At 34.2% G+C, this 57,671-nt stretch carries 47 protein-coding genes and 1 tRNA gene (2 of these 48 only partly in view); 32 read left to right on the top strand and 16 right to left on the bottom strand.

Annotated features, from left to right (window positions below; all coding sequences use genetic code 11):
- On the bottom strand, positions 1–219 hold the 5' portion of the coding sequence (locus JQC67_RS12020) for a group III truncated hemoglobin (protein WP_203253049.1). 174 nt of this gene lie to the left of the window's left edge; 219 of the gene's 393 nt are visible here — the first part of the coding sequence; it begins with the start codon at positions 217–219; its stop codon lies beyond the left edge, outside the window.
- 98 nt (positions 220–317) lie between these two features.
- On the opposite strand from JQC67_RS12020, the gene JQC67_RS12015 reads away from it, so the two are divergent.
- Positions 318–905: a Crp/Fnr family transcriptional regulator gene (locus tag JQC67_RS12015; protein ID WP_203253048.1), complete on the top strand. Its 588-nt coding sequence runs from the start codon at positions 318–320 to the stop codon at positions 903–905.
- A 26-nt stretch (positions 906–931) separates the two neighbouring features.
- Here JQC67_RS12015 and JQC67_RS12010 read toward each other — a convergent pair whose 3' ends face one another.
- Positions 932–2,239: an alpha/beta hydrolase family protein gene (locus tag JQC67_RS12010; RefSeq protein WP_203253047.1), complete on the bottom strand. Its 1,308-nt coding sequence runs from the start codon at positions 2,237–2,239 to the stop codon at positions 932–934.
- 107 nt (positions 2,240–2,346) lie between these two features.
- On the opposite strand from JQC67_RS12010, the gene JQC67_RS12005 reads away from it, so the two are divergent.
- From JQC67_RS12005 to JQC67_RS11945, 13 genes are all read left to right on the top strand, one after another.
- The gene (locus JQC67_RS12005; protein ID WP_203253046.1) at positions 2,347–3,066 is read left to right on the top strand and encodes a Rossmann-like and DUF2520 domain-containing protein; all 720 of its coding nucleotides are present in this window, start codon (positions 2,347–2,349) and stop codon (positions 3,064–3,066) included.
- Entirely contained in the window at positions 3,050–3,577 is a 528-nt protein-coding gene (locus tag JQC67_RS12000; protein ID WP_203253045.1) for a KdsC family phosphatase, read from the top strand. The genes JQC67_RS12005 and JQC67_RS12000 overlap by 17 nt, the downstream gene beginning before the upstream one ends.
- A gap of 4 nt (positions 3,578–3,581) precedes the next feature.
- A complete protein-coding gene (locus JQC67_RS11995; RefSeq protein ID WP_203253044.1) occupies positions 3,582–4,169 on the top strand; it encodes a Maf family nucleotide pyrophosphatase in 588 nt (195 codons plus the stop codon).
- Positions 4,170–4,193: 24 nt separating this feature from the next.
- Positions 4,194–5,147 (top strand): septum formation inhibitor Maf, encoded by a 954-nt coding sequence (locus tag JQC67_RS11990; protein ID WP_203253043.1) that lies wholly within the window; start codon positions 4,194–4,196, stop codon positions 5,145–5,147.
- Positions 5,144–5,689 (top strand): mechanosensitive ion channel domain-containing protein, encoded by a 546-nt coding sequence (locus tag JQC67_RS11985; RefSeq protein WP_317198372.1) that lies wholly within the window; start codon positions 5,144–5,146, stop codon positions 5,687–5,689. The genes JQC67_RS11990 and JQC67_RS11985 overlap by 4 nt, the downstream gene beginning before the upstream one ends.
- Before the next feature lie 35 nt (positions 5,690–5,724).
- Positions 5,725–6,771 carry a magnesium and cobalt transport protein CorA gene (locus tag JQC67_RS11980; RefSeq protein ID WP_203253042.1) on the top strand — a complete coding sequence of 349 codons (1,047 nt, stop codon included), beginning with the start codon at positions 5,725–5,727 and terminating at the stop codon, positions 6,769–6,771.
- Positions 6,772–6,871: 100 nt separating this feature from the next.
- Positions 6,872–9,406: a PIG-L family deacetylase gene (locus JQC67_RS11975; protein ID WP_203253041.1), complete on the top strand. Its 2,535-nt coding sequence runs from the start codon at positions 6,872–6,874 to the stop codon at positions 9,404–9,406.
- Between the two features lie 104 nt (positions 9,407–9,510).
- A complete protein-coding gene (locus JQC67_RS11970) occupies positions 9,511–11,247 on the top strand; it encodes a sodium:solute symporter (protein WP_203253040.1) in 1,737 nt (578 codons plus the stop codon).
- Positions 11,248–11,364: 117 nt separating this feature from the next.
- Entirely contained in the window at positions 11,365–12,405 is a 1,041-nt protein-coding gene (locus tag JQC67_RS11965) for a LacI family DNA-binding transcriptional regulator (RefSeq protein ID WP_238934626.1), read from the top strand.
- A gap of 182 nt (positions 12,406–12,587) precedes the next feature.
- Positions 12,588–15,626, top strand: a complete 3,039-nt coding sequence (locus JQC67_RS11960; RefSeq protein WP_203253039.1) for a SusC/RagA family TonB-linked outer membrane protein — start codon at positions 12,588–12,590, stop codon at positions 15,624–15,626.
- Positions 15,627–15,652: 26 nt separating this feature from the next.
- Positions 15,653–17,215, top strand: coding sequence for a SusD/RagB family nutrient-binding outer membrane lipoprotein (locus JQC67_RS11955; protein WP_203253038.1), 1,563 nt, complete (start codon positions 15,653–15,655; stop codon positions 17,213–17,215).
- A gap of 102 nt (positions 17,216–17,317) precedes the next feature.
- Positions 17,318–20,629: a VCBS repeat-containing protein gene (locus JQC67_RS11950; RefSeq protein WP_203253037.1), complete on the top strand. Its 3,312-nt coding sequence runs from the start codon at positions 17,318–17,320 to the stop codon at positions 20,627–20,629.
- A gap of 14 nt (positions 20,630–20,643) precedes the next feature.
- The gene (locus JQC67_RS11945; protein WP_203253036.1) at positions 20,644–23,775 is read left to right on the top strand and encodes a DUF5107 domain-containing protein; all 3,132 of its coding nucleotides are present in this window, start codon (positions 20,644–20,646) and stop codon (positions 23,773–23,775) included.
- A 63-nt stretch (positions 23,776–23,838) separates the two neighbouring features.
- On the opposite strand, the gene JQC67_RS11940 is transcribed toward JQC67_RS11945, so the two are convergent.
- Entirely contained in the window at positions 23,839–24,684 is an 846-nt protein-coding gene (locus JQC67_RS11940; protein WP_203253035.1) for a DUF2911 domain-containing protein, read from the bottom strand.
- 183 nt (positions 24,685–24,867) lie between these two features.
- Here JQC67_RS11940 and JQC67_RS11935 point away from each other — a divergent pair, with 183 nt between their 5' ends.
- The 4 genes from JQC67_RS11935 (at position 24,868) to JQC67_RS11920 (ending at position 28,553) form a co-directional block, all read left to right on the top strand.
- Entirely contained in the window at positions 24,868–25,365 is a 498-nt protein-coding gene (locus JQC67_RS11935) for an SRPBCC family protein (protein WP_203253034.1), read from the top strand.
- Positions 25,366–26,058: an SDR family NAD(P)-dependent oxidoreductase gene (locus tag JQC67_RS11930; RefSeq protein WP_203253033.1), complete on the top strand. Its 693-nt coding sequence runs from the start codon at positions 25,366–25,368 to the stop codon at positions 26,056–26,058. It abuts the gene before it with no gap.
- Position 26,059: 1 nt separating this feature from the next.
- Positions 26,060–27,370, top strand: a complete 1,311-nt coding sequence (locus JQC67_RS11925) for a cryptochrome/photolyase family protein (RefSeq protein WP_203253032.1) — start codon at positions 26,060–26,062, stop codon at positions 27,368–27,370.
- Between the two features lie 184 nt (positions 27,371–27,554).
- Positions 27,555–28,553, top strand: a complete 999-nt coding sequence (locus JQC67_RS11920; protein WP_203253257.1) for a pirin family protein — start codon at positions 27,555–27,557, stop codon at positions 28,551–28,553.
- On the opposite strand, the gene murA is transcribed toward JQC67_RS11920, so the two are convergent.
- From murA to JQC67_RS11905, 3 genes are all read right to left on the bottom strand, one after another.
- The gene (gene murA, locus JQC67_RS11915) at positions 28,554–29,864 is read right to left on the bottom strand and encodes a UDP-N-acetylglucosamine 1-carboxyvinyltransferase (protein ID WP_203253031.1); all 1,311 of its coding nucleotides are present in this window, start codon (positions 29,862–29,864) and stop codon (positions 28,554–28,556) included. It abuts the gene before it with no gap.
- Positions 29,865–29,879: 15 nt separating this feature from the next.
- Positions 29,880–30,551 carry a DUF4290 domain-containing protein gene (locus JQC67_RS11910; protein WP_203253030.1) on the bottom strand — a complete coding sequence of 224 codons (672 nt, stop codon included), beginning with the start codon at positions 30,549–30,551 and terminating at the stop codon, positions 29,880–29,882.
- Between the two features lie 175 nt (positions 30,552–30,726).
- Positions 30,727–31,014: a DUF493 family protein gene (locus JQC67_RS11905; protein WP_203253029.1), complete on the bottom strand. Its 288-nt coding sequence runs from the start codon at positions 31,012–31,014 to the stop codon at positions 30,727–30,729.
- 227 nt (positions 31,015–31,241) lie between these two features.
- Here JQC67_RS11905 and JQC67_RS11900 point away from each other — a divergent pair, with 227 nt between their 5' ends.
- The 5 genes from JQC67_RS11900 (at position 31,242) to JQC67_RS11880 (ending at position 35,764) form a co-directional block, all read left to right on the top strand.
- Positions 31,242–31,802, top strand: a complete 561-nt coding sequence (locus JQC67_RS11900; protein WP_203253028.1) for an AAA family ATPase — start codon at positions 31,242–31,244, stop codon at positions 31,800–31,802.
- Positions 31,803–31,805: 3 nt separating this feature from the next.
- The gene (locus JQC67_RS11895; RefSeq protein ID WP_203253027.1) at positions 31,806–33,704 is read left to right on the top strand and encodes a RecQ family ATP-dependent DNA helicase; all 1,899 of its coding nucleotides are present in this window, start codon (positions 31,806–31,808) and stop codon (positions 33,702–33,704) included.
- On the top strand, positions 33,701–34,648 hold the full coding sequence (gene fmt / locus JQC67_RS11890; protein WP_203253026.1) for a methionyl-tRNA formyltransferase: 948 nt from the start codon (positions 33,701–33,703) through the stop codon (positions 34,646–34,648). Before JQC67_RS11895 ends, fmt begins: the two co-directional genes overlap by 4 nt.
- Before the next feature lie 171 nt (positions 34,649–34,819).
- Entirely contained in the window at positions 34,820–35,092 is a 273-nt protein-coding gene (locus JQC67_RS11885; RefSeq protein WP_203253025.1) for an HU family DNA-binding protein, read from the top strand.
- Between the two features lie 111 nt (positions 35,093–35,203).
- Positions 35,204–35,764: a YqgE/AlgH family protein gene (locus tag JQC67_RS11880; RefSeq protein ID WP_203253024.1), complete on the top strand. Its 561-nt coding sequence runs from the start codon at positions 35,204–35,206 to the stop codon at positions 35,762–35,764.
- A gap of 12 nt (positions 35,765–35,776) precedes the next feature.
- Here JQC67_RS11880 and JQC67_RS11875 read toward each other — a convergent pair whose 3' ends face one another.
- Together JQC67_RS11875 and JQC67_RS11870 are read right to left on the bottom strand one after the other, a co-directional pair.
- Positions 35,777–36,625 (bottom strand): aminotransferase class IV, encoded by an 849-nt coding sequence (locus tag JQC67_RS11875; protein WP_203253023.1) that lies wholly within the window; start codon positions 36,623–36,625, stop codon positions 35,777–35,779.
- A gap of 54 nt (positions 36,626–36,679) precedes the next feature.
- Positions 36,680–37,063, bottom strand: a complete 384-nt coding sequence (locus tag JQC67_RS11870; RefSeq protein WP_203253022.1) for an START-like domain-containing protein — start codon at positions 37,061–37,063, stop codon at positions 36,680–36,682.
- A gap of 136 nt (positions 37,064–37,199) precedes the next feature.
- Between JQC67_RS11870 and JQC67_RS11865 the strand changes: the two genes are divergently transcribed.
- From JQC67_RS11865 to JQC67_RS11855, 3 genes are all read left to right on the top strand, one after another.
- Positions 37,200–37,273: transfer RNA gene (locus JQC67_RS11865), tRNA-Met, on the top strand.
- A 39-nt stretch (positions 37,274–37,312) separates the two neighbouring features.
- A complete protein-coding gene (locus JQC67_RS11860; RefSeq protein WP_203253021.1) occupies positions 37,313–37,561 on the top strand; it encodes a GIY-YIG nuclease family protein in 249 nt (82 codons plus the stop codon).
- 97 nt (positions 37,562–37,658) lie between these two features.
- Positions 37,659–37,907 carry a GIY-YIG nuclease family protein gene (locus JQC67_RS11855; RefSeq protein WP_203253020.1) on the top strand — a complete coding sequence of 83 codons (249 nt, stop codon included), beginning with the start codon at positions 37,659–37,661 and terminating at the stop codon, positions 37,905–37,907.
- 165 nt (positions 37,908–38,072) lie between these two features.
- Here the strand turns inward: JQC67_RS11855 and JQC67_RS11850 are convergent, their stop codons facing one another.
- The gene (locus JQC67_RS11850) at positions 38,073–38,423 is read right to left on the bottom strand and encodes a hypothetical protein (protein WP_203253019.1); all 351 of its coding nucleotides are present in this window, start codon (positions 38,421–38,423) and stop codon (positions 38,073–38,075) included.
- Between the two features lie 384 nt (positions 38,424–38,807).
- On the opposite strand from JQC67_RS11850, the gene JQC67_RS11845 reads away from it, so the two are divergent.
- The 6 genes from JQC67_RS11845 to JQC67_RS11820 all read left to right on the top strand — a co-directional run bounded on the left by JQC67_RS11845 (position 38,808) and on the right by JQC67_RS11820 (position 42,734).
- Positions 38,808–39,749: a toll/interleukin-1 receptor domain-containing protein gene (locus tag JQC67_RS11845; protein WP_203253018.1), complete on the top strand. Its 942-nt coding sequence runs from the start codon at positions 38,808–38,810 to the stop codon at positions 39,747–39,749.
- A gap of 153 nt (positions 39,750–39,902) precedes the next feature.
- A complete protein-coding gene (locus tag JQC67_RS11840) occupies positions 39,903–40,163 on the top strand; it encodes a hypothetical protein (RefSeq protein WP_203253017.1) in 261 nt (86 codons plus the stop codon).
- Positions 40,164–40,306: 143 nt separating this feature from the next.
- Positions 40,307–40,588 (top strand): hypothetical protein, encoded by a 282-nt coding sequence (locus JQC67_RS11835; protein WP_238934624.1) that lies wholly within the window; start codon positions 40,307–40,309, stop codon positions 40,586–40,588.
- Between the two features lie 165 nt (positions 40,589–40,753).
- Entirely contained in the window at positions 40,754–41,467 is a 714-nt protein-coding gene (locus JQC67_RS11830) for a DUF6090 family protein (RefSeq protein WP_203253015.1), read from the top strand.
- A 253-nt stretch (positions 41,468–41,720) separates the two neighbouring features.
- Positions 41,721–42,164 carry a DUF1572 family protein gene (locus JQC67_RS11825; protein WP_188599612.1) on the top strand — a complete coding sequence of 148 codons (444 nt, stop codon included), beginning with the start codon at positions 41,721–41,723 and terminating at the stop codon, positions 42,162–42,164.
- 216 nt (positions 42,165–42,380) lie between these two features.
- Positions 42,381–42,734 carry a GNAT family N-acetyltransferase gene (locus JQC67_RS11820; RefSeq protein ID WP_203253256.1) on the top strand — a complete coding sequence of 118 codons (354 nt, stop codon included), beginning with the start codon at positions 42,381–42,383 and terminating at the stop codon, positions 42,732–42,734.
- 690 nt (positions 42,735–43,424) lie between these two features.
- Here JQC67_RS11820 and JQC67_RS11815 read toward each other — a convergent pair.
- The 7 genes from JQC67_RS11815 to JQC67_RS11785 all read right to left on the bottom strand — a co-directional run.
- On the bottom strand, positions 43,425–44,882 hold the full coding sequence (locus JQC67_RS11815; RefSeq protein WP_238934620.1) for a DUF1501 domain-containing protein: 1,458 nt from the start codon (positions 44,880–44,882) through the stop codon (positions 43,425–43,427).
- A gap of 3 nt (positions 44,883–44,885) precedes the next feature.
- The gene (locus tag JQC67_RS11810; RefSeq protein ID WP_203253014.1) at positions 44,886–47,651 is read right to left on the bottom strand and encodes a DUF1553 domain-containing protein; all 2,766 of its coding nucleotides are present in this window, start codon (positions 47,649–47,651) and stop codon (positions 44,886–44,888) included.
- A gap of 24 nt (positions 47,652–47,675) precedes the next feature.
- The gene (locus JQC67_RS11805) at positions 47,676–49,154 is read right to left on the bottom strand and encodes a DUF1501 domain-containing protein (RefSeq protein WP_238934618.1); all 1,479 of its coding nucleotides are present in this window, start codon (positions 49,152–49,154) and stop codon (positions 47,676–47,678) included.
- A gap of 8 nt (positions 49,155–49,162) precedes the next feature.
- Complete coding sequence (locus tag JQC67_RS11800) at positions 49,163–52,000, bottom strand: DUF1549 domain-containing protein (RefSeq protein ID WP_203253012.1); 2,838 nt, start codon at positions 51,998–52,000, stop codon at positions 49,163–49,165.
- Positions 52,001–52,136: 136 nt separating this feature from the next.
- Entirely contained in the window at positions 52,137–53,651 is a 1,515-nt protein-coding gene (locus JQC67_RS11795; protein ID WP_203253011.1) for a RagB/SusD family nutrient uptake outer membrane protein, read from the bottom strand.
- 18 nt (positions 53,652–53,669) lie between these two features.
- Entirely contained in the window at positions 53,670–57,074 is a 3,405-nt protein-coding gene (locus JQC67_RS11790; RefSeq protein WP_203253010.1) for a TonB-dependent receptor, read from the bottom strand.
- Between the two features lie 135 nt (positions 57,075–57,209).
- Positions 57,210–57,671 carry the final stretch of a FecR family protein gene (locus tag JQC67_RS11785; protein ID WP_203253009.1) on the bottom strand. It continues 714 nt past the right edge of the window, so only the last 462 of its 1,176 coding nucleotides appear in the window; the start codon falls outside the window, past its right edge; its stop codon occupies positions 57,210–57,212.

Genomic DNA, 57,671 nt, shown 5'->3' with positions numbered 1-57,671 from the left:
GACTTTTATATGTGCTGAAATTGGGTCACCTTTATATGTGCCACGCTCAATAAATAGCTGATTACTCCAAAATGTTGTTAGATGTTCTAAGTGATGATCCCAATCATTTATGATTCCATTGAAAATAGGACCTATTAATTCGTCAGCACGAACTTTATTGTAAAAAGTATCTACCAATTGAAAAACTTCAGATTTATTCGTTATTTCACTTTTGCTCATGTAGGCTAATTTAAACTTAACTTGCTATTTTAGACACTAATTGACAAATTTCTGTAGATTATATTAATTAAATTATGATTTGGATCATATACACGTGAATGATATCTAAACAAATATTACTGAATTACGGAGCTGAAGAAAAGTTTTATAAAAAGAATGAAATTGTATTTCTAGAAGGGTCTAGAGCTGATTATTTCTATCAGGTAAAAACAGGAAAAGTAAAAATGTATAATTTAGGTGAAGATGGAAAAGAGTTCATTCAAGGTATGTTTGGTAAAGGCGAAAGTTTTGGTGAACCACCTATTTTTTGTGATTTTCCATTTCCCGCAAACGCTGCGGCCACAGTAGAAAGCACTTTATTTCGACTAAGAAAGGATTCTTTTTTTGAGATTTTAAAAGAACACCATGATATACATTTGAAATTAACTCAGGTGTTAAGTAATAGATTGCATTATAAATCAATGATTATGAAAGAGGTATCTGTTCATTCATCAGAACACAGAATACTTACATTATTAAACTACCTAAAAAAACAAGATCAAACTACTGAAGATTTTGAAATTAACTTAACTAGAAAGCAGATTTCAGAACTAACCGGTTTACGTGTAGAAACTGTAATTAGGGCTATTAAAAAATTAGAAGTTGAGGACAAACTAAAAATAGTAAATCGAAAAATTCTAGTTTAAAACTATAGTACTAATAGAAACTGTTTTTACTTTAGCCACTGATCAAACCAATCAAAGGCATCTGTTTGCATTTGACTATCAAATTTATGAAGGCCTTCGTAAAAATTGGCTTTGTATTTTTCAGAGACTCCCATTTTTTTATAGACATCACCTAAAATCTCATCTGCTTTTTTCATTTCAGGTAAGGTATAAAGCTGATCTTGATTGTTATTCAATACCAATGTTGGTAATGGGGCTCGTATGCCTATAATTTCTGGAAATTCAAGAAACTGTGAAAGCAATGGTGCATATAGCATCCAAGTATGTGTGAAAGCTTTATTCATTAAAAAATCTTTCCATGTAGACATAAAGCCAACACTGACTGCACATTTTATTCTATGGTCTAACCCTGCTAAATAATTGGTACGAAGTCCGCCACCTGATAATCCGGCGCAGCCCATATTATTTTCATCAACATCTGATCTATTCGCAAGAATATTTAATGCCATTTGGTCTTCTGCAAGTACGACTCCAGGCCAAGTTGTACCAGCACAAAAAAGTGATTTAGATAAAACATGCTCATGCTTATCCGCCCAATTGTTGTAAATTTTAATATTCTTTTCTTCTTCCGGGTTTTCATCTGTAAGCCCCATATTTTCGGCATCTCCCCAAGTTATTCCATCAACATCATCTAAAAGCACACGTCTGCTTCCGAAAGCAAACACATCATGAACCAATACTACATATCCTCTTTTTGCTATTGCATTTGCCCAGGCAATATCTTCATAATATTGCTTTTTATGATCATCCATTAACGGATGTTCTTCATCAGCAACACGAGTTATTTTTCGTTTCCCAAAATATTTATTACCACCGTGATCATGTAAACCTAAAATTGCCGGTAATTTCTCTTTTACGCCAGCAGGCTTCATCAAAATAGCTTCAGTTCTACTATTTCCGTTGGAAAGTTGCCAAGAAATCTCTTCAATTTCTAACCCATCATAAACATATTTTTTACGAACTGTAACCTCAGAAACCAAATTTAATTTTGGCGCAGCAACTAACTCATTGGCTTTTTGAAGCGCAGAAGTTCTCCATGAATCTGCATTTTTCCATTTATTATTTCTAAAGGATAATTCCGGAATGTTTTTCACTAATCCGGCTGCCCAATCACCATAACCACCAATAATACTTTTTGTTTTTATACTATTCATCTTACTAGTACTTTCTAGTTTGTTATTAAAAGAAGTCATACCTCCTACTCTAGTCAAAAAAGGAAATGTTGCACATGCAAAAGCTGATTTTTTAATAAATGCTCTTCGTGATTTTATTTCATTGTCATTCTCCTTTTTCATACTGCTGCGTTTAAATTGTTTTTTATAAAAATAGAAAAAGAAATTTAAAGACATTAGTTATGAAAATAGTAAGTTGTCAAGCATAAAAATATACCTAATTTTGTAGTATGATTAAAGTAGCACTTATCGGCGGTGGTAATGTATCGTATCATCTAGCAAATGCTTTTCAAAGTGTTGAAAATGTTGAGTTGACTATATATAGCGGTCGCGATGATTTATTAACAAAAATAGATCAACCAGACATTTGTATAATTGCAGTTAGTGATTCAGCTATAATTGAAGTTGCAAAAAAATTGATTGGTATTGATACTTTAATCGCACACACCTCTGGTTGCACTTCAATTCATGAGTTACCAAACAAACGAAAAGCTGTATTCTATCCATTACAGACCTTTTCAAAGGACAAGAAAATTGATTTCAGCTTAGTACCCATTTGCCTTGAGGCTGTGCATGATGACGAATATATTTTACTTGAAAAGTTAGCAAATTCAATATCTAATTCTGTTCAAAAAGTTTCATCTGAACAACGGCGAATTTTACATCTAGCAGCGATGTTCACTAATAATTTTAGTAATCATATGTTTCATATCGCTAAAGAAATTTGTGAAGAAAATAATTTGTCTTTTGACCTAATGAAACCTTTAATTCTTGAAACGGTTGATAAAATAAAAACAGTTTCCCCTTTTGATGCACAAACTGGCCCTGCAAGACGACATGATTTAAACACGATAAAGGAGCATAAAAAATTAATTGAAAATCCGAATCACTTAAAGATTTACGAACAACTAACTGAATCAATTCTAAATACCTATGGACAAAAGTTATAAAGCTTCTTTAAATAATATTACCACATTTGTTTTTGATGTGGATGGTGTGTTAACCGATGGCTCTGTTTTTATCACAAATGAAGGTGAATTATTGCGCTCTATGAATGTTAAAGATGGTTACGCTTTAAAGACTGCTGTTAAGAAAGGATATAATGTTTGCATTATTACTGGCGGAAATAATAATGGTGTTAAAATTCGTTTGCAAGGTCTTGGAATAACTAATTTTTATATGAATGCACATTTAAAGGCAGAACATTTAGATGAGTATCTCAACAACCACAATATCGAGCCTGAAAATGTACTTTTTATGGGTGATGATATGCCTGATATACCTGCCATGCAAATGGTTGCTCTACCTTGCTGCCCTCAAAACGCGGTGCCCCAAGTAAAAGATGTTTCAGCTTATGTTTCGCATAAAAATGGCGGTGATGGCTGTGCGAGAGACATAATAGAGCAGGTACTAAAAGTACGTGGTGATTGGGAAGGAAATTTTAGTGCAAAAAACGACTAAGTTAATGCTAAAAGAAAAGCTCAAAAATTACGAAATTATCTTGGCATCAGGCTCCCCAAGACGACAAGAATATTTCAGACAGCTCGATATTGATTTTAAAATAAAATTAAAGGAGATAGAAGAAATTTATCCGCCGAACCTAAAAGCAAGTGAAATAACTGATTATTTGGCTGAATTGAAAGGAAAGGCGTTTTTATCTGAAATTAAACCAATACAAATTGTAGTTACTTCAGATACTATTGTTTGGTATAATAATCAAGCATTAGGAAAACCAAAAGACAAGCAAGAAGCATTTAACATGTTGAATGCTATGTCAGGTGAATGGCATGACGTAATAACCTCTGTATGTTTTAATTTATCAACTACACAACTGACAAAGTCGTGTACAACTAAGGTGAAATTCAAAGAATTAGCAACTGCTGAAATAGATTACTATATTGAAAATTATAAACCCTATGACAAAGCGGGAGCATATGGTATTCAAGAATGGATTGGCTTGATTGCAATTGAGGAAGTTCAAGGCTCGTATGCTAACGTAGTCGGCCTACCCACTCATTTAGTTTATAAAATGTTTAATGAGTTAATTGAATGATCGATTTTTAAGTAACTTTATATTATGTTTAAAAAGTGGATTACATTAGAATTATCGTTGGTTTTTTTAGCAGCAATCGTCTCTACTTTTGAGTCTTGTAATGCGAATAAAAAAGAGGATACCAAAGATTTAGCACATAGCGAAGTTGTTTCAAAAACAACTTTGCCTAAAAAAGAACTTTCTGATGCCTTTAAAGATTATTGGTATGCTGGTGAAGCAGAGATTACTTCCTATAAATTAGAACAAGCACGTTACGGTGAAATGCGCGAAGGTACAGCTGTACTTATTTATGTTACCGAACCCTTTTTAGCAGAAAAGCAAACAAAGGCTGATGGTAATAATCCAGATAATATTCCTGTTCTAAAATTGAATGCTACTAAAAATTATTTGACAGGTATTTACCCTTATTCAATAATGAGTAGTAGCTTTTATCCTGTGTATGATAATAGTCATGCAATAAAGCTTTCGTTTTCATCTCAAGAATGGTGTGGTCAAGTTTATTCGCAATTAAATAACAGAGATAAGTTTGAAATAATGTCACATTCATATTTCGAAAATGAGGCGGATCAATCGATAAATCTTGAAAAAAATATTCTTGAAAATGAACTGTGGAATAAGCTGAGAATCAACCCTAAAGAACTACCGGTTGGTGAATTTAAAGTTATTCCTTCTTTTGAACATATCAGACTGTCTCACAGCGAATTAAAAGCTTATAATGCAAATTTAGCTTTAACTGATAATGGATTGGTTTCAACTTATGAAATTAATTACCCAGAACTGAAAAGAGAAGTGAAGATAAATTTTGATTCTAGGTTTCCATATGCAATTATCGGGTGGTCAGAAACTTTTGAAAGTGGCTTTGGAAATAGTAAAAAAGTAATGACTTCAACTGCCACCAAAATCAAAACAATTAAAAGCCCATATTGGCAAAAGAATCGAAACGAATTTCTTCCACTTAGAGACAGCCTTGGATTATGATGAAAGTATTTTTTGAAGAGAATCAATCTGAACTTTTAGGAACCCTTATTTGTATTATTGTTATTTTTCTACTTCGCTTTATTGTCACCCAGGCAATAAACAGAATTGGTCAAATACGAGATAAGAATTTGATCCGCACGAAAATGGTGAATAAATACATTTCATTTTCACTTGTTGCAATTGGTGCTATTATATTGATTTTTATATGGGGTGTTGATTTTAAAGAACTAGGCCTTGTTATGTCGTCAATTTTTGCGGTAATTGGTGTGGCACTTTTTGCTAGTTGGTCTATTCTCAGTAATGTAACAGCCGGAATTATTTTGTTTTTTTGGTACCCTTTTAAAATCGGAGATCGTATTAAAGTACACGACTCAGAATTCTCTGAAGAAGCATTAATTCTTGATATAGCTGCTTTCCACTTACATTTAAGAAAAGATAATGGAGAATTACTAACGTATCCAAACAACTTACTGCTACAAAAAGGTGTGGTGCTTATTGAAAAGAATGCTGGTTTTGATGAGGATATTGATTATGATATTTAGCGTTTCTATTTATTACTGCTATTAATAGCTTTCAAATGAGAAGAAAAAATCGGCGCAAAGCCAATCCATATGGCGATTATAAAGAAGTAAAATTAGAAGAATTTCTTTCTGATTTTAGTTTGATTCGGTATGATGCCAACCATTCAGAATTAAAAAACTTAACTGGTCTTGAAAGTATTAACATTAAAGAAAGTCCGGATACAATAAGTTGGCTAAATATTTACGGATTTCAGTATGCACACCAAATTAAAAAGATTGTTGCCCAAAATGGTATTGATGAATTTTTAAGCTACTTAATTCTTGACAATAACCATAGAAATAAAGTAATTGAACTTAATCAATGTTTTTTTCTAACGCTAAAATCTCCATATTACTCAGAAGATAAAGAAGAAGTCAAGTTTGAACAATTAGTTTTTATAGTGGGTGATAATTATGTCTGGTCAGTACAAGAGGTTTATGGTGATCATTTTGAACATATTCGATCACGTTTGCGAGATAACTTAGGGGTAGTACGAAAGAAGGGTGCTGATTATCTATTTTTCTTACTTATTGAGGCAATTATTGATAATTATTATTCTGCCTTTGAAAAACTAAACGAAGATAATATTGGGTTAGATAATCCTGATGATGTACGGCCCACACCAGAATTTGCAAGATTGGTTGAAAATCAAAAACGACAACTGTATCAAATAAAGCGAGCTTCTACTAGTTTAAACGAAGCATTAAGTCATTTGCAACTTTTTGAGTTTGAAAAATTCAATAAAAAATATTTTGACGAATCCCGCGAACAGGTTAAAATGCTTACTGATGAAATTGATCATAAACTTCAACATTTAGAAAGCTCAATAAATTTGATGTTTAGCATACAAAACCATAGACTTAATGAGGTTATGCGCACCTTAACAATTTTCTCTGTAATTTTTATTCCATTAACTTTTTTGGCGGGCATATACGGTATGAACTTTGAAAATATGCCAGAATTAAAATCGAAAAATGGCTACTTCATAGTTCTTGGTGTAATGTTACTAATAGTACTTGGTACCGTTTATTTTATTAAAAGGAAAAAATGGTCTGGTAAATAGTGTCATAAGCCTAACCATAAAAACCTGTTAAAGAAGTTTTAATTATTATTTAAAGCCTGTTAAACTTGCTATCTTTGGGTAACTACAAAATGATTTACCTATGCGCGTATTTCTGGTATTCTTTCTAGGAATACTTCTGACCAACCAAAATACGAAGGCACAATCGCCTTCAAAACCATCGTCCTCAGAAATATATCACAGTATTCAAAAGCTTAATTTTTTGGGTTCTGCTTTATACATTGCTGCTCACCCTGATGATGAAAATACACGGTTAATCTCATATTTATCTAACAATGAAAAAGCAAGAACGGGTTATCTTTCGTTAACCAGAGGTGATGGAGGTCAAAATTTAATTGGATCTGAATTACGAGAACTATTAGGCGTTTTACGTACGCAAGAACTTTTGGCTGCAAGAAGAACTGATGGCGGAGAGCAATTTTTCTCTAGGGCTAATGATTTCGGTTATTCTAAGCATCCAGATGAAACGCTCAAAATCTGGAATAAGAAAGATGTTTTAGGTGATGTGGTTTGGGCAATTCGTAAGTTTCAGCCTGATGTTATCATAAATAGATTTGATCACCGATCACCTGGCAGCACACATGGGCACCATACTTCCTCCGCTATGTTGAGTGTTGAAGCTTTTGATTTAACTAATAACTCCGAGCAATATAAAGAACAATTAAAGCATGTTGAAACTTGGCAGCCAAAACGCCTTTTCTTCAACACATCTTGGTGGTTTTATGGTAGTGAAGAAAAATTTGAAAAAGCTGACAAGTCTAAAATGCTTAGTATGGATGTAGGTGTGTTTTATCCTTCATTAGGACTTTCAAATAATGAAATTGCATCAATGGCTAGTAGCCAACATTTATGTCAAGGTTTTGGTAGATTAAATACGCGTGGTTCTGAAAATGAATATGTAGAATTACTCAAAGGCGATATGCCACTTGATAAAACCAATATTTTTGACGGTATTGATACGAGCTGGTTAAGAGTTGAAGGAGGAAAAGCGATAGGAGAAATTTTAACCAAAGTTGAAAATAATTTCGATTTTAAGAATCCCTCAGTACACCTTCCTCAATTAGTTGAGGCATATAACTTATTGCAAGACATTAAAAATGAGCATTGGAAAGATTTAAAATCAGAAGAACTTAAAAATATTATTCTAGAAATTACGGGCTTATTTCTAGAAGTTTCTGCAAATAATCCTATTGCGAATCCGGGAAGCAATGCCGGTTTAGCTGTAGAAGTTTTAAATAGAAGTAATGCAGCTATTACCTTAAAATCATTAAATATTCCTTACCTAAATATGACGGATAATAAAAATATCCTTCTAAAAGAAAATGAAAAACATAATTATGAATTAGAAATTCAGATTCCTTCAGATGCTGCTTATACTAGTCCGTATTGGTTAAATGAAAAAGGTAGCTTGGGCATGTATAAAGTGGATGATCAGAGCCTTATTGGTAAACCTGAAACCCCTCGCACGGTTCAAATGGAATTTGTTCTTGATTTTAATGGTCAAGAAATTTCGTTTATCAAGCCCGTTATTCATAGATATGCGAAACGAGATAAAGGTGAAATATATCAGCCTTTTGAGATACTGCCCGTCGCCACTGCCGCTTTTAATGATAAGGTATTGATTTTTGCTGATGGCAAACCAAAAACAATTCCAGTTACCATTAAAGCACATGCAAATAACTTAAAAGGAGAAGTACAGTTTTGTTTTTCTGAAGGATGGAAAGTAGACCAAGAAACAAAACCTTTCACTATTGAGAAAAAAGGTGATGTACAAACCATTAATTTCATATTAACGCCTCCTGAAAACGAAGACGAAAGTTTTATATCTCCGATTATTAGAATTGACGATAATGTAATTAGTAAAGAATTAGTTACCATTGCGTATGATCATATACCTACGCAATCTGTTTTACTTCCTTCGGAGGCAAAAGTAGTTCGCTTAAATATTGAAAAGGTTGGTGAACATATAGGATACATAGTTGGTGCCGGAGATGAAGTTCCGCAAAGCCTTGAACAGATTGGCTATACCGTTCATACAGTTGATGTAAATTCAATAGGCACCGGAACATTGAAAAAATACGATGCGGTAGTAGTTGGCATTAGGGCCTATAATGTGTTACCAGATTTAAAATTTAAACAGAAATATTTGCTGGATTTTGTAAAAGAAGGTGGTAACTTAATTATTCAATACAATACTGCAGGCAGATGGGATAAAGCCTACGAAAATATTGCGCCATACAAGTTAAAATTATCTAGAGATCGTGTTACTGATGAAAACTCAGCAGTAGAAATCATAGCCAAAAATAATGCGCTTGTTAATTTTCCTAATAAGATTAATCAAAGTGATTTCGATGGATGGGTTCAAGAACGTGGATTATATTTTCCCGATGAATGGGGAAAAGAATTTACACCGATTCTTTCAATGAAAGATCAAGGAGAGAGTGCTAAAAAGGGAAGTTTATTAGTAGCACCTTATGGCAAAGGAAATTACATTTATACAGGATTAAGCTTTTTTAGAGAATTACCCGCAGGTGTTTCTGGCGCCTACAAACTCTTTGCAAATATGCTTTCCATCGGAAAAGAAAAAGTAGAAAAAGAACCAAAAGTTAAAGGATAACCATGGACGATAAATTTGTTTGGAAAAAGGAGTACACTTTGGTTTTGATTTTGAATATCTTTTATATTCTTATTTTTTATTATATAATGACATCAACAATATAAATGGGCATTCTTGATTGGACAATACTTTGTGCTACCCTACTCTTTATAGTAGGCTATGGCGTGTGGAAAACAAAGGGCAGCAAAAATGTTGATGACTATGTTCGTGGTGGTCGCCAAGCAAAATGGTGGACTATCGGTCTTTCTGTTATGGCAACACAAGCAAGTGCCATAACTTTTTTATCTACCCCAGGTCAAGCGTTTCATGACGGTATGGGTTTTGTTCAATTTTATTTTGGACTTCCGATAGCAATGATAATTATTTGCTTGGTCTTTGTTCCACTTTATCATCGACTTAAAGTATATACCGCATATGAGTTTTTAGAAACTCGTTTTGATCTCAAAACTCGTTCTTTAGCTGCAATTTTATTTTTAGTTCAACGAGGCTTAGCTGCTGGTATTACAATCTTTGCTCCTTCCATAATTCTTTCCGCAGTTTTGGGCTGGGATCTTCGTACCCTAAATATTATCATAGGTATATTAGTAATAATTTATACTGTTTCTGGCGGTACAAGAGCGGTAAGTGTTACTCAAAAGCAACAGATGTTTATTATTATGTTGGGTATGTTTGTCACTTTCTTTTTTATTCTTGGGTCTTTACCTGCCGATATTAATTTAAGTAAGGCCTTAAAAATTGCTGGTGCAAGTGACAAACTAAATATATTAGATTTTAGCTTTAACACTGAAAGTCGTTATACTTTTTGGAGTGGTATTACCGGAGGTTTATTTCTTGCTTTGGCATATTTTGGTACTGATCAAAGTCAGGTTCAACGTTATCTTTCAGGTAAGTCAATTCGTGAAAGTCAATTGGGTTTAGTGTTTAATGGTATGCTTAAAATTCCAATGCAGTTTTTTATTCTACTAGTTGGTGTCATGGTATTTGTATTTTATCAATATAATCCTGCTCCCTTAAATTTCAATCCAGCTGCTACGCAAGCAGTTATGAATTCTGATGTAGCTCCGCGATATATTGAACTCAATAAGCGACATGAAGAACTGGGAGTTGATAAAAAAATGGCTCAAGATAAATTTTCAGCTGCAATCTCTAGAAAAGAATATGATGCTATTATGCAAGCTAAGCTTGAAATAATAAATATCAACTCAAAAGATAGCACTAATAGAGCTGTTGCGAAATCATTAATCAAAGAAGCTGATAGTGTGGCTGAAACAAATGATAAAGACTATGTTTTTATTCATTTTATTCTAAACAATTTACCAAAGGGATTAATAGGATTACTATTAGCAGTGATTTTATCAGCTGCAATGTCTTCAACCGCATCAGAGCTTAATGCTTTGGGCACTATTACGGCCTTAGATTTATATAAACGTAATAAAAAAGAAGATAAGTCTGATGAACATTATGTTTTAGCCTCAAAAGGTTTTACACTTCTATGGGGTGTAATAGCAATTTTTATTGCTTGTGTTGCTAGCTTATTTGACAACCTAATTCAATTGGTCAATATCATTGGCTCAATATTTTATGGAAATGTATTGGGTATATTTTTACTGGCTTTCTTTTTCAAATTTGTGAAAGGTAACGCCGTATTCTTTGCGGCTTTGGTTACTCAAATTTTAATTATCGTTCTGTATTATAATCTTATACATATATATCCATCAGGTCAAGAGAAGTTAGGCTATTTATGGCTTAATTTTATTGGTTCAGCTTTAGTTATAAGTCTAGCTCTATTATTTGAATGCTTTGATCGCTTATTAAAAAAGCCACCTATTACTTCTACTTAAATTTATATCTTATTACAGTTGCATTGCTAGTTATTTGGTCCGCTCAAATTTTCGTTTTTTAATTTTAGCTATATTTAGTGCGATAAGACTATAATTAATTGTGTCATTGTTTTAGAAATGATTGAGAAAAAATACACTATTAAAGATATTGCTGAATTGGCTGGCGTATCTAAAGGAACGGTAGACAGAGTACTTCATAATAGAGGAAGAGTTTCAAAAGACGCCAAGGAAAGAGTAAATAAAGTAGTCACCGATATTGATTACCAACCCAATTTAATAGCAAGAAGTCTTAAAAATAACAAGGTCTATCGAATTTCTGCTTTAATACCAGATGCTACACTAGATAGTTATTGGCTTCCCACAGTAAAAGGTGTAGATGAAGCCGTTCAAGAATTTAAACCTTTCGGACTTGTTTTGGACAAATACTATTTCAATCCAAAGAAGGTTAAATCATTTCAAGAACAGGTAGAATTAGTAGTACAATCTAAACCAGATGCCATTCTTTTGGCTCCTGTATTTCATAAGGAATCATTAAAGATTTTTCAATATTGTAAACAGAATAAAATTCAGGTTGCATCTTTTAATAATCATATAGATAATTTAAGCTTAGAACATTTTATAGGTCAAGACCTAAACCAAAGTGGTCGTGTTGCAGCCAGTCTAATAGATAAAGTTACAGATAAAGATTCTAGAATAGCTGTTATTCATATTGATGAAGAAACTCATATGCGTCATAAAGAAATTGGATTTCGAGATTATTTTAAAGAAAAATATAAAGACTCTAAGAAAATAGTATCCTATAGTATTAATAATAAAAAGAGTATTAATCTAAATGATGAGATTTCATTATTTATGGCAAGTCATGAGGCGATATCTGCTGTATTTGTTACAAATTCAAAGGCTTATCTCATTGTTGACATATTAAAAAAAGAAAATAAGAAAATTGTAATTGTGGGATATGACCTATTAAAAGACAATATTCGATTTTTAAAACGTGGTCAAATCGAATTTTTAATTCATCAAAAACCATATCAACAAGCCTATTTAGGAGTTAGTTATCTTGCTGAAAACCTGTTATTTGGAAAAAATATACCTGAAAAAAAACTACTCCCAATTGATATAATTACTGCTGAAAATGTAAAATACTACAGTAGCTAAATAGTTCAACACTTAAATTTTTAGAAAAATGTGTTCGAACACATTTAACCTCAAAAAGCTTTGTTCTATCAAAAATTTTATTAATTTAACCGCTTTGTTAAGGTAAGGTTAAAATTATATAACAGAAATTTTAATTTTTAGCAAAAACGAACTAATTTTTAATTAACTCAAAACACCCTATTATGATTAAAAGATTATTATTGTTTTTGGTGTTGGTATTCGGGTCATACCCGTTACTGGCGCAAAGTAATACAGTGTCAGGTACGGTTACCGATGCTGCTGATGGATCACCGTTGCCAGGCGTAAATGTACTTGTACAAGGTACTACAAGTGGCACGCAAACGGATTTCGATGGAAATTATTCTATTGAAGCTGAAGAAGGCAATACACTTGTCTTTTCTTATTTAGGTATGAGCACCCAGAATGTAACTGTGGGTTCTTCTAGTGAAATGAATGTAGCATTAATTGAAGATGCTAGTCAACTTGATGAAGTTGTTGTTACTGCATTGGGTGTCGAGAGACAGAAAAAATCGCTTACTTATGCCACACAAGGTATCGATGCTGAAGGTATCGATGAAGCAAGACCACAGCAAAACTTAGTAAATAGTTTACAAGGTAAAGTTGCAGGTCTCTCTATTCAAACATCAGGTAATGGTGTTAGTGGTGGGTCTAAAGTAGTTCTTCGTGGTAACAGATCTATTGCGGGAAGTAGTCAAGTATTGTATATAGTTGATGGCGTGCCATTAGGTGGTGATATTTCAGATATTAGTCCTGATGATGTTGCCTCAATAAATGTATTAAAAGGTGCTAATGCAGCTGCATTGTATGGTGCACGCGCAAACAACGGTGCAATAATCATTACTACTAAGTCTGGTAATGAAGGAGGAATGAGTATTATTGTAAGTTCTACAATTACCGCTCAAAAAGGAAATATTCAATACGATTATCAAAATGAATATGGCCAAGGTAGTGCTGGCATATATAATCCAAACTCAACAGGTTCATGGGGCCCTGCATTAGATGGGTCAACAGTCGCTGGATGGCAACCTTTAGGTGCAACATCCTACAGTTTTAGTCCACAAGCAGATAACGTTAAAGATTTCATGCAAACTGGATTTAATTTAGCAAACAATCTTTCGATTCGATCTGGAAATGAAAAAATTAAAACTTTTTTTGGCTACACACATGAACTTCGAAATGGTATAGTTGCTGATAATGATTTAAAAAGACACAATCTTACTTTTAAAATTGACAACAATCTTATTAAAGACAAATTAGTTCTAAGTGCTAAGGCTAATTATATACGTACAGATTTATTTAACTCTTTAGATACAGGTGAATCATTCTCTAATCCATGGAGACATGCATATCGATTACCGAGAAACATTAGAACAGAAGATGCAGAAAATTATAAATACATTGATGCAATTGGTAATGTAAGGCAAAATTACTGGAAAGTAGGTGATAATGGCGGTGCTAACCCATATTGGACTATAAACGAGAACTTAAAAGAAATTATATCCAATAGAATTATAGGTTATACCTCGTTAAAGTACAACTTTACGGATAATTTAAATTTAATGATTAGAACTTCATTAGATCAAAGATCAGAAGCTAGAGAAGATAAGTTGTCTAATGATTCTTACATAATCGCTGATAATGGTAATTACAGTACGAGAAATCAAACAAATTATGAATGGAATACAGATTTTCTTTTAGGCTATACAAAAGAAATTAATGAAAATTTCGGATTCAATCTTAATTTTGGTGGTAATAATAGACAAACTAAATATCAATGGGTTCGTACTGATAATGGTGGTTTAAATGCTGCAAATATCTTTGCAGTAACTAATGCATTGAATTTAACAGCAACTCAAGAATTTACTACTAAAGAAGTAAATTCTCTTTATGGATTTGGTCAGGCAGCATTTAAAGATGCTTTATTTTTGGATCTTACATATAGAAGTGACTGGAGTTCTACATTACCTGCTGAAAATAGAAGATTTGATTATTATTCTGCTGGTATTAGTGCTGTAATTTCAGATTTAGTTGCCTTACCTGAAGCAATTTCTTATTTAAAACTAAGAACTTCTTATGCAGAAGTAGGTAACGATACTGATCCATATAATATTTCAAGAAACGCAAACCTTGTTGCTGGCGGATTTGTACAATTACAAACAACACAACCAAATGAGAATCTTAAACCAGAACGTACTAAATCATTCGAGTTTGGTGTAGATGCTAGATTTTTAGACAATAGACTTGGAATTGATTTCACTTATTATAAGTCTAATAGTATTGATCAATTATTTAGACAAACTGCACTTGTTGAAAGTGGAATTTCTACAAAATTTATTAATGGTGGTGATGTACAGAATAAAGGTATTGAGTTTATTTTAACTGGTACACCAGTACGTACTTCAGATTTTAATTGGGATGTTACAGTTAACTACTCCAAAAATACAAGTGAAGTATTAAGTCTATCTGATGGTTTAGATGAGTTATCTTATGGAGGTGATTTCTTTAGACAATTCAAATTAGTAGTTGGTGATCCTTGGGGTAACGTTTATTCAAGAGGATTTGCAAGAAATGATGCCGGTCAAGTTTTAGTAGCTTCTGATGGTACTCCTGAAGTTACTTCTGGTCAAGACGTATTAGTAGCTAACTATAATCCTGATTGGCTAGGTGGCATAACTAATTCTTTCCGATATAAAAACTTGAGCTTCAGTTTCTTAATTGACATGCGTCAAGGTGGTCAAGTTGGTTCAGTAACAAATGCTATTTTGGCATCTGACGGTGCTTTGCAAAGTACTGTAGCCGGTCGTGACGGTAGTTTGGTATTTGGAACAAATGTTTTCCCTGAGTTAGATGTGGTACAAGCTGATGGAAGTGCCAATAATATTTCTGTTAATTCAGAACAGTTTTGGGCAAAAATTGGTGGTAGAAACTCACCTGTAGGTGAAGCTTTTGTTGAGGACGCCTCTAATATTAGAATGCGTGAAATGAGCTTAGGTTATAGTTTACCTCAATCCTTATTGGGTAATGGCCCTTTTAAAAGTGCAAAAGTATCATTGGTTGGAAGAAACTTGTTTTTTATCAAAAACAATGCTTCTTTTGATCCAGAAGTCTTAATTAACACGAATACAAATGCTGATGGTTTTGAATCATTTTCTCCACCTTCTACGAGTAGTTTAGGGGTCAATGTAAAATTCGCATTTTAAAAAATTGTAACTTTAAAAGAAAAAACATGAAAAATATAATAACAAAAATTAGTCTGGGTGTAGCCTTAGCTTTCCTAAGTGTTGGCTGTACCGAAGACTTCGAAGAAATAAATACAGATCCGCATGTGTTAGATATTGGTAAAATATCTGAGAGTCCTGTTTTACAAGGCCAGGCTTTTGCACAAGCGCAATATACTGGTGTAAATGGCTTACATTGGCGTTTTCAAATATCTCAGAATTTATTTTCTGATATTTGGGCGCAATACTATGCTACCACCGCCTCAGGATTTGATTCTGATAGATATGTACAAGTAGGCCGTTGGGCCGATTTAGCTTGGACTTCTTTTTATGCAGAATCAGCTCCACAATTGAAATTAGTAGAAGATCTTTCTGCCGAAACTGGTAATGCAGTCGGTAATGCAATGGCTAAGATATGGAGAGTTCATTCGTATCAAAGAATTACTGATTATTGGGGACCAGTACCTTACTCTGAATTCGGGAATACTGAACTTGATGTAATACCATATGATTCTCAAGAATCTATTTACAGAAGTTTCTTTGTTACCCTAGATGAAGCTGTATCTCAATTAGCAGGTGGTGGAAATTCTTACGGTGGTAGTGATAGAGTTTATTCTGGAGACGGAGCTAAATGGCTAAAGTTTGCAAATAGCTTGCGCTTACGTTTAGCACTAAGAGTTAAATATGCTGATCCAGCTTTAGCAAAATCTGAAGCTGAAAAAGCGGTTGCTGCTGGTGTATTTACTGCTAACTCTGATAATGCATATGTATCAGTAGATGATACAAACCGTAACCCTATAGAAACTATTACTGATTGGGGTGAATATAGAATGAGTGCAACTATGGAGAGTATCTTAGAAGGATATGAAGATCCGCGTTTACCTGAATATTTTCAACCAGCCGTAGATGGTGATTCAGATGGTGATGGAAGCCCTTATGAAGGTCTTTTAAATGGGCAAACAAAAGTTAGCTTAGAAACCAGTAAAAATGCAGGTCATTCAGATGTTGGTACTAAATTTGTAGATGTTGCTAGAGGTGGAATAAACCCTCCCATAGAAGTAATGAATGCCGCTGAAGTATATTTCTTAAGAGCTGAAGGTGCTTTAGCAGGATGGGCAATGGGCGGTTCTGCTCAAGAATTGTATGAAATGGGTATTCGCACCTCTTTAATGGATCAATCTGCTGCTGATGATTCTGCCATAAATGCTTATATCGCTAGTACTAATACTCCAAGTCCATTTGAAGTGGGTGCAGCACCAGTTGCAACGATTCCTGTTGCTTTTGGCGGTAGTGATGAAGAGAAACTTGAGCAAATAATCACTCAAAAATGGTTGGCTATCTATCCTAACGGATGGGAAGCTTGGGCTGAATTGAGAAGAACTGGTTATCCAAAACAGTATGCTAGAATTCAATCTGAAAACCCAGATGTTGCTGTTAACGAAATTGTAAGAAGAATGGTTTATGTTACAAGTTCATTTGCTCCAAGTAGCGAAGGGGTTGATGCTGCTATTGCTAGCCCCGAATTGGGTTCTGACAAGAACAATATTAAATTATGGTGGGATAAAAAATAATCCCATTATTTAAATTTATAGAAAAACACCAATATCTTTTTATTGGTGTTTTTTGTTTATTATATGCACCAAAATAGTATTGTATTATAAAATATCTTAACAATGAAATCATTAATATATCAAAGTAGATTTTTTTATTTACTTATTGCATTAATTATCTGCTCTTGTACTACAGATGATAAAAGCAAACAGTTTTCATTATTGTCTCGTAATACAACAGGAATTAACTTCAAAAATTTATTAAAAGAAACCGAAAAGTTCAATGTTTTGGAGTATGGATATTTATACAATGGCGGCGGTGTATCAATAGGTGACTTAAATAATGATGGCCTTCCAGATATTTATTTTACTGGCAATATGGTTGGCAGTCAACTTTATATCAACCAAGGTGATTTCGAATTCAAAGAAGTTGCGAAAAAAGCCGGTGTTTTTGCAGATGGTTTATGGAATACGGGAACAACAATGGCAGATGTAAATGCTGATGGTTACTTGGATATTTATGTTTGTAGATCGGCCGCAAAAGATCCAGAAAGAAGAAAAAATTTATTATTTATTAATAATAAGGATCTTACTTTTACCGAAAGTGCTGCGGAATATGGCATTGCAGATTCTGGTTATTCTACACAAGGCGCTTTTTTTGATTATGATAAAGATGGTGATTTAGACCTATATGTATTAAATCATTCAACTCAAGAATATGCTGGTTTTGGTCAAATTACAGCATCTTTGAAAAATAAGAAAAACAATGATTATTCAGATAAACTATATAAAAACGAAAATGGCAATTTCACAGATGTAAGTGATGCTTCTGGATTAATTTCTAATGTCTTAGGTTTCGGATTAGGCATTGCAATATCTGACATTAATAACGATACCTGGCCAGATGTATATGTCTCTAACGATTATAACGAACAAGACTATTTATATATTAATAATCAAGATGGAACATTTTCCGAAAGTTTAGAAAAGTTTATTGGACATACTTCTCTCTTTTCAATGGGTTCCGATATTGCAGATATAAACAATGATGGGTACACAGATATAATGACCTTAGACATGTTACCTGAAGGTAATGACAGACAGAAAATGGTTTCTGGTCCAGACAATTACGACAAGTATAGTCTATTAGCTAAATCTGGCTTCTACAACCAAACCATGAGAAACATGCTACAGGTTAACAACCAAGGAGAATCTTTTTCTGAAGTTGGACAGTTTTCAGGGATTTCAAATACAGACTGGAGCTGGAGTGCACTTTTTCCAGATTTAAATAACGACGGTTATAAAGACCTTTTTATAACAAACGGGTATAAACGTGATTATACGAATATGGATTTTATGAACTTTGCGGTTCAAGAAAAAATTAAAGAAAATAAAACAGGACAAAGAATTGCTATAATGGAACTCTTAGAAAAAGTTCCTCCTACTATTGAAGAAAATTATACATATAAAAACAATGGTGATTTAACGTTCACTAAAATGAATTCGGATTGGGGGCTCAATCAAAAATCACTGTCAAACGGTGCTGCATATGCCGATTTAGATAATGATGGTGACCTAGACCTTGTGGTAAACAATATTGATGAAGAACCATTTGTTTATAGAAATAATAGTGAACTAGATTTAAATTCTAATTTTCTTAAAGTAAAACTTAAAGGTGATAATGAAAACACCTTTGGTATTGGTGCCAAAATCTCATTAACTATCGGTGACAAAATTATAAGTCAAGAAATGATGCCAACTAGAGGCTATCAATCTTCTGTGGATTTTAATTTAGTTTTTGGTTTGGGTGAAGCTAAAGAAATTGATAAAATTGAAATTATATGGCCTGATTCGAAAGTTCAGGTTTTAGAAAGAATTAAGGCCAATAAAGAAATAAAACTTAATCAAGCTGATGCTACTAATGTTCCCTCAAAAAATAGCAGCCCCTACACTACCCTATTTACCGATGTTTCCGCTGATAGTCCTTTAATCGCTGAACATAATGAAAACAACTATGTCGATTTTAAAAGACAACAATTATTACCACATAAGCTTTCTACACAGGGACCCAAAATTGCAAAAGGTGATGTAAATAATGACGGATTAGAAGATATATTCATATGTGGAGCAAAAGGTAGTCTCGGTAAACTAATGCTTCAATCAAAAAACGGAGAATTTCTTGACTCTAAGTTTTCATTTGAAGATGATTTAAAATACGAAGATACAGCAGCACTGTTTTTTGATGCTGACAATGATAACGACCTTGATTTATATGTTGTAAGTGCTGGTAATGAATATGAACCTGGTTCTCCAGAATTACAAGACCGAATCTATTTTAATAATGGGTATGGAAAATTCACAAAAAAAGAAAAAGCATTACCAACAATGCTTACAAATGGATCTTGTGTTGTAACAAGTGATATCGATAATGATGGTGATTTAGATTTATTTGTTGGTGGCAGAGTTATTACCGGTCAATACCCTACCGCTCCTAGAAGTTATGTTCTAATTAATGATGGATCAGGAAAATTTACTGACGCTACTGCAGAAGTAAATATTGCACTGGTAAACCCAGGTATGGTGACGGATGCAGTTTGGGCAGATATTGATAATGACGAACAGAAAGATCTAATTATAGTTGGTGAGTTTATGCCAATTCGCATATTTAAAAACAATAAAGGCGAATTAAAAGAACTTGAAAATACAAACATTTTGAATTCTGAAGGCTGGTGGAATACTATTGAAGCTGCTGATTTTGATAATGATGGTGATATAGATTTTGTACTAGGTAACTTTGGCTTAAACTCCCAATTAAAAGCTTCACCAGAAGAACCCGTTAGCGTATATGCAAAAGATTTTGATGGCAATGGATCCATTGATCCAATTTTATGTTCATATAAAATGGGGAAAGAATATCCAGAATGGTCAAAAGATGATTTAGTAGGTCAGCTTAGTGGACTAAAAGCTAAGTACATTAATTATTCTGATTATGCAGAAGCTCAAATAACTGATATTTTTTCAACTGAAGAATTGAAAGATGCTCAGGTGCTTAAAGCTGTTAACTTTTCAAGTTCGTATGTAGAAAACTTAGGTGATTACAAGTTTGATTTGAAACCGTTACCCAATGTTGCCCAGTTCGCTCCTATTTATAGTATCCTTCCAAACGATTTTAATAATGATGGAAACCTGGATATTTTATTAGCAGGAAATTTCTTTGGCAATCGAGTAAAATATGGTAGATATGATGCCAGCAAGGGAGACATTTTACTGGGTGATGGACAAGGAAATTTTTCAGCAATTACAAACGAGAAAAGTGGATTGAATTTAAATGGTGAAGTGAGAGATATTATTTCGGTTAAAAATTACAGCGGTATTGAGATGGTATTATTTGCTAGAAATAATGCGGCTGTAAAAGTTTATAAAAAAGAAAATTAAATAAGTATTAGTATATGAAGTTGAATTGTAATGTTTTTAAGTTAGTTGTATTTGGTATTTTATTAATAACAACAAATGCCTTAGCCCAAGAGGTAACTATAAAAGAAGAAATACTTTCTTTACCAACCTATGGTTTTCATAAGCCTAACCCCGTACCAATTTTAACTGAAAACCCGAAAATTTTTCCCTATTTCAAATTTGAAGAGTACGAACATGACTCTAAAATGAAAGATTGGAAGGTAATCACACTAGAAAATGATTACATTAAAGTCTACATTTTACCAGAAATTGGCGGAAAAATATGGGGTGCCATTGAAAAGAGTACTGGTGAAGAGTTTCTATACAAAAATGAGGTTGTAAAATTCAGAAATATCGCCATGCGTGGCCCTTGGACCTCGGGCGGTATAGAGTTTAATTTTGGCATAATTGGTCATCATCCTGCAACTGCAACTACTGTTGATTATCTGACCAGAACAAATGCAGATGGTAGTGTTAGCTGTATTGTTGGTAATACTGACCTTCCTTCAAAAACAAGATGGACCGTTGAAATTCGTTTAGAAAAAGACAAAGCATTTTTTGAAACTAATGCTTCTTGGTATAATGCTTCTCCACTCACCGAAAATTATTATAATTGGATGACTGGTGCTGCGGTAGGTACTAATGACCTTGAATTTTTTATCCCCGGAAATAAATACGTTGGGCATAGTGGTGATGCCCACCCATGGCCTATTGATGAAGAAGGAAGAAATCTCGCAATGTATAAAGACAATGACTTTGGCCCTGATAAATCATATCATATTGTAGGAGAAAGCAATGATTATTTTGGCGGATATTACCATGATAAAAATTTTGGTTTTGGTACCTGGGCGCCTTATGAAGAGATGCCAGGTCAAAAATTATGGATTTGGAGTTTATCAAGAAGTGGTGGAATATGGGAAGACCTTTTGACAGATAATGATGGCCAATACATAGAATTTCAAGCAGGTAGACTTTTTGACCAATATACCCCAGGAAAAGTGAACCCAATAAGTCAGGTTGGTTTTGACCCCTATGTTATGGATACTTGGTCTGAGATTTGGTTTCCATATAAAGAAATTGGCGGAATGGAAGACGCATCAAAACAAGGTGTTTTAAATGTAGAATTCAAAGATGGGACTGCTACTATTGGTTTAAATGTATTGCAAAAAACAACGCAAGAACTACAGTTAAAGCTGAACAACGAAATTGTTTTTTCTGAAAGACTAAATCTTAATACTATGGACGTTTATACAAAAAAACTTCCTGTAAAATCAACCGATAAGTTTGAGGTGGCTGTCTTAGGTACTGAATTATATTATACAAATACACTGGGTGCAAATTCTATTAAAAGACCTTTTTATCCTGATGCAGATTTAAAAGTATCAGAAACTGAGCAACTATTTCAAGATGGTGTTGAAGCATTAGAATATCGTGAATATGTTCTAGCGGAATCAAAATTATCAGAGTTAATAAAAATTGATCCTTCTCATCGTGCTGGTTTGAATGCTTTAGCTGAACTTGAATACCGAAAAACAAATTATAAAGCTGCACTTAATTTAGCCAATTCAGTTCTTAAAATGGACACCTATAATTCTGGTGCAAATTATATCGCCGGTATTACTTACAAGGCAACTGATGATTCTTTAAATGCTATTGAATCATTAGGTTGGGCTGCTAGAGATATAAAATATAGATCTGTAGCCTATGCAACAATGGCTGAAATTTATTTGAAACAAAAGAATTATGATAGAGCAAAGATGTATGCTGCAAAAGCCTTAACCTTTAATTTATATAATGTAAATGCTCGTGAGGTACTTTTAGTATTAGCTCGAATTAATAACGATTCTGAAACTTTTAAAAGTTATACCGATGCTTTTAATCAAGTAGATCCATTAAATCGATTTGTTAAATTAGAGAAAGCTAGATTTGATAATTTTAATGAGCCGATGGATTCATTGAAGACCAAAAAAGTGCTAAATGAATTTGAAAAAGAAACCATTCTTAGTTCTGCAATTAGATATCATGAACTTGGTTTTGACACCGAGGCATTACTTGCATTATTATCAAACAAAACCAATGTAAAAAACTCAATTTGGGCCGCTTACCTTCAGAAAGATTCAAATAAAAATGAAAGTGCTCGCTTAATGAACGAAGCAATTTCTGCGCGTCCTAATTTGGTTTTTCCATATAGAAGAGAGACTATTCCGGTTTTAGAATGGGCTGTTTCAAATTATGATTCATGGAAACTAAAATATTATTTGTCTCAAAACTATCTGGCAGTTGGCCTCAGAGATAAAGGTGAAACGCTTCTAAAGGAATTGGGTGACATTCCTGATTCTGATATAGTATACAGATTTAGAGCAACCCTTTTAAAAGATTCTAGTTTTGAAAGTCGTGCAAAAGATTATGAAAAGGCATTAAAATTAGCCGCGTCTGATTGGAAAGTATGGGAAGAGAATATAATTTTTCAAGGAGATAATAAGAAATATGATGAAGCTTATGCTTTATCTAAAAAGGCGTTCAAAAAGTTTAAAGGAAATTATAATATAGAATTGGCACATGCGAAGGCATTATTAAATACAGGGCGTTTTTCTGAAGTAATTAAAGTTTTGAAAAACATTCAGGTGTTACCTTTTGAGCATGCTAGTGAAAGTAGAAAAATATATGAGCGTGCGCATTTGAGTGTTGCCCAAAAATTAATTGCGGGTAAAAAATATAAATCAGCTATTTCTATTTTAAATGAATCAAAAAAATGGCCTGAAAATATTGGTGTTGGTAAACCACATACACCTGATGAGCGAATACAAGATTATTTACTTGCAATTTGTTTTGAGGCGCTAGAAGAGAATTCTAAAAAGAGTGAACTTTTACAAAACATCGTTGATTATACAAATGACAATATTGCAAATTCAGATGTCGATCATCTATTTGGTCTTTTAGCTCTAAAGAAATTAAATAAAGTCGATGCATTATCTGAAACTGTTTCTAAGCTAAAAAATGAAAGTGCAAAAAACCAATTAGCACTTTCATTGTTCAATAATGAGCTAGATGCTGCTCAAGAGTTGAAGCAAGAAAATCATCTAACAGACGATATTTGGCAAGTACTTATATCAGCCATAAAATATTAAAAATAAAAAAGCCCTATTCGCAAGTCGCAAATAGGGCTTTTTCTATTTTAAGCTAAGTCAGTCTTATTTAGCTCCCCATTCTTTCAAAGAATCAGTATTCATTTTTACATAATCATCATTACCAGCTACTTTAGCAGCTTCTAAAGATTTCTTAGCTGCAGCAATAGCACCTTTTTTATCTCCAGATTTAGCATAAATTAAAGACTGCTGACGTAGTTGCCAAAAAGCTGGCTTTTCAGTCATAGACATAGATTTATCAATCCATTCTTTAGCTTTATTGATATCTTTTCCAGAGTTCATGTAGTATACAGCAGCCGAATAATAATCTGTTGCATTCGGACCCGCCATTACTTTATCAATGCTTTTCATGACTGCTTCATCTGTAGCAACCCCAATCTTTACTGGCACATACGTAGACTCCCAAAGAAATCCTAATGTTGCTCCATTATCTGATAAATCATCTATAATAATTGTAAAGGTTTCCATAGACATTGGCATTTGAACAACCTCAGAGGTTACTTTTGCTGCAACCTTAGACTCGTCCAATACTTTTGGAGTACCACCTGCATTCGGCTCATCATATAAATAAACTTCCCATGATGTTGCACTTGGTTTTGTGAAAACTGCATACGAACCAGCTTTTACAGCTGTTCCTCCAAAAGTTACATCTTTATTAAATGTAATTTTTGTTCTAGCATTGGCACCTGTTCTCCATATTTTATCAAATGGAACTAAATCGCCAAAAATAGTTCTACCACGCATAGATGGGCGTGAATACTCAACGGTAACATCCGTTAAACCAACATTTTGAATTAAAGTTGATGAAGGGCTCGGAGCTGGAGCTTCAATTTGTGCATTCATGGTAAAAGAAACCATAGCGACACATAATAATAGTGTGATCTTTTTCATTTTTAATAGTGTTTTAAGTTTTTGCGAAATTACATAGAATGCCATCTGACGATTGTTAATTAAAACTTAAATAAGTGCGTACTTATCTATTCCTGCTCAATTATAAATCAAATGAGTCAATATTTTGTCCAACTTTTAATAAATATAATTAGACAATATTGTATTTTTGTAAAAAGTAGTCGTATGAAATTATATCAACTATATTCAAAACAAGCCTTTCCAATTACACAAAAAACTGCTTGGGATTTTCTTTCTAATCCTGATAATTTGAAAGTTATAACTCCTGATCATATGGGGTTTACAATTCTTTCTGGATTAGATAGGCCAATGTATTCAGGACAAATAATTCAGTATGAAGTTTCACCTTTTCGTGGATATTCGACACGTTGGGTAACTGAAATAACTCATGTAAAAGAGGGTGAGTATTTTGTTGACGAGCAACGTTTTGGCCCATATGCTTTATGGCATCATAAACATTTTATTAAAGTTGTTGATGGTGGAGTTGAAATGGAAGACATAATTGACTACAAATTACCATTGGGTATACTTGGGCAATTGGCTCATCCTATTTTAGTTAAAAAACAATTGAAACAAATATTTTCTTATCGTGAAGAAAAGCTACTAAGTTTATTTGGTTCACTAGATACGCATCAAAAAATACTCGAATTTAAATCCATATAAATGAAAAAAAATATAGTCCTTATAGGTGGTTCCCACGGAATCGGTCGTTCGGTTGTTAATCAGCTACATAAAAATTATAATTTATTTGTAGCTTCTAGATCTAAAGAAGATTTGGGAGATTTAGATATAACGCATATTACTTTTGACGCAATTTCTGAAGAACTAGATGTAAATGTTTTACCAGACAAGATTGATGGCTTCGTATATCTACCCGGTAGTATTAACTTGAAGCCATTTAAAATGTTAGCAATAGAAACTTTTGAAGCTGATATGCTGATTAACTTTTTCTCTATGGTTAGAATAGTTAAATCAATAATTCCGAAGATGGCTGACGCATCAAGTATGGTGTTCTTTAGTTCTGTTGCAGCACAAAAAGGAATGCCATATCACACTAGTATTGCTGCTGCTAAGGGAGCTATTGAAGGTTTTGGAAAATCTTTGGCAGCTGAGTATGCACCTAAAATAAGAATAAACATGATTGCTCCTTCACTTACTGATACAAAGTTAGCCGAGCGTCTATTGAATAATGATAGAAAAAAAGAAGCCAACGCATTGCTAAATCCATTAAAAAGAATAGGCAAAGCTGATGACATAGCGAATATGGTTGTTTTTCTTTTAAGTGAAAAAAGTAGTTGGATGACTGGTCAAATCATTGGTGTAGATGGAGGTGCTAGCACTCTAAATAATAATTAATATGACTGAAAAAGTTTCCATATTCTGGTTCAGAAGGGACTTACGTCTTAATGATAATGCAGGTTTTTATAGAGCACTGCAAGGCGAATATCCTGTTTTGCCAATATTTATATTTGACAAAGAGATATTAAAAAAATTACATAAAAACGATGCGCGAGTTTCATTTATTCATGAAACCTTGCAAAAAATGCAATCGGAACTTCAAGAAAAACATGAAAGTACAATTGCCTTATTTCATGACACACCAGAAGAAGTTTTTAAGAAATTAGTGAATGACTATACTATTCAAGAGGTTTATGCCAATGTTGATTATGAACCTTATGCTACTGAACGGGATAAGGTTATCAAGAACTTTTTACTTCAAAACAATATCGATTTTAAAACATTCAAAGACCAAGTAATTTTTGAAAAAGACGAGGTTGTTAAAGCAGATGGCGACCCTTATGTTGTGTACACCCCATATAAAAATAAGTGGAAAGAAAAGTTCAAAGCAGAAAAAGCATTAAAAATATATGCTACTAAACCTCTTTTTAGCAACTTAGTTAATCACAAGAAGTCGGCTAACCTTACACTTGAACGTATCGGCTTTAAAAAATCTACTATTAAAGTTGAAAATTATACCGTAACCCCTACCCTAATTGAAGATTACGAAAAGACACGTAATTTTCCGGCTATAGAAAACGGCACTTCTAGGTTAGGTCCGCATTTGCGTTTTGGTACGGTATCAATTCGACAAATGGTTAAAAAAGCTATTGCTCAAAAGAATGAAGTTTTTTTTAATGAACTGATCTGGAGGGAATTTTTCATGCAAATTCTATGGCACTTTCCACATACTACAAAAAAGGCATTTCGACCAAAATATGATCGCATTGAATGGCGTAACAATGAAGCGGAATTTAAAAAATGGTGTGATGGCGAAACTGGTTATGCATTGGTAGATGCCGGCATGCGTGAATTAAATATATCTGGTTATATGCACAACAGAGTTCGTATGCTGGTTGCTAGCTTTTTATGCAAACATCTTTTAATCGATTGGCGATGGGGAGAGGCCTATTTTGCTGAAAAATTATTAGATTATGATCAAAGTGCCAATGTTGGTAATTGGCAATGGGCAGCTGGTAGTGGTGTTGACGCAGCTCCTTATTTTCGAATTTTCAACCCTATTACCCAAGTTGATAAATTTGACAAACAAAAAGAGTATATAAATAAATGGGTTACTGACTTGCAAGATCTAACATATCCTGCGAAAATGGTAGACCATAAAGCCGCTCGTGAACGTTGTCTTCAAGTGTACAAAGAGGCCTTAAAATAAAAGAAAATTGTTATCTTTAATTAGATTTACAAACACTTATCTGCTTAGGTAGTTTCCAAAATTTTATACTTGTTTTACAACTATTTAAATATAAAATTAGATGGATGAAGATGAAGGAAATTTATGTTTTGCAAACAACAAAGAGGTAAGATCAGAATACCGCGAATCACAAAATCAAAACTTTATGAGTAATGCCATTCTTAAAATATATCCATTGGCTTTTCCGTGGCAGACTGAAGATCCATTTTTATTTTCAGTGTATCATTTAGATTCTTATCCGAAGGGTAATGATGAAATGGGACCAGCAACTTCTTTAGAGAATCGAAATTTAGGTAACGATTTTACCATTAAAGATGGATGGCGAATGTATCATGGCACTACTATTCCTGGATTCCCGTATCACCCACATCGTGGATTTGAAACAATTACCATTGTGAATAAGGGTTTTTGTGATCATTCTGATTCGTTAGGAGCCGCCGGAAGATTCGGAAAAGGTGATGTGCAATGGATGACTGCTGGGCGTGGCGTGCAGCATTCTGAAATGTTTCCACTACTAAATAAAGATAAAGAGAATCACTTAGAGTTATTTCAAATATGGTTGAATTTACCAGCTTCAGGTAAGTTTGTTGATCCACATTTTAAAATGTTGTGGCATGAAGATATTCCAATAGTAGAAGAAAACAAGGCTACTATAAAAGTTATTGCTGGTGATTATAAAAACACGATTGCACCCGAGCCAGCACCGGATTCTTGGGCTATAGAAAAAGCGAATGAAGTAGCAATTTGGAATATTCATATTGAGGCAAATAGTACTTATGTATTGCCTAAAGCGCTAACTGAAGTATCTCGAAATTTATATTTCTATGAAGGCTCTGAGGTACATATTTCTAATGAGAAGGTTGCACAAAATCATGGTGTATCTTTAAACCCAAGTTCAGATGTAGAAATTAAAACTGGTGATACCAGCGCTCATTTTATTGTACTACAAGGTAAACCTATCAATGAACCTGTGGTTAAACACGGTCCGTTTGTAATGAATACCGAAGAAGAGATTCACGCTACTATGAAAGAATACGGTCTAACGCAATTTGGAGGTTGGCCTTGGCCTTATCCTGACCATGTTCATGATCGTGACAAAGGCCGTTTTGCTTTATATCCAGACGGAACTTTAATTGAAAAATAGTTACGCTATTCTTTCAATCTTCGCTCCTATTGCTCTTAGTCTTGTATCAATATCTTCATAACCACGATCAATTTGTTCGATGTTGTGAATGGTAGAAGTTCCTTTTGCTGATAAGGCGGCAATTAATAATGAAACACCAGCTCTAATATCTGGTGAAGTCATTGTTGTTGCTTTTAAAGTAGATTTAAAATTATGGCCAATAACTACTGCTCTATGAGGATCACAAAGAATAATCTTAGCCCCCATGTCAATTAATTTATCGACAAAGAACAATCTACTTTCAAACATTTTCTGATGTATAAGTACCTCGCCTTTTGCTTGAGTAGCCATTACTAAAATGATACTTAACAAATCAGGTGTTAGTCCTGGCCAAGGTGCGTCAGAAATAGTTAGTATAGAACCGTCAATGTAGTTTTGAATTTCGTATCCATCTTTCTGTTGCGGAATGTAAATATCATCACCTCTGCGCTCTATTTCAATGCCTAGCTTTCTAAAAACAGTTGGTATTTGACCCAAATCATCCCAGCTAACATTTTTAATAGTGAGTTCACTTCTTGTCATTGCTGCAAGACCAACCCAACTACCAATCTCAATCATATCTGGTAACATTCTATGCTCGGTACCGCCTAATGAATCAACACCTTGAATGGTCAAAAGGTTTGAACCGATGCCAGAAATTTTAGCACCCATTCTATTGAGCATTTTGCAAAGCTGCTGTAAATAAGGCTCACATGCTGCATTGTAAATGGTAGTTTCACCTTCTGCTAAAACAGCAGCCATTACAATATTAGCCGTACCTGTCACCGACGCTTCATCTAAAAGCATATAGGTGCCTTTTAGCTTTTCAGCTTCTACACCATAAAAATATTCTTCTTTATTATATCTGAATTTTGCGCCAAGGTTGATAAAACCTTCAAAGTGGGTATCTAAACGTCTTCGTCCAATTTTATCACCACCTGGTTTCGGAATATACCCTTGTCCAAATCTTGCTAATAACGGACCAACCATCATAATTGAACCACGTAATCCACTACCATCTCTTTTGAAATCTGCAGATTGCAAATAATCTAAATTAACAGCATCTGCTTGAAATGAATATGAACCTTTACTTAACTTTTCAACCTTAACTCCAAGATCTTTAAGTAATTGTATTAGTTTATTTACATCTACAATATCAGGTATGTTGTTGATGATTACTTTTTCTGCTGTAAGAAGTACAGCACAAAGAATTTGCAAGGCTTCATTTTTGGCTCCTTGCGGCGTTATTTCACCGGAGAGCTGATGGCCTCCTTCAATTTTAAACGTTCCCATCTAAGATTTGAGGTATTAATACCGTTTTTTACCGCGGTTATTGTTGTTATTTCGTTGATTTTTCTTGTTTGAGTGACTATTGCTACTGCGACTATTACTCTTACTCAAACGGTTTTTAAGAAATTGTTGACTTTCAGTAAGGTTCTCTTCCTTTGAAGCCAAGTCAATAGCACCATCACTTAATTCAATAAGGTGCTTAAATATAATTTTATCTTCAACGGTATCTTTGTTCCAATTGAGATAACATTTTTTCATGTGGTTGGCAATGGCATATTCTAAGCCATCACGCATATCTCCTTTTTCCCAAGATACTGCAACATCAATCATACGTTTGATGTTATTACCGTAAAATCGATATTTAGGAAAATTTTGAGGGTAACTTAAGGGTTCTGGTTTCTCTTGTAACATTTCCTTTGTTGTAATCGGAAATGGTGAGTCAACATCTAATTTAAAATCAGACATGATAAACAATTGATCCCAAAGCTTGTGTTGAAAGTCAGGCACATCTCGTAAATGCGGTTGTAAATTCCCCATAACGCTTATAATAGCTTGTGCTACCTTATTACGTTCATCTCTATCTTCAATAGAAATAGCATGTTCTACCATTTTTTGAAAATGACGACCATACTCGGGTATGATTAAATGTGATCTTTCTGTATTATATTCTATATTATCTACTAAATTCAAATTGTATTGTTTAAGCTTTTCAGCGTATTAGTATAACGTTGGCAAAATAACAAAATTATGCGGGTGAAACTATTTTATAGTGATTTATGAATTTCTTCTAAACCTTGATACGTCAATTAGAAACGGCCTTTGATTAATTTTCAATCAAATATTTACAAGATAAATTCTCCGTTTGTTATAAAGATATCACTCCTTCTACTTTACCTACTTCTTTATATTTTTCTATTACTTGATCTGGACTACTAAGATTTACGGTCACTGAAACACTAGTATACTTGCCCTTTTTAGACTTTTTAGATTCAATTACCGCCCCCATATTATCAAAAACATTTTGAATCTGTTCGATTTTTTCGGGATCCGATGGTACAATAAATTTATACAGATAAATTGATGGCCATGTTGCAGTTTCTGAAAGTTGGGTCTTTAATCTCGAATAGAATTCTTCAGATTTACCAGTATCCATGCAAAATTTTTTACAAATATAATATTTTGACAGCTATTATTGAGCTATACAGGTAACCCATTTTTACAGGATTACTTCATTTTATGATTGTACTGAGTAAGCATTTCGATAAAAAAGTGTTTTTGATTTATGGCTATGGATTAATTATACGATAGATTTTTACTCAAAATACTGTTTTACTAAGGGGTTACGTTTTCTATTTCATTTCTTTGTAAAAAAGTATTTCATTGAATTCTAAAAAAATTGTGATTACCGGAGGGCCCGCAACGGGTAAAACATCTGTTATTCAAGGTATAGAATCCTTAGGATATATATGTTTTCATGAATACATTAGAGAACTAACTAATGAAGCAAAAGATTTAGGTGATTTGGCTTCTTTAGAAACCAACCCAATTAATTCAGTTGCTGATCCGCTAGACTTTAATAGAAAATTATTAGACGGGCGAACAGATCAATATAAAAAGTCAAAAAAAATAAATGAAAATTTAATATTCTTTGATCGTGGAGTTCCAGATGTATTGGCCTATATGAATTTTTATCAGCAAGAATTAAAATCTGAATTTATTGATGCCGCTGCTGCCTATCAATATGATTTGGTTTTTTTACTGCCCATGTGGAAAGAAATTTTTGCTACTGATGAAGAACGTTTTGAAAGTTTTGAGGTTGGTTTAAAAATTCAAGATTATCTTAGAAAAAGTTATACCGATTATGGGCACAACGTTATTGAAGTTCCATTTGATAGTATTGAAAATAGAATTGACTTTATTCTTAAAAAAGCTAATAACTAAAAGGTGCAAAAAAACCCTCATGACATTTTAAAACAATATTGGGGTTACGATAACTTCAAAGGATCGCAAGAAAAAGTTGTTTCTGCTGTTTTAGAAAAACGTGATGTTTTAGCATTACTACCAACTGGGGGTGGTAAATCACTCTGTTTTCAATTACCTACACTTTTGAATGATGGTATGTGCATTGTTATTTCCCCATTAATTGCACTCATTCATGACCAAGTTGAAAGCTTAAAAAATAAAGGTATTAAAGCCCTAGCGCTAACAGGTGGAATTTCACAAGATGAAGTCATCAATTTATTAGACAATTGCCTTTACGGAAATTACAAATTCTTATACCTATCACCTGAGCGTTTAAAACAAGAACTAGTTCTTAAAAGAATCGAAGCTATGAATATTAATCTCATAGCTATAGATGAAGCGCATTGCATTTCGCAATGGGGGCATGATTTTAGACCTGCATATCTTGAATGTGGTATGTTGCGATCTGTATTACCTGATACACCTATAATAGCACTAACGGCTACTGCTACTGAACAAGTGTCTAAAGATATAATTGATACACTCAACCTTGATACCCCTTTAACAGTAAAAGATTCTTTTGCCAGAGATAATATTGCATTTCAAATTGTTAGAACTGAAGATAAAAGATATCAACTAAAACAATTATGTGCAGCGACAAAAAAAAGTATCATCATTTATGTTAGAACGAGAAGGTCTACTGTAGACATTACTCGTTATCTTAATGGAAATGGCTTTAAATCCGATTTTTTTCATGGCGGATTAAACAAGAATGAAAAAAAGAAAAAGCTAAATAATTGGTTACAAAACACTTCGCAAGTTATGGTAGCAACCAATGCATTTGGTATGGGTATTGACAAACCTGATGTTGCATTGGTCGTTCATTTTCAAATTCCAGATTGTTTAGAAAACTATTTTCAGGAAGCAGGAAGAGCTGGAAGAGATGGTCAAGCCTCAAAAGCTGTTTTGTTAACCAATAAAACTGATGAAGCCTATGTAAGTTCTCAATTCTTAAGTGTTTTACCTGATACGCAATTCATAAAAAAGGTTTACAACAAACTAAACAACTATTTTCAAATATCGTATGGTGAATGGGTTGAAACCGCCTTTCAATTTAGCCTATACAACTTCTGTAATACCTATAAGTTTAATACGCTAAAAACATTTAATGTACTTCGAATTTTAGATCAGTATTCTGTATTAGCATTATCCGAATCTTTTTCAAAGCAATCAGAAGTAAAATTTATAGGTTCAAAAAATATGCTTTTTGACTATTTAGATCGAAGTTCTAAAACCACCGTCACCATAATTCAAACGCTGCTAAGAACTTACGGTGGCCTTTTTGATTTTGAAACTAAAATAAACACACAATTAATTTCTAAAAAAACAAGCCAGCCAGAGGCCCTAATACTTAAAGTATTGGTGCAATTAGAGAAAGATGCTCTAATTGAATACAAGGCTCAAGACAATGATCTTGAAATAAACTTTTTAGTACCTCGTGAAGATGATAGTACTATAAATATGTTTAGCCGAAAGGTAGAAGAATTGCATAAAATTAAAACTGAGAAACTGTATAGTATGTTACGGTATGTTCAGAATACTTCAGTATGTAGAAACAGAATGTTACTTTCTTATTTTAATGAGGATAAAAAAAAGGACTGCGGAAAATGCGATATTTGTACTGCAAATGTGAGTGCGGATATTAACCTTGAAATAAACCAAATAATAATCGGTCTATTAAAAACTGGAAATAAATCATCACGAACATTAATAGAAATAACGGGTCTTCAACAAAATATAATTCTTAATAGTATACAATACTTATTAGAAGAAGAGCAAATCACAATTAATTCAATAAACGAATACCAATTAAATAAATGAGAAAACTGAGAATTGTTTTTATGGGAACTCCAGATTTTGCGGTAACCACCTTAGACACTATTAATAAAAGTGATCATGAGGTAGTTGGCGTAATTACAGCTCCGGATCGCCCTGCTGGTAGGGGTAGAAAATTGCAACAGTCAGCCGTAAAACAATATGCCTTAGCAAATGATTTGACAGTTCTTCAACCTAAAAACCTGAAAAGCGAATCGTTTTTAGAAGAATTGAAGACGCTAAATGCTAATCTTCAAATTGTGGTGGCATTTCGAATGTTACCAAAAGTAGTTTGGCAAATGCCAGAATATGGTACGTTTAATCTTCATGCATCGTTATTACCAAATTATAGAGGTGCTGCTCCTATTAATTGGGCAATCATAAATGGAGAATCTAAAACAGGAGTGACAACTTTCTTTATTGATGATAAAATTGATACAGGTGAAATCATCCTACAAAAAGAAATTAGCATAGGTAAAAATGAATCAGCGGGTGAACTACATGATAAACTCATGAATTTAGGTGCAAACCTTACTTTAGAAACCGTTAATTTAATTGCTGAAGATAAAGTTACGACTACAAAACAAGTTGTTGATGATGAAATAAAATCTGCTTATAAAATATTTAAAGAGACCTGTCAAATTGATTGGCATAAGAGTATTGATGAAATTCACAATCATATAAGAGGTATGAGTCCGTACCCAACAGCGCACACAAATCTTACAACCAATGGTGAGACTATTTTTCTTAAGATTTACAAAGCTTCTATGCTAAGGGAATCTCATTCTAATGAAATTGGTAAGGTAATTGCCACAAAAAAGGAGCTTAAAATAGCTGTTGATTTGGGTTACATCTTACTTGAAGAAATACAGTTACCAGGCAAAAAAAGGATGCCTGTAGCGGCATTATTGAACGGTTTAAAGTTGTCAGAAAATGCCAAAGTTGGCTAAACCCCTGTCTTTATTGGCCTTATGAGTGTAAAAAAAAGCCTACTTTATCAACAAACGCCCTGAGTTATTAACAAAAAAGCCAATTTCCCCCCGTTTTACTTGCGTCCGAAGCAAATCGCTATAAATTTGTAAGTAGTAAATAATTTTAACAACAATTAATTTAATTACGTTATGAACAAAACAGAATTAATCGATGCAATGGCAGCTGATGCTGGCATCACGAAAGCAGCAGCAAAAAAATCATTGGAATCTTTCTTAGGAAATGTTGAAAAATCTCTTAAAGGTGGTAACCGTGTATCTCTAGTAGGTTTCGGATCTTGGGCAGTTTCTAGAAGAAATGCAAGAGAAGGTAGAAACCCTTCTACTGGGCAGACTATCAAAATCGCTGCTAAAAACGTTGTAAAGTTTAAGGCAGGTTCTGATTTGGCTAATTCAGTAAACTAGTCTTTTACAGTTATAGTATTGAAGCGTTCGCCTTTTTGGCGGACGCTTTTTTTTTGTACTACTTTGGTATTAATAAGAATTATCTTATTTTAGATTGAAATCAAAACCGAAATGGTCGATATAAAGCCTAAAAAAGGACAACTATTAATTGCCGAACCAGCCTTAACAGGTGATGTTTCTTTTAACCGTTCTGTTGTTCTTTTAGCAGAGCACAATGAAGATGGATCAGTTGGGTTTATCTTAAACAAACCATTAGAATATCAAATCACAGATTTGGTTAATGAAATTGAAATTCCGTTTCAAGTGTATAATGGTGGGCCAGTTGAACAAGACAACCTTTATTTTATTCATAAAGTACCGCACCTTATTACCAATAGTATTGAAATTTCAGATGGTATTTATTGGGGCGGTGATTTTGATACTACCATTAACTTAATTAATACTAAAGTAATTACCGAGAAAGATATACGTTTCTTTTTGGGTTATTCTGGTTGGTCTTCTTTTCAATTGAATGAAGAGCTTTCTTCAAAGTCTTGGATTGTTGTCAAAAACGAATATGAAAGCGAGATAATTCAAAAATCTACAGATGCTTTCTGGAAAGAAAAAATGAAACAATTAGGGGGTAACTATCTTATTTGGTCCAATGCTCCGGAAAATCCAAATTTAAACTAGCCAATTTTATTGCTATCCTAGTTTTACCATTTCATTCAATTTACCCAACAGCTTTGTAGTACCTGAAAAAGTGTATTCTTTTTTTCGGTATTTGGTAATAGGTATTAATCCGTCTTTAATTGTAGCAATAAAAAGTTCATCTGCCTTTTGAAGTTCAAATGGCGAAATAGAGGCTTCTTCAAAAACAAAATCTTCTGTATCAGCACTAATCTTAATTATTTTATCTCTAATTACGGTATTTAATGAACCATCATTTAACGGAGCCGTTTTAATGGTGTTTGCTTTTACCAAAAACAAATTGCCCACTAATGAGCCAACTACCATTTTATTATGATTTAGCACTAAGCAATCATGGTAATCATTTTCATCAGCAAAAATACTTCCTACAACATTTAGAATTTTATTGGTGGTATTGATTGTAGAGAGCATATCACCACTAACATAAAAATCTTTGAATAATTCAACCTCATATAAATCATCTTGAAAACTATATTCTAAAATATTAGAAGCTTTTGTTTCAATAAAATAGGCGACTTCTCTGGTCTCGGGTAAAATTTTATTAGTGGTTACATTTCTAAAAACAAATACATTTACAAGCGTTGTATTATTTTCCAATTCATTCTCTCGAATGGTTTTTAGAATTTCATCTTCAAGAAACTCCATAGTAAAACTCATAGGTATCTCCATACGTAAAACGCGCATAGCAGCCATGAGTTTTAGATAATGGTCTTCCCAGAATATAACTTTACCATTAACCACCCTTAAAGTCTCTGTTAGGGCGTCTCCATAACGCAGTGCTCTATTCTGAGTACCGAATAATTCTGATGTAGTTGCTACGATGTTTCCGTTAAAATTTACCATAAAAAAAGTCCCGAATTTTTATCGGGACCAAATATACTTCAATAATGTAACTTCTTATTTTGAACCTAATACTTGTTTTAGGCTAGACACTTGATTTTCCCAAAGCATTTTTGCCTCATCAACTTCATCTTCTTCTGCAAAATCAGTAATGAATAATGATACATCTTTGGTAATCTCGTCAACAATGATTTTCATTTCAAAAAACGAATCATCTTCATTCTCTACCCAAGTAAACTTTACAAAATCATCGCTTTTTCGTTTCAATAATTTTGCATCCTCTTCAGAGCCATCCCAAATAAAGCTAAATATCTCACCACGTGAATTAACATTATCAGCAAACCACTCTGAAAGCCCTGAAGGCGTTGACAAATAGGTGTATAACAATTGGGGAGATGATTGTATTACAAATTCAATTTCAAACTTTATTTTATCGTCCATGTAAACAGTTGTGTTTCTATGGGCAATATATATAAAACCGAATGATTAAAAAATATTTAATGAAGAATATTTTAATTGGTGTTTTTTGATGAAGATGAAATTAAACTATATATTTGCACCCGTTTTTAAAAACAATGGCGAGGTAGCTCAGCTGGTTAGAGCGTCGGATTCATAACCCGGAGGCCGTGGGTTCAAGTCCCACTCTCGCTACTAAAAGCTCCCTTTACGGGAGCTTTTTTATTTTTGTCTATGGATGAATTTGTCGTTTATATATTGTATTCTAAAAAGTATGACAAATTCTACAAAGGGTTTACTACCAATTTAATTGATAGATTTAAATCGCACAACTCACTTGCCACTAAGGGGTACACCATTAAATACAGACCTTGGATGGTTGTTCATGTTGAGTTTTTCAATAATAAAAGTGATGCTTTAAAAAGAGAAAAATTCTTAAAAACTGGTGCTGGAAGGGCATGGATTCGTAAAAACTATTTATAAGCGTGGAGGATTCATATCCGCCATAGGCGGACGTGGGTTCAAGTCCCACTCTCGCTACTAAAAGCTCCCTTTACGGGGAGCTTTTTTATTTTTGTCTATGGATGAATTTGTCGTTTATATATTGTATTCTAAAAAGTATGACAAATTTTACAAAGGGTTTACTACCAATTTAATTGATAGATTTAAATCGCACAACTCACTTGCTACTAAAGGGTACACCATTAAATACAGACCTTGGATGGTTGTACATGTTGAGTTTTTCAATAATAAAAGTGATGCTTTAAAAAGAGAAAAATTCTTTAAAACTGGTGCTGGAAGGGCATGGATTCGTAAAAACTATTTATAAGCGTGGAGGATTCATATCCGCCATAGGCGGACGTGGGTTCAAGTCCCACTCTCGCTACATTTGTTAAAGCAATAAAACAAACGGTTTGTGTACACACAAGCCGTTTTTTTATGGTCAAAACTTAAATATTATATACTTCTAAACCTTCAAAACACTGATTTTACTCTAATTATTATCAGCATCTGGTGGTAGTACATTTTCATCTTTTATGTTCTTTTCAGGAATTGACGTCATAAATTCATGAACACATGTGTCCGCCTTGGCTCCGTAACTAGAAAGAATAGTTCCTTTTCCGCCATCTGTTGTTTCTATCACATAAAGCAATGACATATCTGAAGGGTTGCTCATACCTTCATATCGGTGTTCCTTAAGTATAGTTACTTCTTCAGGTGTGTATGCTTTTTTTGTTGTGAATTCTTCTAAACGATTGTCCACTACCCTATATTGACTGGTATACCCAATTGCTTCATAACGATGAATGTAATCGGTCTCATGCTTTGCAAACTCATTTTCCATAGATCTTTATTTATAAAAATTGGCAAGTAGTTCTTGTCTCTTACTTGAACAATTTATTCGAATTAATTAATGCTCTTTTAGTACCGTTAAAATTAGAGATGATTGTAAAAAGTGATGAACTTTATAACATTTAATTTTGACTCAAATCACATGTGATTAGTACGCTAATCAATTGAGAAAATAGTATTAACTAGAATCTATATCACAATAAAAAGTAGAATAACTGACTTATTTACAATTACATACTTGGTGGGATCACAATAAAAAAATATGTGCAAGTACCCTTAATTACTTTCAGAAACATTAAAAATCCCTTAGATTAGTAATACTAAAAAAGGTATAAACGTACCTAGGTACGTTTAGCCAATTGTTGTAGCACATTTGATGAAGAAACTGCAAAAAATAGAATTAATAGATAAAATCGGAAGAGAACTTCAAGAAAGAATGAAGTTCAACGAAATTGATGGCTATTTTGAAAGTTACGGAATACCAACTGACCACCAACCAAGTTACAACAGTAAATACGTTTATGTTAAGGAAGTTTTACCGAAAGTAAAAGATGAAATTGTATTAGAAATTGCATCTGAATTAGGAATTGAACACGAAGCTGTTTCTTCAATTCCTGTTAAAGTAAAAGAAAGTGAAGCGACATTTTGGAAACCTGGACATTTTAAACTTTTTGTTAGTCATTTAGCAAGTTTTAAAAAAACAATTGGAATTCTAAAAGCAGAACTGGAAAAATATGGAATTTCATCATTTGTAGCACACGAAGATATTGAACCAACAAAACAATGGCAGGACGAAATAGAAAAAGGACTATTTTCAATGGACGCTTTTTGTGCTGTATTAATGGAAGGATTTAAAGAAAGTAATTGGACTGACCAAGAAGTTGGAGTTGCTGTTGGTAGAAATGTATTAATTATACCTATTCGCCGAGGACTTGACCCTTATGGATTTATTGGAAAATATCAAGGATTTCAAGCAATCGGAAAAAATGTAGGTCAAGTAGCAGAAGGAATATTTGAAATTATTTCTAGAAACGAGAAGACAAAAACTAAATACTTGAATACTCTTGTAGAATTAATTTTACTTTCAAACACGGCTAATCAAGGAATTGAAAGACTAAAAGCGCTGAGGAAAATTAAAGATTTACCGAAAGAAAAAGTTGAATACTTACAGGACAAAATAACTGATAATGAAAACCTGAAAGAAACTAGATTTCTAAATCCTTTTAATGAAATAGCGTGGAAATATAAATTGGATGGATTAAGTCTAAAATCATTTGAAAAAGCTAAAGAAGAGGATTATGACGATTTACCATTTTAAAAAACGTGCTACAACAATGTATAACCGCAATTACGGCGGATTCGACTACGTCAGAATCCACTCGGAATTGCTAACGTCAGTGCTAAACCGAAAATTAACGCATATTAACCCGTAACTGACGGTTATACGAGACCGTTGTACAACATACCCGAAATGAACAAACTGCTGACAATTTCACTTCTGATTTTCTTATTTCTGTCTTGTAAAAACGATAAGAAATCTGAATTGGAATTTTATGCAGAAAACCAAACTTCATTCTTCGATTTGAGAAATGGAGACTGGACAAAAAACTCGTGGATTAAAAAACCTGAAAATCTAAAAATGGTTCACGAATCATTTAAAAAATTTGGTTACGACAAACTCGAAAACCTGATTTTTAAAAGCGACAACGAATTTTTAATTCAAGGAATTTAAATTTCCAGAATTTAATTGACAGTCTGGAATTGACTTATAATAAACCAGGAATACAAACCAAATATTACGCTGAATTTTGGAATCGCAGAAAAACGGAGAAAAACGACTCAATCGTTTATGAAATAATCCGAGAATTCAACTCAATGAAATTAGATGAAAGACAGCTGAACTATGAAAACCAGTTTGTAAATGACACATTGGTTGACCTTTTAAAAATTGAATTTCAAAACGAAAATCTGAATTCTAAAAAAGCGGAATCTGATTTTTATAAATTAAAAAAATACGGACTTAATCAATCAGCTTATAACCTACTCTACGAACGAGCAGAATATTCGGAATTGGAATTAGACCGAGAGAAATTAGAAAAGGAATTGAAAAAAACAACGGAATTTGAACAACCTTGGTTTATCGATAATGAAAAATAAAGTACGTTGTACAACAATGTATAACCACAATTACGGCGGATTCGACTACGTCCGAATCCACTCGGAATTGCTAACGCCAGTGCTTAATCGAAAAACAGTAACTTAAAACCCGTAACTGACGGTTATACGAGACCGTTGTGCTTCATTATCAGAAACCGCTAACCAATGATAAAATTCTTTAGAAAAATTAGAAAAAATTTACTCTCTGAAAATAAATTTAGTAAGTATCTGATTTATGCAATTGGTGAGATTGTACTTGTGGTTATCGGAATTTTAATTGCATTAGCCATAAATAACAAGAATGAGAACAGAAAAGAAACAATTGCAATTAACAATGTACTTCTTGAAATTAAAGATGATTTGCTACAGGATAAGGCAGAATTAGAATTTTCACTCGAAGCTCATACTAAAGACTTAGAGGCTCAGCTTAGAGTAATCAAGGCATTGGATTTGAACGATAGTTATAATGAAAATTTGCGCACTGACTTTGGACGAATTTACTTAGCTCGTACCTTTTATTCGATTTCAAAAGGATATGAATTATTAAAAGAAATGAACCTTTCATCCTCATTAGACAAAAATCTTCGTATTGGCTTAACTAAATATTACGAACAGGATATACCTAGTGTCTATCGTGAATTCGAAGATGACAAAATGGAATTTGAGACTTATTGGTTACCTTATCTTAGAGAGAATTTCGAAGAATGGGAATTTGGAGAATATGCTGTTCCTTATGATTACAATCAGCTTTTAGAAGATAGCAATTTAATTTCTGCTACAAAATTCAATTGTGTTAATTTAAAGGGAACAATTAGGGAATTAAATAGAGCATTAAATTCTGCCTCTAGCTTAATAGAGGAATTGTCCTTAGAAGAATAGATTGTCAAAAATAACGAAAGCACAACAACATGTATAATTCATTGCTAGTACTAGCCTACTTACGAAAATTCACGCGGATTTTCTACCAGCCTGCCGGCTGGCAGGTTCGGTTTGTATTTGCTAAATTAGGTGCTTAAAACACGCCACTAATCATACACAATACCGTTAGTGGTAATTACACAACATCAGAATCTGATTTACACTTCGAGATAAATAAGTCTTAAATACTAATGAAAATTAATAGATTTTACAAATGAATAAAAACGAGTTAATAACCTTTTTTGAAAGTGACCTGAACAACTTAATCACTGAAATAGAACTTTATAAGAATGAAGAGAATATTTGGCGAATAGAAAAAAGCATCTCTAATTCAGCAGGAAATTTAACTTTGCATTTAATTGGGAACTTACACACTTTTATTGGAAAAGAAATTGGAAAAACAAACTATGTTAGGAATAGAGAACTTGAATTTACTCAAAAAAAAGTTCCAAGAATTGAATTGATTAACAGTATAAATACCACCTTAGAAATGGTTAAAAAATCACTGTTATCTATTACAAACGAAGAATTGAAAAACGATTATCCAATTTTGAAGTTTTCCAAAGTAGAAACAAATGAATACTTACTAGTTCATTTAATAAAACATTTGACTTATCATCTTGGACAAATAAATTATCATAGGCGGCTAATAGATTAATAAAGGCTACCACTAACAACGTATATAAAAAATAGCGGTTTTGGTGCTTAAACGAAAGATAAATAATAAAATAAAGGTCGGTTATAAACCGAAGAGTTAGTGTTTAAAAACCCGCTACTTTTCATATACAAAACCGTTGTGCACAAGCTAAAAAAACGACTAATCGAAATGAAAAATATAGAATTTAAAATCGGAATAGTTCCAAAAACATCTTAAATAATTGAGGTTTATGATAGTTCGGGAATCAAAAGACCGACAAAAGATAGCGACCGAATTACTAAAATGTATAAAAATTCTAATTTGATTATAACCGCGTGGTTGAATAATGAACTGATTGGAATATCACGCTCAATAACTGATTTTTGTTATGCTTGCTATTTGTCGGATTTAGCTGTGAAAAGCGAATACCAAAAAGAAGGAATCGGAAGGCAACTAATAAAACTGACAGAAAAAGAAATAGGTAAACAAACTGCATTAATTTTGCTTTCCGCACCATTAGCAATGGAATACTATCCTAAAATTGGATTTGATAAAGTTGAAAATGGATTTATAATACGTCGAACTGAATAATTTAATTTAGATATAAAAAAGCCTGATGCACAACACTGTATAAAAATAATTGCGGTTTAGTGCTTAACCAAAGGTCGTTGCGAGTTTGTAACGTCTGATTTTCCTTCGGAAAATCCTCGCATACAAACCCGCAACTATTCTTATACAAACACGTTGTGTGTAATAAAAGAAACAAAACTAATAACAAGCGATAATTTAATACATGAAATTATGAGCTATTGGCATACTGCTAAACCACTAAATGATTATCTAAACAATGCGATAAAATCATAGAGAATTGCGTATGATGAATTTTTAGCAGACCGAATTATACAAGCCTTAAACGAAAAGAAAACTTCATTTGAAGAAAAAAAATGATGGGAGGTTTGTGTTTTATAGTTGATGGCAAAATGTGTATTGGACTGGTTATTGATAAAAACGAAGGAACTACTAGAATAATAGCAAGAATTGGAGAAGTTGAATATCAAAAAACTTTACAATAGAATAGCTGTATTGAATTTAACATTACAGGACGTGCAATGAAAGTTTTTGTGTTTGTTTCTAGCGATGAAATAGTTTTGCAAGAAGATTTAGAATATTGGGTTCAATTATGCTTGCGCTATAACCCATTGACAAAGTCAAGTAAGAAAAATTAGCAGTTGCTAACAATACATCCTTTGAAAAGTTTTATTCCAGTTCTTGTTATCTTCTCTAAGCCAAAATATCTTTAATAACATGACCGTGAACATCTGTCAGTCGAAAATCTCGTCCTTGAAAACGATAGGTCAACTTTTCGTGATCTAGCCCCAATTGATTTAAAATGGTTGCCTGAATATCATGTACATGTACTTTACCGCTAATTGCAGAATAACCTATTTCATCAGTTTCACCATGGGTATGCCCTCTTTTGATTCCTCCGCCGGTCATCCACATCGTAAAAGCCTCATTATGATGATCACGCCCAAGAAAATTCTTCCCAGTACGGGCCTCCATCATTGGCGTACGTCCAAATTCTCCACCCCAAACAATCAATGTGTCTTCTAGCATTCCTCTTTGTTTAAGGTCTTTTAGAAGTGCTGCTATTGGCTGGTCAATTTGCTTACATTTTCGTCTTAAGCCATCACCAACGCCACCACCAGGTCCGGCCCCATGCATATCCCATCCATTATCATATAACTGCACAAAGCGAACACCATTTTCTACCAAACGACGTGCTAAAAGACAATTGTTTGCAAATGAATTTTCTCCTGGAGTAACTCCATACATCTCTTGAATGTAATCTGGTTCATCATCAATGTTCATCACTTTCGGAACCGAAGTCTGCATCTTATACGCCATTTCATATTGCGAAATTCGGGTTAAAATCTCTGGATCTTGGGCTTCTTGATATTCCAGCTCATTAATTTTATTAATAGTTTCTACAGATTTTCTTCGCATCTTACTATCAACACCCTTCGGATTTTTTAGATTTTGTACCGGAGTACCTGTAGATTTACATTGCACACCTTGATGTACAGTTGGTAAGAATCCACTACCCCATAGCCGCTTCCCTCCTGTTGGTCCTCCTGCAGAAAGTAAAACCACAAAACCTGGTAAATTTTCATTTGGTGAACCAAGTCCATATGTAACCCAACCACCCATACTGGGGCGACCCGTTCGTGGCGAACCCGTCTGCATTAAAAACTGCGCAGGTGCATGATTAAATTCATCGGTATGTACTGATTTTAGAAACGTAACCTCATCGGCTACTTCTGCAAATTTTGGCAAGTAATCTGAAACCCAAGTGCGTGATTCTCCATATTGTTTAAAAGTACTTTGCGGACCTAACATTTGAGGTACACCTCGTATAAAAGCGAAGCGTTTCCCTTCAAGTAAAGAAGGTGGACATGACTGCCCATTCATCTTTTGAAGCTCAGGTTTGTAATCAAAAAGTTCTAGTTGTGAAGGCGCCCCAGCCATGTGTAAATATATTACATGTTTTGCTCGAGGTACAAAATGTGGCACTCCTACACCGCCACTAGGAGCCGATAGATTATTGGCGAAAAGATTTGCTCCGCCCATTAATGACCCTAAAGTTACGGCACCCATGCCTGTTGCACATTTTTTTAAAAAATGTCTACGAGTGTTATATTCACTTTGTCTATAATGTGCTTCGTTTAAAATATCCATGGACTAGCCTTTTACTATAAATTCATCTAAATTCAACATGGCATTGGCAACAATCGCTAACGCTGCTAAATTATTCTTTTCATTTCCAAATTTTCCTTCTGCTGCTTCCGGAAGCTTAACGCTTTTTGTTTCATCTTTGAAATGCAATTGCGCATCTAGATAGAGTTCTTTTAAAAGCTTTAATTTTTTATCGCTTATTGACCGACCCATTACTTTTGAATATCCGAATGTCAACTGTTTTTCAATGTCATCATCTGACTCATACATTTGTGTCGCTAGTGCATTCGATGCTTCAAAAAATGTTTCATCGTTCAATAAGTTTAACGCTTGTAAAGGGGTATTCGTACGAATTCTTCGAGAAGCGCAAACAGATCGATCCGGACTATCAAAAGTTAGCATTTCATTCGGTGGGGTTACACGCTTCCACAAGGTATAAAGTGATCGCCGATACTCCGCTGAATCACCTTTAATGGCCCAATCAGGCACTCCTGTCCAACCACCATCTACACTACTATTCACAACACTAGGCCCGCCGACAACAGGATTTAACAAATCACTTACAGTTAAAACTTGATCACGAATTTGTTCTGCAGATAAGCGTGTTCGAAATCCACGAGAAAGCCACTGATTTCTTGCGTCTTTTTCAATTTTGTCAACATCGGCATCTGATGATTGTCGATACGTTGCAGAAAGTACCAATTCACGAAGAAATGGTTTTACTTGCCATTCATGCTTAGTCTCAAAACGAACCGCCATCCAATCTAACAATTCAGGATGTGTTGGTTTTTCGCCTTGTGTACCGAATTCTTCCATTGATTCTACCAATCCAAATCCGAAAAGTTGTTCCCAAAAACGATTAACCGCTACACGTGCAGCTAATGGATTTTCTGTGCTCATCATCCATTGTGCAAATGCCAAACGATCTTTGGGTTCTTTTGCTTCTTCTTGACCGTAAATGTTTGGAATACCACGTTCTACTTCGTTCCCCAAACTTAACCAACTACCACGTTCAAACAAATGTGTTTTACGAGATTCTGCCTGTGGTAACTCTTCAATTATAGGTGTTGAAGTAGTGGGCATTTCGGCAAGTTTCTCTAGCTTTTTCTGAAAATCAGCACTGTATAGTTGCATGCGAGGTTCTCGTTCATAAAACCTCATTTTATCTAAAAAGAAGAGATGACCATCAAATCGTTCTCCTTTAAAAAACCGTAAGTAAACATCTCGTTTTCCTTCAACCGCATCAATTGATGCCTTAAACTCACGGGTATTATTCCGGTTTTCATACCCTTTTTTTGTTGCTCCTGTTCTGGTAATCTTAACACCTCCTATTTTTTTTCCATTTAGTGAGTCTAGATGGATTGAGATATCACCAGCATAACCAATTGTTGCAGATGCGAAAAAGCCAATTTCATTAATATTTTTAAGATCAATTTTATCGTACTTAACCCATGAACTATCTTGTATTTGCCAAAGTAAATTCAGGCTCTCATCCAATTCAATAAAAGGACTCGATTCATAAAATGATTCTGCCTCACGCATTCGATGTCCTAATCTGGTTAAAACCGCTTCTTTCTCGCTATGTAAATACGGAAGTTTCGGAGCGGCATCTTCCGGTAAAAGCTCGGTATCAATAAAATTTAAAAGTGATGCTACTTCTTTTTTGTTTTCTTCGGAATAGGTAAAAAGTTTGGGCTCTTCAAAATAGGAATCATTATCGCGAGCATTATTAAAAAAGGCCATAGACTCATAAAACTCTTCATGTCGAAAAGGATCATACGGATGACTATGACATTGAACACATGACATTGTAGTACCTTGCCAAACTTCATAGGTTGTTGCTACGCGCTCAACTACCGCAGCTATTCTAAATTCTTCATTGTCAGTACCGCCTTCATCATTTGCTAATGTATTTCTATGAAAAGCCGTTGCTATTAATTGTTCTTCACTGGGGTTTGGCAAAAGATCCCCTGCCAATTGTTCTATTGAAAACTGATCAAATGGCTTGTCTTCATTAAAAGCATTAATTACATAGTCTCTGAATTTCCATATTTCTCGATTCGAATCTTTTTCATAACCTTTAGAATCAGCATACCGAGCCATATCCATCCACATCGCTGCCCAACGTTCACCAAAATGTGGTGAAGCCATTATTTTATCAACCTCTTTTTCATAAGCATCTGCAGAGTTGTTTGCCATAAATGCTTCAACTTCTTTTATAGTCGGAGGAATACCAATTAGATCTAAATACAATCTTCTCAACAAAGTTGCTTTGTCAGCCTCAGGCGAAGGAGACAATTCCTTTTCCTGCATTTTAGCATAAACAAATTGGTCGATTTTATTATTGGCCCAAGACAAGCTGTCAATCTCAGGTGGTTCAATATCTGTTTTAGGTGGAATATAGGCCCAATGCTTTTCCCATTTAGCGCCTTGATCAATCCATTGTACGAGAATTTCTACTTCTTTTTCGCTAAGCGGAGGGGCATCAACAGGCATTCGCAACTCTGGATCATCATGAACAATGCGCTTGTACAATTGGCTTTTAGAATGATTACCACGAACAATTGCTGGTGCACCTGATTGTGTTTCATTAAATGCATCTTCTTCAAAAAGCAAACTAAATTGACCACTAGCCTTGACACCACCATGGCATCTAAGGCATTTATCATTTAAAATGGGCCTGACATCACGGTTGAAACTTATTTGATTGTTCTTTGAATCTTGGCAAGACCATAATAATGGGATTAGTAGTAGGTAAAGGTATTTAGTCATTAAGCATTTTAATTTCATGTAGCACTATGAGGCCAAAACCTCTTTATCTTGATCTTTTGTTTTTGTCATGGGTTTACCAAACAAATCCATAATGGGTTTTCCATGTCCATCTGGTGTGGTGTAAAAGGGTCTCCCTTCGATAGTATACTGCGTTTCAGGATGCATACCAAGGGCATGATAAATGGTTTGGTGCACCTGATCAATTACCACCGGATTTTCTATGGACGAGCAAGGTCTTTCATCTGCTGTTTTTCCATACACTAAACCTTTTTCAACGCCTCCACCCCACAATAGTATCGAACTTCCATCCGTAAAATGTCGATGCATTCCATAAAACTTCTCATCTTCTATAACATCAGGTTGTGGCACTTGATCTTTTACTTGTTCACCAGGTCGGCCTTCCATTATAGCATCACGACTGAACTCACTAGCCAATATAATCAATGTACGATCTAAATGACCACTCTCATCTAAATCTTTCACCAATTGGGCAATTGGTCGATCTATAAGTTCTTTCATCTTTACTAGACGTGTATGGCCATTCTCATGAGTATCCCATCCTAAAAATGGCTCATATTCTGTAGAAACACTAATAAACCTGCCTCCGTTCATGGCTAATCTTTTTGCTAAAAGACAACCCAATCCAAAACGCCCTGTATTATAAGTGTCATAAACTTCTTTTGGTTCTTCTGATAAATCGAAAACTTTAGCCTCAGGTGAATTCAATAAGCGATATGATTGTTCCATCGAACGCATTAATGATTCTCTTTGATAGTCGCTACCGTTTTCCATGACCTTACTTTTATTGGCCAATTCTTTGTACAACTTGTATCGCGCTTCAAACCTCTTGATTGACATGCCTTGTGGCGGACGTACACTGTCAAGTCCACCCGATGGATCAGGAATTAAAAACGGACCATATTCAGTTCCTAAAAAACCAGCAGAATGAAAAGCTTTCAACTCTTCTGCTTCACCCACTGTAAACCGTTGTCCCATGGCAATAAATGGTGGTATTACTGGATTAGATGGGCCGAGTTCTTTTGCAATCCACGCACCAATATGAGGTGCTTGTACTGATTGTGGAGGCTCATAACAGGTATGCCAATGGTATTGATGTCTAGTATGTAATATGTGACCTAAATCAGCTGATTTATAGGAACGGATAATCGCCCCTTTGTCCATTACACTTCCTATTGATTCTAATCCCTCAGAAAAATCGAGGCCATCAACAGCTGTTGGTACTTTTGGAAAAGTACTTAAAACCCTTTTGCTTTCTACTCCTTTTTCATAGGGAACGTATGCTTTAGGGTCGAAGGTTTCTGTGTGAGCCATACCCCCTGCCATCCATAATAAAATTACAGTGTCAGCTGTGGAAGAAATTTTAGGTACACTACCCTTGCATGAACTTAAAAAACTAGCCAACGGAATACTGGTTGCTGATGCAGCCAAACTTGCTGATGCCATTTTCTTTATAAAATCTCTACGTGTATTTTGTTCATCCATCGCCATCTCTAGTTTATAAATTGGAATTCAGGTAAAATCAATGTAGACCAGAATATATCTTGTAACTCTTCTTTTTTGGGTTGGTCGCCCAATGCCGCCAGTAATATTTTCTCTTCTTCTTTGGTAGGCTGACGTCCTAATGTTTGCCGATAAAGTTCATTCACAATCTTTTCACTGTCTTCGCCATACCTTCTTAACCATAAGCCCGCACCTTCTTCTAAGACGTTATTAAAAAATTCACCATTGGTAAGTTCTAATGCCTGTAAAAGCGTAGCCTGTTCGTCTCTTGATGTCGCTACGTTTTCTCTACTCGGCCTGCCCAATGCCTTCATAAATGGGTGTTGCTGTACAAGACTTGCTCTAGCAAATTCACCATTTTGATCTTCAAATGAAAAGGCTACTAGTTTACCCCAATTTGACGTACCGTAATTACGCACTTCTTTCCACTCGTTATCATCAAAGTCAATGTTTGTCCATTTATCATTTGGTTTTTCATCAGTACTTTTCCAAGTCTTATCAGAACTAATAATCTGTTCACTTTCATCAGCATATACTATTTTCATCGAAAATAATATTCCGGCAGGGTTGGCAATAGTACCTTCATTTGAGCCCTCTACTGCTATTATGTTCTCACCATTTTTTAGAAACTCTGAAACATCTAAGCGATCAACTTTCTTCCAATCAGCACCATCAGACACGCTATTATCATTGATATAAAGTGTGTATGAATGATCTACAGAAATTAAAACTTTTGCCTCAGTTATGGTTTTTGGATTGACTTCAAATGTTTTTCTGAAATATCGTTTTCCTGGCTCTGGCAATACATCTCGGTCAAATTTTATTTCACGATGCCATATTCTTGAAGACGGTAATCCCTCACCTTTAGGATTAAATGCAACAGCAGCATACATTGGTTTTATAATTTGACTCACAGCATCTGAGAATTGCTCAGCACTCATTCGTCTAAGAATAGGACCTTTAAAAACATAATCAGATTTTATGTCTTCTAATTTTTCATAATGAGCCGTTGGTAGTTGATATGTTTTTGATGTCATTATTTGCTTCATCAAATGTTTTAAATCGTACCCGGATTCTATAAAATCTGATGCTAACCAATCTAGCAAATCAGAATTCCAAGGGGTATTATCCATTTCATCTACAGGCTCAACTATACCACGCCCCATCATTTGTTTCCACAAACGATTGGTAATTGTACGATATAATCTACCATTTTCAGGTTTAACCATAACTTCAGAAAGCTTTAATAAGCGTTCTTTTATGGTCTCCGCTTCAACCTCACCCAATTCAGGATACAGAAAATTTACGGTTGCCATTTTTCCCAATGGCTTATCACAACGATTTAATTCTAACACCGAATCAGCAAAAATGGATGCAAAACCATACGATTCTGCCAATGTAAGATTACTAACAAAACTATTGTGACATGATGCGCACTTTACATTTACACCTAATAATGACTGACCTATATTTTGAGCAGCTTGCATCTCAGTACGTTGACTAGCATTTACTACGCCCCGCCATTCAATTCCTTTAATAAAGCCTTCTGACACCTCGGTAGGATTGACCAATTCTTTAACCATATTATCATACGATTTATTTTCTTCCAAAGAAGTGTACAACCAATCTGTTATTTGTTTTCTTCCGCCGGTAATAAACCCTGTTCCACTATAATCATTTCGTAACAAGTCATTCCAAAAACTCAACCAATTTTGAGTATAATTATGCGTGTCTTCTAAAAGCTTATCAATGAGCGCAGTTCTTTTATTAGGATTTGAATCTCTTGAAAATTCGGCAATTGCTTCAGGTTCTGGAAGTAGGCCAATAACATCCATATATGCTCTTCTGATAAAAGTTCTATCATCAACAACTGATGACCAGTCAACATCATTTTTTTCAAAATAAGCATCGATTAATTTATCAATTGGATGATTTTGATTTTCCGCCTTTGGCAAATCTGGTTTTTCTAACGCTAAAGTCGCTTCAGGGAATACTTTAAGGGCTTGATCTGACCAATATGCTCCATTTTGAATCCATAGTTTGATCAAGGCTATTTCATTATCCTTAAGTACCTTCCCTTTTTTAGGCATCACTTCATCATCATCGGGTGAAAGGGTGATACGCTTATATAATTCGCTTTCATCTGGTTTACCCGCGACGATTACCTTGCCAGATTCTCCTCCCTTAAATACCCCTTCTTTATTCTCAAGAATTAATTCGCCTTTTTGTTTGTTTTCACTATGGCATTGGTAACAATTATGAGCAAAAATTGCTCTTACCTCTAGATTGAGTTTGTCTTGTTGCGCAATAGTAATTGAATCTGAATTCTTTAATTCATTTAACAAGGCTAAACCTTTAGCGTCATCATATACATCAGTATTACCTGGAAATACACTGGTCAAATAATCTTCACCATGAGTTAAACTAGCACCTAAATGCCCTGTTATAGAAAGTAAAATTACCGTAACGATTAGACCACCGCGATAGGTGCGATAATTTGAGAACTTTCCTTTTAAAGTACTTCGCAACAATACCGCAGTAATTACAGCTAAAACCGCGGTAGCAATACCCAAATATTGGTGATTAGTCACTAATTCTCCACTATAATCATCATAGGTACGAAGCAACCAGCCTAACATAGCTGCAACTACCGCTGATACAGCACCTACAAAAATCATAAGATGAATACCTGCACGTAACGACTGCCGTTTTCCTTTTAATGTCAGCAGCTCAAAAAACAAAGCAACTACTAACAAACCTATAGGAAAATGCACTAATAGGGAATGAAAACGACCCAAAAGCTGTAATATCCAATTAAAACTCTCCATATGTTTACAAATATTATTCTATCATCATCAATCTTTCATTCCTGAAAAATGACAATTCAATATGATGCACAACACCTTAAAAGGTTTAGAAACAATCACACACAGTAAAATACTAATTTATAAGTATAATTAAAGCCTAATAGCCGTCATTTTGTCCTAAATTAGGATTTACAACCCGCTCTCTATTTGGAATAGGAAATAATATTTCATGGGTATCAAATATATAATCTCCTGCCGAAAACCCTACTGAACCTCTTGGTGTCGTTTGGTTAGCTTTTTCCGATGCTCCATGAGCATTTAAAAAGGCGACAAGTTCGGTGGCACTCATGGTTCTTCTTAAGTCAAACCAACGATGATTTTCAAAGGCCAATTCAATTCTTCTTTCATGTAGTAAAGCGGTTCTGAATTGATCTTGTGAAAGCCCTGAAAGTGGATCAAGACCTGCTCTATCCCTAATTTTGTTAAGATAACCATAAGCTTCTGTGTTTGGTCCAGATTGTTCATTGATTGTCTCAGCAAGCATCAATAATACATCAGCATATCTGTATATTGGCCAATTACTATCAGGTCGACCTTGTATTGAATGTTCGTAATGGTATTTTTCAATAAATGGAATGGCTACAAATTCACTAGTATTTATATCTGTATACCCTTCACTTAACGAAATTACCTTTCGCGCATCACCTTCTTCATAAGCTGCAATAATATCCAAAGTAGGAATATTCCATCCACCGCCACTTATTCCTGAGAATCCTGTAACCTCTCCATTAGAAAACTTGGGGTAAAAATCATATATGAATCCACTTTCTTCACCTAAATCATTTCCTCCTTGAAATTGAACTTCAAAAATAGACTCGTTATGGTTTTTGTTTGTTGGATCAAAAACATCAGCATAATTATCTAATATACTGTAACCTAGGGCTGCTACTTGATCTAAATCTGCCTTGGCTCTAACATAATCTTTTCTTGTTAACCATATTTTGCCTGAAAGGGTAAGTGCTGCTCCTTTAGTTACTCGGCCTAAATCTGAAGCATCAACAGCATTTGGATGAGGTAAAGCTGCTATTGCAATAGCAAGGTCACTCTCAATTTGATCATACACTGCTGAAATGGGAGAACGCTCTAACTCAAACGCAGCTGACGGATCGTTTAAAGGTTCGGTTACTAGAACCACATCACCAAAATACTGGGTTAGCAGAAAATAGTAATATGCTCTAAAGAATCGCAATTCGCCTTCAAACTGTGTCTTTGCAACGGCATCTATGTCTGCCTCCTCAAGCTTTGATAAGGTTAGGTTTATATTGCCTAAGGCGTTGTAACTATCTCTATAAAGGTCATACATTCTACCGGTACCAGAATTATATTGCCAGTATTCAAAAGACTCTATATTAGGTGCATTTCCCCTATTACCCTCATCAAAATGAACAGTGGTGTTATCTGTAATCATCTCGCTATAAAGCCATTGATCACTTGTAATATTCTGCAATTGACCATAAACACCCATAATAGCTTGAGTGACTTGTTTTTCATTTGCATAGAAACTTCCTTCGCCTAATTGATTAGGGTTTGGTTTGTCCAAAAAATCATCGCTACAAGAAAACATGGAAAAAACCACCGATAAACTTATAAATATCTTGATTATATTTTTCATTGTTTAGTTTTTTATTTATTAAAATTTCAATGTTGCCCCGAGAGAAATTGTACGAGCTAAAGGATAAGGTGTTTCATCTACACCAGGCCTTAATCCACCACGATCATTTGGTTGAGGATTACCATATGGGTAACTCGAAAAAAGATGAAGATTGTCTCCATTTACATAAACTCTAACCCCGTCAAGAAAGGAGGCTTCATTTATAGGAATGGTATACCCCAAGGATAAACTTCTTAGCCATACATGGCTTGCATCAGAAATATAATAACTGTTCCCTTCACGTTCCCATTTCCAAAAATTGGAAGTAGGACCAGCATCACCAGACATGGTAGTGTACCTAAATCTATCTGCTGCTTTCGTCTCTACATTGAAAACCCCATCTACATTCATAGTAGTGTGTTCTATGGTAGTAAAAACTTCATAGTTTTGCGCACCGGTGAATACTACATTAAAATCAAAAGCTTTATAATCTAGCCCCATATTAAAGGCATAAACAAATTCTGGATGCGGATTTCCGATCTCGACATAATCTTGAAAATCGTAGGTAATCTCACCATCTCCATTGGCATCAAAATACTTAAAAGAACCTGGCACGGCACCATCTTGAGTAGGTGAAGCATCAATTTCTGCTTGAGATTGAAACACTCCAAGGTTTCTAAACCCATGTAACATAGCTATTGGTCTGCCTACCTGAGAAACATGATGTGATCCATAAATACCACCAGATCTAATTTCGTCATTATCACCATCTATTTCAAGTACTTTGTTTTTATTAAACGAAATATTGAAATTACTACGGAACTTTAAGTCTTCAGTAATATTTGTTTTATAATTCAATCCCAATTCAATACCAGTATTTTCTACTTTACCAATGTTTGTAAAGGTGGTTTCAAAACCTGTGATAACCGGTATATTCACTGGCAATAGCATATCTGTCGTAGTTTTCTTATAATACTCCGCTACAAAGCTAAGCCGGTTGTTGAACATGGTTAAATCGAGACCATAATCAAACTGTTTGGATTTCTCCCAACCTAGGTTTGGATTGGAAAGTGAGTTTAATATTTTACCTGCTTGAAAACTTCCACCCGTAATATAATTCGTTGATCCAAGTGTTGATAAACTTGGGTAATTACCAATATCATTGTTTCCTGTAGCACCAAAACTAGCACGTAATTTTAAATCAGTCAGCCATGATACGTTTTGTAAAAGTGCTTCTTCGGAAACTCTCCAACCCGCAGAAACCGCAGGAAAATTACCCCATCTATTATTAGATCCAAATCTTGAACTTCCTTCCCTTCTATAGGTAGCAGAAACTAAATATTTGTTTTTATAATCATAATTAAGCTGCGCAAAATATGCTAATAGACTCCAACTAGATTCTGCTGATTCCGCTGATAAAGATTCTGCTTGTTGTAGAAATCGAATATCATCATCTGGGAATTTTGTACCATCGCCGTCAATTGACCTAACTGTAGATTCTTGTGAAGTATAACCCAACAACACATTAAAGCTATGAATATCGTTTAATACTTTTGCGTAGGAAAGCAATTGATCCGCAGACCAATTAAAGGTTTCCATATATTGTTCTGACAGATCAGCATCATTTGGTGCTGGCTCATTCCATGAAAAACCAGACAAAGTTGATGGTGTAAACTGATTATATCTAGAATTGACAATATTAGCATTTAGGGTTGATTTGAATGTAAAGTCTTTCAAAAACTTGAACTCTGCGTAACCATTGGCTAGTATTCGATTTGTATTCTGAGTTGTTTTTTGCTCATGCAATATTTGCACAGGGTTGGCACTATTAAAAATTAAATCACCAGGAGTATCCTTATCACCCAAGTAGGCATTAAAACTTCCATCTTCATTATAAACAGGTTCTCTAGGATCTACCCATAAAGCAAGTCCGACAGGCGTATGTCTAGTTCCTGCACCAATAATTCTTTCATTTGTTCTTGAGCCAGATAAATTCATACCAATAGTAATATTATCAGTAACCTTATTATCTACTTTAACCCTAACATTGAAGCGTTCAAAATTTGTTTTGATAACAACTCCATCTTGATTCATATAGCCTAAAGTAATTAACGATGTTGTCTTCTCGTTACCTGAAGCAATTGAAAGGTCGTACTTCTTGAATAATGGAGATTTAGCTAATATCTCATCCATCCAATCTGTAGAAATCGTGTTGTTCTCCGGATTACGGATACCTTCTGGAATTTCACTTTCAGCTGGTTCCATTCCATTACTTGCAATATATCTGTCAATCCAACTTGATTTTTGAAACTCTCCAAATTGTACGGCATTCATCATATCTAGCCTACGTGATTCAGGAACATTCTGAAAACCAGTTGCTACGTCTAATGTTACAGTAGTTTTGCCTGTTCGTCCTTTTTTAGTAGTAACGAGAATTACGCCATTTGAACCTCTTGCACCGTATATAGCGGTTGAAGCGGCATCCTTTAATATGGATATAGATTCAATATCTGTCGGATTCAAACCATCTGAAGATTCTAGAGGAAACCCATCAACTACCCAAAGCGGATCGTTTCCTGCTCCTAATGACCCCATACCTCTAATTGATATATCAAGATTTTGCCCAGGGCGTCCTGAGCTAGATGCTACATTTACACCAGGTGCCTGACCTAATAATATTCTAGACACATTTGCTGCTGGCACATCTGCAACTTCTTCAAGATCAATTACAGATACTGCAGAAATAATGTCTTTCTTTCTTTTGGTGCCATAGCCTACCACTACTACTTCTTCAAGCGCAGCTGTATTTTCAGAAAGTGTTATGTTTATACTCTGCTGCCCATTTAACGCTACTTCATTGGTTACAAAACCAATATAAGAAACTACCAAAATAGCATCATCTTCAACATCGAGAACAAAATTTCCGTCAAAATCAGATTGTGTACCATTTGAAGTGCCTTTTTCAACAATACTGGCGCCCCCCAAGGGTACTCCGTTTTGATCTAGTATAACTCCATTAACCTGAGATTGCATAATATCAACTGGACTCATAATTGATTCTTCTTTTGAATCAACAACAGGTAAAGCTTTTTTTAGAACGATATATGTATCATATACCTCAAATGTCACCACATCGTTATGGAAGAGTTTATCTAAAACAACATCGATTGATTTTTTCTTCAATTTTAAGGTAACCTTTCGATTTAGTTGTAAATCTTGATTTTTATAAAAAAAGCGAAAAGCAGTTTTACTTTCGATTTCGTCAAAAGCTTCTCTTAGAGTTACTTCCTCAAGATTCAAGGAGATTTTGGTAATTTGCGCATAGCCAGTATTGGCATTCATCTGAAATAGCGCAGTTAATAGAAAAAAGAAAGTAATCTTCACTTTCGTATTTAATTGCGAAGTTGTTTTTTCAAACCACTTCTTAATCTTGGTAGTTTCCATAATTTAGTTTGATTTTTTTGTTGGTTGGCAACTGTTAGTCGGTTGGTTTTTAAATCGAATTGTGTTCTGTCAATTTTTCGATTTAAGATGTGTTTAATTCATAGGCAGTATTTGATTTGTTATTTACTCTTTTTTTTAATCATTTTGTTTCATATGTAAAGTAGGTGCTATTACAATAGTATCACCGTTAAATTCAAAGTCAAATTTTGTATTCCTCTTAAAGACATTTAAAACTTCGGATAAAGTCTTATTTTGAAAATTACCAGTATACCGAACACTGTTCAATACTTGATGATTATTCATAATTTTCACATTGTAATTACGCTCGAGTTCTTTTATAATATCCTCAAACCGGTCGTTCACAAAATAAAGTGTACCATCCATCCAAGCAATATACTTTTGGATATCTACATCTTGAACTACCAAAGATCCTTTTTCTATAAGCGCTTGCTGGCTAGGGGATATAATTATTCCCTCATCGTCATTGTTATCCTGCGTGCCTAACACACTAACACTTCCTTCAACCAATACGGTAGAAGTTGATTCTTCATTTTCATAACTAGAAACATTGAATTTTGTGCCTAAAACACGAACATC

Origin of the sequence: Aurantibacter crassamenti (genome assembly GCF_016811105.1) — a bacterium.
In the GTDB taxonomy this organism is placed as follows: domain Bacteria; phylum Bacteroidota; class Bacteroidia; order Flavobacteriales; family Flavobacteriaceae; genus Aurantibacter_A; species Aurantibacter_A crassamenti.
This window is presented reverse-complemented; position numbering and strand designations above follow the sequence as displayed.

Excerpts from the sequence above, each read along its gene's own strand:
- JQC67_RS12015 (WP_203253048.1), top strand. The coding sequence starts at position 318 with ATGATATCTAAACAAATATTACTGAATTACGGAGCTGAAGAAAAGTTT.
- JQC67_RS12010 (WP_203253047.1), bottom strand. The coding sequence starts at position 2,239 with ATGAAAAAGGAGAATGACAATGAAATAAAATCACGAAGAGCATTTATT.
- JQC67_RS12005 (WP_203253046.1), top strand. The coding sequence starts at position 2,347 with ATGATTAAAGTAGCACTTATCGGCGGTGGTAATGTATCGTATCATCTA.
- JQC67_RS12000 (WP_203253045.1), top strand. The coding sequence starts at position 3,050 with ATGGACAAAAGTTATAAAGCTTCTTTAAATAATATTACCACATTTGTT.
- JQC67_RS11995 (WP_203253044.1), top strand. The coding sequence starts at position 3,582 with ATGCTAAAAGAAAAGCTCAAAAATTACGAAATTATCTTGGCATCAGGC.
- JQC67_RS11990 (WP_203253043.1), top strand. The coding sequence starts at position 4,194 with ATGTTTAAAAAGTGGATTACATTAGAATTATCGTTGGTTTTTTTAGCA.
- JQC67_RS11985 (WP_317198372.1), top strand. The coding sequence starts at position 5,144 with ATGATGAAAGTATTTTTTGAAGAGAATCAATCTGAACTTTTAGGAACC.
- JQC67_RS11980 (WP_203253042.1), top strand. The coding sequence starts at position 5,725 with ATGAGAAGAAAAAATCGGCGCAAAGCCAATCCATATGGCGATTATAAA.
- JQC67_RS11975 (WP_203253041.1), top strand. The coding sequence starts at position 6,872 with ATGCGCGTATTTCTGGTATTCTTTCTAGGAATACTTCTGACCAACCAA.
- JQC67_RS11970 (WP_203253040.1), top strand. The coding sequence starts at position 9,511 with ATGGGCATTCTTGATTGGACAATACTTTGTGCTACCCTACTCTTTATA.
- JQC67_RS11965 (WP_238934626.1), top strand. The coding sequence starts at position 11,365 with ATGATTGAGAAAAAATACACTATTAAAGATATTGCTGAATTGGCTGGC.
- JQC67_RS11960 (WP_203253039.1), top strand. The coding sequence starts at position 12,588 with ATGATTAAAAGATTATTATTGTTTTTGGTGTTGGTATTCGGGTCATAC.
- JQC67_RS11955 (WP_203253038.1), top strand. The coding sequence starts at position 15,653 with ATGAAAAATATAATAACAAAAATTAGTCTGGGTGTAGCCTTAGCTTTC.
- JQC67_RS11950 (WP_203253037.1), top strand. The coding sequence starts at position 17,318 with ATGAAATCATTAATATATCAAAGTAGATTTTTTTATTTACTTATTGCA.
- JQC67_RS11945 (WP_203253036.1), top strand. The coding sequence starts at position 20,644 with ATGAAGTTGAATTGTAATGTTTTTAAGTTAGTTGTATTTGGTATTTTA.
- JQC67_RS11940 (WP_203253035.1), bottom strand. The coding sequence starts at position 24,684 with ATGAAAAAGATCACACTATTATTATGTGTCGCTATGGTTTCTTTTACC.
- JQC67_RS11935 (WP_203253034.1), top strand. The coding sequence starts at position 24,868 with ATGAAATTATATCAACTATATTCAAAACAAGCCTTTCCAATTACACAA.
- JQC67_RS11930 (WP_203253033.1), top strand. The coding sequence starts at position 25,366 with ATGAAAAAAAATATAGTCCTTATAGGTGGTTCCCACGGAATCGGTCGT.
- JQC67_RS11925 (WP_203253032.1), top strand. The coding sequence starts at position 26,060 with ATGACTGAAAAAGTTTCCATATTCTGGTTCAGAAGGGACTTACGTCTT.
- JQC67_RS11920 (WP_203253257.1), top strand. The coding sequence starts at position 27,555 with ATGAGTAATGCCATTCTTAAAATATATCCATTGGCTTTTCCGTGGCAG.
- murA (WP_203253031.1), bottom strand. The coding sequence starts at position 29,864 with ATGGGAACGTTTAAAATTGAAGGAGGCCATCAGCTCTCCGGTGAAATA.
- JQC67_RS11905 (WP_203253029.1), bottom strand. The coding sequence starts at position 31,014 with ATGGATACTGGTAAATCTGAAGAATTCTATTCGAGATTAAAGACCCAA.
- fmt (WP_203253026.1), top strand. The coding sequence starts at position 33,701 with ATGAGAAAACTGAGAATTGTTTTTATGGGAACTCCAGATTTTGCGGTA.
- JQC67_RS11885 (WP_203253025.1), top strand. The coding sequence starts at position 34,820 with ATGAACAAAACAGAATTAATCGATGCAATGGCAGCTGATGCTGGCATC.
- JQC67_RS11880 (WP_203253024.1), top strand. The coding sequence starts at position 35,204 with ATGGTCGATATAAAGCCTAAAAAAGGACAACTATTAATTGCCGAACCA.
- JQC67_RS11875 (WP_203253023.1), bottom strand. The coding sequence starts at position 36,625 with ATGGTAAATTTTAACGGAAACATCGTAGCAACTACATCAGAATTATTC.
- JQC67_RS11870 (WP_203253022.1), bottom strand. The coding sequence starts at position 37,063 with ATGGACGATAAAATAAAGTTTGAAATTGAATTTGTAATACAATCATCT.
- JQC67_RS11860 (WP_203253021.1), top strand. The coding sequence starts at position 37,313 with ATGGATGAATTTGTCGTTTATATATTGTATTCTAAAAAGTATGACAAA.
- JQC67_RS11855 (WP_203253020.1), top strand. The coding sequence starts at position 37,659 with ATGGATGAATTTGTCGTTTATATATTGTATTCTAAAAAGTATGACAAA.
- JQC67_RS11850 (WP_203253019.1), bottom strand. The coding sequence starts at position 38,423 with ATGGAAAATGAGTTTGCAAAGCATGAGACCGATTACATTCATCGTTAT.
- JQC67_RS11845 (WP_203253018.1), top strand. The coding sequence starts at position 38,808 with ATGAAGAAACTGCAAAAAATAGAATTAATAGATAAAATCGGAAGAGAA.
- JQC67_RS11840 (WP_203253017.1), top strand. The coding sequence starts at position 39,903 with ATGAACAAACTGCTGACAATTTCACTTCTGATTTTCTTATTTCTGTCT.
- JQC67_RS11835 (WP_238934624.1), top strand. The coding sequence starts at position 40,307 with ATGAAATTAGATGAAAGACAGCTGAACTATGAAAACCAGTTTGTAAAT.
- JQC67_RS11830 (WP_203253015.1), top strand. The coding sequence starts at position 40,754 with ATGATAAAATTCTTTAGAAAAATTAGAAAAAATTTACTCTCTGAAAAT.
- JQC67_RS11825 (WP_188599612.1), top strand. The coding sequence starts at position 41,721 with ATGAATAAAAACGAGTTAATAACCTTTTTTGAAAGTGACCTGAACAAC.
- JQC67_RS11815 (WP_238934620.1), bottom strand. The coding sequence starts at position 44,882 with ATGGATATTTTAAACGAAGCACATTATAGACAAAGTGAATATAACACT.
- JQC67_RS11810 (WP_203253014.1), bottom strand. The coding sequence starts at position 47,651 with ATGACTAAATACCTTTACCTACTACTAATCCCATTATTATGGTCTTGC.
- JQC67_RS11805 (WP_238934618.1), bottom strand. The coding sequence starts at position 49,154 with ATGGATGAACAAAATACACGTAGAGATTTTATAAAGAAAATGGCATCA.
- JQC67_RS11800 (WP_203253012.1), bottom strand. The coding sequence starts at position 52,000 with ATGGAGAGTTTTAATTGGATATTACAGCTTTTGGGTCGTTTTCATTCC.
- JQC67_RS11795 (WP_203253011.1), bottom strand. The coding sequence starts at position 53,651 with ATGAAAAATATAATCAAGATATTTATAAGTTTATCGGTGGTTTTTTCC.
- JQC67_RS11790 (WP_203253010.1), bottom strand. The coding sequence starts at position 57,074 with ATGGAAACTACCAAGATTAAGAAGTGGTTTGAAAAAACAACTTCGCAA.